General features: G+C 72.1%; 51 protein-coding genes and 3 pseudogenes (2 of these 54 cut by a window edge). 28 read left to right on the forward strand and 26 right to left on the reverse strand.

Annotated features, from left to right (window positions below):
• The 3 genes in view from egtC to egtA are tightly spaced (each overlapping or abutting the next) and all read right to left on the reverse strand, a layout consistent with a single transcriptional unit that may run on beyond the window.
• Window positions 1–157: the beginning of an ergothioneine biosynthesis protein EgtC gene (gene egtC / locus NQU54_RS07590; protein WP_257630377.1), read on the reverse strand. It extends 599 nt beyond the left edge of the window; the window shows 157 of its 756 coding nt (coding positions 1–157); it begins with the start codon at window positions 155–157; its stop codon lies off the left edge, out of view.
• Window positions 157–1,485, reverse strand: coding sequence for an ergothioneine biosynthesis protein EgtB (egtB, locus tag NQU54_RS07595; RefSeq protein WP_257630378.1), 1,329 nt, complete (start codon window positions 1,483–1,485; stop codon window positions 157–159). Before egtB ends, egtC begins: the two co-directional genes overlap by 1 nt.
• Window positions 1,482–2,747, reverse strand: coding sequence for an ergothioneine biosynthesis glutamate--cysteine ligase EgtA (egtA, locus tag NQU54_RS07600; protein WP_069860704.1), 1,266 nt, complete (start codon window positions 2,745–2,747; stop codon window positions 1,482–1,484). The genes egtB and egtA overlap by 4 nt, the downstream gene beginning before the upstream one ends.
• A gap of 243 nt (window positions 2,748–2,990) precedes the next feature.
• Between egtA and NQU54_RS07605 the strand changes: the two genes are divergently transcribed.
• The 4 genes from NQU54_RS07605 to NQU54_RS07620 all read left to right on the forward strand — a co-directional run bounded on the left by NQU54_RS07605 (window position 2,991) and on the right by NQU54_RS07620 (window position 6,822).
• On the forward strand, window positions 2,991–3,995 hold the full coding sequence (locus NQU54_RS07605) for an NADPH:quinone oxidoreductase family protein (RefSeq protein WP_257630379.1): 1,005 nt from the start codon (window positions 2,991–2,993) through the stop codon (window positions 3,993–3,995).
• On the forward strand, window positions 3,992–5,197 hold the full coding sequence (locus NQU54_RS07610) for an acyl-CoA dehydrogenase family protein (RefSeq protein WP_257630380.1): 1,206 nt from the start codon (window positions 3,992–3,994) through the stop codon (window positions 5,195–5,197). The genes NQU54_RS07605 and NQU54_RS07610 overlap by 4 nt, the downstream gene beginning before the upstream one ends.
• Window positions 5,194–6,333, forward strand: coding sequence for an acyl-CoA dehydrogenase family protein (locus tag NQU54_RS07615; protein ID WP_257630381.1), 1,140 nt, complete (start codon window positions 5,194–5,196; stop codon window positions 6,331–6,333). The genes NQU54_RS07610 and NQU54_RS07615 overlap by 4 nt, the downstream gene beginning before the upstream one ends.
• A 294-nt stretch (window positions 6,334–6,627) precedes the next feature.
• A complete protein-coding gene (locus NQU54_RS07620) occupies window positions 6,628–6,822 on the forward strand; it encodes a hypothetical protein (RefSeq protein WP_069860708.1) in 195 nt (64 codons plus the stop codon).
• Window positions 6,823–6,881: 59 nt separating this feature from the next.
• Here NQU54_RS07620 and NQU54_RS07625 read toward each other — a convergent pair whose 3' ends face one another.
• On the reverse strand, window positions 6,882–8,270 hold the full coding sequence (locus tag NQU54_RS07625) for a family 2B encapsulin nanocompartment shell protein (RefSeq protein ID WP_257630382.1): 1,389 nt from the start codon (window positions 8,268–8,270) through the stop codon (window positions 6,882–6,884).
• Window positions 8,271–8,341: 71 nt separating this feature from the next.
• A complete protein-coding gene (locus NQU54_RS07630) occupies window positions 8,342–9,754 on the reverse strand; it encodes a family 2B encapsulin nanocompartment shell protein (RefSeq protein ID WP_257630383.1) in 1,413 nt (470 codons plus the stop codon).
• A gap of 398 nt (window positions 9,755–10,152) precedes the next feature.
• On the opposite strand from NQU54_RS07630, the gene NQU54_RS07635 reads away from it, so the two are divergent.
• Complete coding sequence (locus NQU54_RS07635) at window positions 10,153–11,058, forward strand: phosphatidylinositol-specific phospholipase C/glycerophosphodiester phosphodiesterase family protein (RefSeq protein ID WP_257630384.1); 906 nt, start codon at window positions 10,153–10,155, stop codon at window positions 11,056–11,058.
• A 95-nt stretch (window positions 11,059–11,153) separates the two neighbouring features.
• The gene (locus NQU54_RS07640) at window positions 11,154–11,642 is read left to right on the forward strand and encodes a GNAT family N-acetyltransferase (protein ID WP_257630385.1); all 489 of its coding nucleotides are present in this window, start codon (window positions 11,154–11,156) and stop codon (window positions 11,640–11,642) included.
• Here NQU54_RS07640 and NQU54_RS07645 read toward each other — a convergent pair.
• Complete coding sequence (locus NQU54_RS07645; protein WP_257630482.1) at window positions 11,623–12,855, reverse strand: ROK family transcriptional regulator; 1,233 nt, start codon at window positions 12,853–12,855, stop codon at window positions 11,623–11,625. The two genes, NQU54_RS07640 and NQU54_RS07645, sit on opposite strands and share 20 nt — an antisense overlap.
• Before the next feature lie 171 nt (window positions 12,856–13,026).
• Window positions 13,027–14,484 carry a xylulokinase gene (xylB, locus tag NQU54_RS07650; protein ID WP_257630386.1) on the reverse strand — a complete coding sequence of 486 codons (1,458 nt, stop codon included), beginning with the start codon at window positions 14,482–14,484 and terminating at the stop codon, window positions 13,027–13,029.
• A 117-nt stretch (window positions 14,485–14,601) separates the two neighbouring features.
• Between xylB and xylA the strand changes: the two genes are divergently transcribed.
• On the forward strand, window positions 14,602–15,774 hold the full coding sequence (xylA, locus tag NQU54_RS07655) for a xylose isomerase (RefSeq protein ID WP_257630387.1): 1,173 nt from the start codon (window positions 14,602–14,604) through the stop codon (window positions 15,772–15,774).
• Window positions 15,775–15,990: 216 nt separating this feature from the next.
• On the opposite strand, the pseudogene NQU54_RS07660 reads toward xylA, so the two are convergent.
• The 3 genes and pseudogenes from NQU54_RS07660 to NQU54_RS07670 form a co-directional block, all read right to left on the reverse strand.
• Window positions 15,991–16,977 (reverse strand): annotated as a pseudogene (locus NQU54_RS07660) (pectinesterase family protein); the annotation flags it as partial.
• Window positions 16,978–17,485: 508 nt separating this feature from the next.
• On the reverse strand, window positions 17,486–18,859 hold the full coding sequence (locus NQU54_RS07665) for an SWIM zinc finger family protein (protein WP_257630389.1): 1,374 nt from the start codon (window positions 18,857–18,859) through the stop codon (window positions 17,486–17,488).
• Entirely contained in the window at window positions 18,856–21,777 is a 2,922-nt protein-coding gene (locus tag NQU54_RS07670) for an SCO1167/SCO6262 family helicase (RefSeq protein WP_257630390.1), read from the reverse strand. The genes NQU54_RS07665 and NQU54_RS07670 overlap by 4 nt, the downstream gene beginning before the upstream one ends.
• A gap of 142 nt (window positions 21,778–21,919) precedes the next feature.
• On the opposite strand from NQU54_RS07670, the gene NQU54_RS07675 reads away from it, so the two are divergent.
• Window positions 21,920–22,102, forward strand: coding sequence for a tail-anchor membrane protein (locus tag NQU54_RS07675; protein WP_257630391.1), 183 nt, complete (start codon window positions 21,920–21,922; stop codon window positions 22,100–22,102).
• A 318-nt stretch (window positions 22,103–22,420) separates the two neighbouring features.
• Here the strand turns inward: NQU54_RS07675 and NQU54_RS07680 are convergent, their stop codons facing one another.
• The 3 genes and pseudogenes from NQU54_RS07680 to NQU54_RS07690 all read right to left on the reverse strand — a co-directional run bounded on the left by NQU54_RS07680 (window position 22,421) and on the right by NQU54_RS07690 (window position 24,430).
• A complete protein-coding gene (locus NQU54_RS07680; protein ID WP_257630392.1) occupies window positions 22,421–23,218 on the reverse strand; it encodes a hypothetical protein in 798 nt (265 codons plus the stop codon).
• Window positions 23,219–23,320: 102 nt separating this feature from the next.
• A pseudogene (locus NQU54_RS07685) lies at window positions 23,321–23,697 on the reverse strand (PadR family transcriptional regulator).
• An 85-nt stretch (window positions 23,698–23,782) separates the two neighbouring features.
• Window positions 23,783–24,430 (reverse strand): class I SAM-dependent methyltransferase, encoded by a 648-nt coding sequence (locus NQU54_RS07690; RefSeq protein WP_257630393.1) that lies wholly within the window; start codon window positions 24,428–24,430, stop codon window positions 23,783–23,785.
• Window positions 24,431–24,673: 243 nt separating this feature from the next.
• Between NQU54_RS07690 and NQU54_RS07695 the strand changes: the two genes are divergently transcribed.
• Both NQU54_RS07695 and NQU54_RS07700 read left to right on the forward strand, forming a co-directional pair.
• Window positions 24,674–25,192: a roadblock/LC7 domain-containing protein gene (locus tag NQU54_RS07695; protein WP_257630394.1), complete on the forward strand. Its 519-nt coding sequence runs from the start codon at window positions 24,674–24,676 to the stop codon at window positions 25,190–25,192.
• Complete coding sequence (locus NQU54_RS07700) at window positions 25,161–26,354, forward strand: zinc-dependent alcohol dehydrogenase (RefSeq protein WP_257630395.1); 1,194 nt, start codon at window positions 25,161–25,163, stop codon at window positions 26,352–26,354. Before NQU54_RS07695 ends, NQU54_RS07700 begins: the two co-directional genes overlap by 32 nt.
• A gap of 53 nt (window positions 26,355–26,407) precedes the next feature.
• Here NQU54_RS07700 and NQU54_RS07705 read toward each other — a convergent pair whose 3' ends face one another.
• Window positions 26,408–26,836, reverse strand: a complete 429-nt coding sequence (locus tag NQU54_RS07705) for a PPOX class F420-dependent oxidoreductase (RefSeq protein WP_069860721.1) — start codon at window positions 26,834–26,836, stop codon at window positions 26,408–26,410.
• 119 nt (window positions 26,837–26,955) lie between these two features.
• Here NQU54_RS07705 and NQU54_RS07710 point away from each other — a divergent pair, with 119 nt between their 5' ends.
• The gene (locus tag NQU54_RS07710) at window positions 26,956–27,360 is read left to right on the forward strand and encodes a roadblock/LC7 domain-containing protein (protein ID WP_257630396.1); all 405 of its coding nucleotides are present in this window, start codon (window positions 26,956–26,958) and stop codon (window positions 27,358–27,360) included.
• A 98-nt stretch (window positions 27,361–27,458) separates the two neighbouring features.
• Complete coding sequence (locus NQU54_RS07715; RefSeq protein WP_257630397.1) at window positions 27,459–28,421, forward strand: DUF6397 family protein; 963 nt, start codon at window positions 27,459–27,461, stop codon at window positions 28,419–28,421.
• Between the two features lie 28 nt (window positions 28,422–28,449).
• Here NQU54_RS07715 and NQU54_RS07720 read toward each other — a convergent pair whose 3' ends face one another.
• Both NQU54_RS07720 and NQU54_RS07725 read right to left on the reverse strand, forming a co-directional pair.
• Window positions 28,450–29,340: an acyl-CoA thioesterase gene (locus NQU54_RS07720; protein ID WP_257630398.1), complete on the reverse strand. Its 891-nt coding sequence runs from the start codon at window positions 29,338–29,340 to the stop codon at window positions 28,450–28,452.
• Window positions 29,341–29,401: 61 nt separating this feature from the next.
• The gene (locus NQU54_RS07725) at window positions 29,402–31,930 is read right to left on the reverse strand and encodes a DEAD/DEAH box helicase (RefSeq protein WP_257630399.1); all 2,529 of its coding nucleotides are present in this window, start codon (window positions 31,928–31,930) and stop codon (window positions 29,402–29,404) included.
• A gap of 136 nt (window positions 31,931–32,066) precedes the next feature.
• Between NQU54_RS07725 and NQU54_RS07730 the strand changes: the two genes are divergently transcribed.
• Complete coding sequence (locus NQU54_RS07730) at window positions 32,067–32,858, forward strand: metal-dependent hydrolase (protein ID WP_069860726.1); 792 nt, start codon at window positions 32,067–32,069, stop codon at window positions 32,856–32,858.
• 44 nt (window positions 32,859–32,902) lie between these two features.
• Here NQU54_RS07730 and NQU54_RS07735 read toward each other — a convergent pair whose 3' ends face one another.
• Both NQU54_RS07735 and NQU54_RS07740 read right to left on the reverse strand, forming a co-directional pair.
• The gene (locus NQU54_RS07735) at window positions 32,903–34,684 is read right to left on the reverse strand and encodes an ABC transporter ATP-binding protein (RefSeq protein WP_257630400.1); all 1,782 of its coding nucleotides are present in this window, start codon (window positions 34,682–34,684) and stop codon (window positions 32,903–32,905) included.
• Window positions 34,681–36,651 (reverse strand): ABC transporter transmembrane domain-containing protein, encoded by a 1,971-nt coding sequence (locus NQU54_RS07740; protein WP_257630401.1) that lies wholly within the window; start codon window positions 36,649–36,651, stop codon window positions 34,681–34,683. The genes NQU54_RS07735 and NQU54_RS07740 overlap by 4 nt, the downstream gene beginning before the upstream one ends.
• Window positions 36,652–36,805: 154 nt before the next feature.
• On the opposite strand from NQU54_RS07740, the gene NQU54_RS07745 reads away from it, so the two are divergent.
• Window positions 36,806–37,543, forward strand: coding sequence for a hypothetical protein (locus NQU54_RS07745; protein WP_257630402.1), 738 nt, complete (start codon window positions 36,806–36,808; stop codon window positions 37,541–37,543).
• A gap of 98 nt (window positions 37,544–37,641) precedes the next feature.
• On the opposite strand, the gene NQU54_RS07750 is transcribed toward NQU54_RS07745, so the two are convergent.
• Window positions 37,642–38,082, reverse strand: a complete 441-nt coding sequence (locus NQU54_RS07750; protein WP_257630403.1) for a MarR family winged helix-turn-helix transcriptional regulator — start codon at window positions 38,080–38,082, stop codon at window positions 37,642–37,644.
• Between the two features lie 135 nt (window positions 38,083–38,217).
• On the opposite strand from NQU54_RS07750, the gene NQU54_RS07755 reads away from it, so the two are divergent.
• A complete protein-coding gene (locus NQU54_RS07755) occupies window positions 38,218–40,146 on the forward strand; it encodes an ABC transporter ATP-binding protein (protein WP_257630404.1) in 1,929 nt (642 codons plus the stop codon).
• A 68-nt stretch (window positions 40,147–40,214) separates the two neighbouring features.
• Here the strand turns inward: NQU54_RS07755 and NQU54_RS07760 are convergent, their stop codons facing one another.
• Complete coding sequence (locus tag NQU54_RS07760; RefSeq protein WP_257630483.1) at window positions 40,215–40,892, reverse strand: AfsR/SARP family transcriptional regulator; 678 nt, start codon at window positions 40,890–40,892, stop codon at window positions 40,215–40,217.
• A 359-nt stretch (window positions 40,893–41,251) separates the two neighbouring features.
• Between NQU54_RS07760 and NQU54_RS07765 the strand changes: the two genes are divergently transcribed.
• The 6 genes from NQU54_RS07765 to NQU54_RS07790 all read left to right on the forward strand — a co-directional run bounded on the left by NQU54_RS07765 (window position 41,252) and on the right by NQU54_RS07790 (window position 44,662).
• Window positions 41,252–41,740, forward strand: coding sequence for a Pvc16 family protein (locus NQU54_RS07765; protein WP_257630405.1), 489 nt, complete (start codon window positions 41,252–41,254; stop codon window positions 41,738–41,740).
• Entirely contained in the window at window positions 41,737–41,835 is a 99-nt protein-coding gene (locus tag NQU54_RS07770; protein ID WP_372505818.1) for a hypothetical protein, read from the forward strand. Before NQU54_RS07765 ends, NQU54_RS07770 begins: the two co-directional genes overlap by 4 nt.
• An 89-nt stretch (window positions 41,836–41,924) precedes the next feature.
• Entirely contained in the window at window positions 41,925–42,362 is a 438-nt protein-coding gene (locus tag NQU54_RS07775; RefSeq protein ID WP_257630406.1) for a CIS tube protein, read from the forward strand.
• A 10-nt stretch (window positions 42,363–42,372) separates the two neighbouring features.
• A complete protein-coding gene (locus NQU54_RS07780) occupies window positions 42,373–43,554 on the forward strand; it encodes a phage late control D family protein (protein WP_257630407.1) in 1,182 nt (393 codons plus the stop codon).
• Window positions 43,555–43,556: 2 nt separating this feature from the next.
• Window positions 43,557–44,252, forward strand: coding sequence for a phage baseplate assembly protein V (locus NQU54_RS07785; protein WP_257630408.1), 696 nt, complete (start codon window positions 43,557–43,559; stop codon window positions 44,250–44,252).
• Entirely contained in the window at window positions 44,249–44,662 is a 414-nt protein-coding gene (locus tag NQU54_RS07790; RefSeq protein ID WP_069860743.1) for a GPW/gp25 family protein, read from the forward strand. Before NQU54_RS07785 ends, NQU54_RS07790 begins: the two co-directional genes overlap by 4 nt.
• On the opposite strand, the gene NQU54_RS07795 is transcribed toward NQU54_RS07790, so the two are convergent.
• Window positions 44,623–45,396 carry a hypothetical protein gene (locus tag NQU54_RS07795; RefSeq protein WP_257630409.1) on the reverse strand — a complete coding sequence of 258 codons (774 nt, stop codon included), beginning with the start codon at window positions 45,394–45,396 and terminating at the stop codon, window positions 44,623–44,625. The genes NQU54_RS07790 and NQU54_RS07795 overlap by 40 nt on opposite strands.
• A gap of 97 nt (window positions 45,397–45,493) precedes the next feature.
• Here NQU54_RS07795 and NQU54_RS07800 point away from each other — a divergent pair, with 97 nt between their 5' ends.
• From NQU54_RS07800 to NQU54_RS07815, 4 genes are all read left to right on the forward strand, one after another.
• Window positions 45,494–46,027, forward strand: coding sequence for a hypothetical protein (locus tag NQU54_RS07800; protein WP_257630410.1), 534 nt, complete (start codon window positions 45,494–45,496; stop codon window positions 46,025–46,027).
• A 160-nt stretch (window positions 46,028–46,187) separates the two neighbouring features.
• A complete protein-coding gene (locus tag NQU54_RS07805) occupies window positions 46,188–46,796 on the forward strand; it encodes a TetR/AcrR family transcriptional regulator (protein WP_257630411.1) in 609 nt (202 codons plus the stop codon).
• A 104-nt stretch (window positions 46,797–46,900) separates the two neighbouring features.
• Entirely contained in the window at window positions 46,901–47,785 is an 885-nt protein-coding gene (locus NQU54_RS07810; RefSeq protein ID WP_257630412.1) for an alpha/beta fold hydrolase, read from the forward strand.
• 71 nt (window positions 47,786–47,856) lie between these two features.
• Window positions 47,857–48,237 (forward strand): winged helix-turn-helix transcriptional regulator, encoded by a 381-nt coding sequence (locus NQU54_RS07815; RefSeq protein ID WP_069872910.1) that lies wholly within the window; start codon window positions 47,857–47,859, stop codon window positions 48,235–48,237.
• A gap of 61 nt (window positions 48,238–48,298) precedes the next feature.
• Here NQU54_RS07815 and NQU54_RS07820 read toward each other — a convergent pair whose 3' ends face one another.
• On the reverse strand, window positions 48,299–48,706 hold the full coding sequence (locus tag NQU54_RS07820; RefSeq protein ID WP_100809066.1) for a RidA family protein: 408 nt from the start codon (window positions 48,704–48,706) through the stop codon (window positions 48,299–48,301).
• 282 nt (window positions 48,707–48,988) lie between these two features.
• Between NQU54_RS07820 and NQU54_RS07825 the strand changes: the two genes are divergently transcribed.
• Window positions 48,989–49,777 (forward strand): hydrolase, encoded by a 789-nt coding sequence (locus NQU54_RS07825; protein WP_257630413.1) that lies wholly within the window; start codon window positions 48,989–48,991, stop codon window positions 49,775–49,777.
• A 115-nt stretch (window positions 49,778–49,892) separates the two neighbouring features.
• On the opposite strand, the gene NQU54_RS07830 is transcribed toward NQU54_RS07825, so the two are convergent.
• From NQU54_RS07830 to NQU54_RS07840, 3 genes are all read right to left on the reverse strand, one after another.
• On the reverse strand, window positions 49,893–51,320 hold the full coding sequence (locus NQU54_RS07830) for a DUF3616 domain-containing protein (RefSeq protein WP_257630414.1): 1,428 nt from the start codon (window positions 51,318–51,320) through the stop codon (window positions 49,893–49,895).
• Window positions 51,321–51,452: 132 nt separating this feature from the next.
• Window positions 51,453–52,733 (reverse strand): YeeE/YedE family protein, encoded by a 1,281-nt coding sequence (locus NQU54_RS07835; RefSeq protein ID WP_257630415.1) that lies wholly within the window; start codon window positions 52,731–52,733, stop codon window positions 51,453–51,455.
• A gap of 306 nt (window positions 52,734–53,039) precedes the next feature.
• Window positions 53,040–53,168 carry a hypothetical protein gene (locus tag NQU54_RS07840; protein ID WP_257630416.1) on the reverse strand — a complete coding sequence of 43 codons (129 nt, stop codon included), beginning with the start codon at window positions 53,166–53,168 and terminating at the stop codon, window positions 53,040–53,042.
• A gap of 130 nt (window positions 53,169–53,298) precedes the next feature.
• Between NQU54_RS07840 and NQU54_RS07845 the strand changes: the two are divergent.
• Window positions 53,299–53,706: pseudogene (locus tag NQU54_RS07845) on the forward strand (SDR family NAD(P)-dependent oxidoreductase); the annotation flags it as partial.
• 33 nt (window positions 53,707–53,739) lie between these two features.
• On the opposite strand, the gene NQU54_RS07850 reads toward NQU54_RS07845, so the two are convergent.
• Entirely contained in the window at window positions 53,740–54,507 is a 768-nt protein-coding gene (locus NQU54_RS07850; protein ID WP_257630417.1) for a FadR/GntR family transcriptional regulator, read from the reverse strand.
• Between the two features lie 126 nt (window positions 54,508–54,633).
• Between NQU54_RS07850 and NQU54_RS07855 the strand changes: the two genes are divergently transcribed.
• Window positions 54,634–55,467 carry the 5' portion of a carbon-nitrogen hydrolase family protein gene (locus NQU54_RS07855; RefSeq protein WP_257630418.1) on the forward strand. Its footprint extends 12 nt past the window's final position, so the window shows 834 of its 846 coding nt (coding positions 1–834); it begins with the start codon at window positions 54,634–54,636; the stop codon falls past the right edge of the window.

Genomic DNA, 55,467 nt, shown 5'->3' on the forward strand with positions numbered 1-55,467 from the left:
CCGGTGCGTACCAGCCGACGCCGAACCCGTCGGCGTTGACCGTGCCGTGCGCCTGCCGCCGGGGCGCCCACGACTGCCGGAACAGGCTGTGCGGGGGCGCCATGACCACGTCGCCGATGGGGACCGGCGGCCCGAGGTACGCCAGATGCCGGCACATCAGGACGCGTCCCGGGCGGTGCGGAAACCGGAGAAGATCTGGCGCCGGACCGGCAGGTCCCAGTTGCGGAACGTGCCCCGGCAGGCGACCTCGGCCACCGCGAAGGAGCCGCCGCGCAGCACCTTGTGCGACGGGCCGAAGAAGACTTCCGAGTACTCGCGGTACGGGAAGGCACGGAACCCCGGGTACGGCAGGAAGTCGCTCGCGGTCCACTCCCACACATCGCCGATCAGCTGCCGCACCCCCAGCGGGGAGGCGCCGAGCGGATAGCTTCCGGCCGGTGCGGGCCGCAGATGGCGCTGGCCGAGGTTGGCCCGGTCGGGGGTGGGATCGGCGTCGCCCCACGGATAGCGCCGGGACCGGCCGCTCTCAGGGTCGTGGCGGGCGGCCTTCTCCCACTCCTCCTCGGTCGGCAGCCGCCGCCCCGCCCAGCGGGCGTAGGCGTCCGCCTCGTACCAGCTCACATGCACCACCGGCTCCTCGGACGGCACCGGCTCCGTCACCCCGAACCGCCGCCGCAGCCACTGTCCGCCTTCGCGCCGCCAGAACAGCGGCGCGGCGAGGCCGTGCTCCTGGATGTACGCCCAGCCCTCGGCCGTCCACCAGCGCCGCTCGGTGTAGCCGCCGTCCTCGATGAACCGCAGATACGCGCCGTTGGTCACCGGCGTGGTGTCGATGTGGAAGGCCGGGACCAGCCGGTGGTGCGCGGGCCGCTCGTTGTCCAGGGCCCATGGCTCGGTCGAGGTGCCCATGGTGAACGGGCCGCCCGGTATCAGCACCTCCTCGGGCAGCGTCTCGCCGTCCGCCGGGCCGGGCGGCGGCGGGGCGGTGAGCGCGGCGGGTCCCCGGCGCAGCTGGTGGGTGATCAGCATCGTCTCGTCGTGCTGCTGCTCATGCTGCGCGATCATGCCGAAGGCGAAGCCCGCGTCGACCAGCGGGGCGCCGCGCAGCTCGATCCGCTCCAGGATGTCCAGCACCCGGCCGCGCACCTCGTGCACATAGCCGCGGGCCTCGGCGGGCGCCAGCAGCGGCAGGGTGGGCCGCTCGGCGCGCGGATGCTCGAAGGCGTCGTAGATCGAGTCGATCTCCGGGCGCAGGGCGTCACGTCCGCCGACCGCGCGCAGCAGCCACTGCTCCTCCTGGTTGCCGATATGCGCCAGATCCCAGACCAGCGGGGACATCAGCGGGGAGTGCTGGGCGGTGAGGTCGTGCTCGTCCACGCACGAGGTGAGCGTGTGGGTGCGGTCGCGCGCGGTGCGCAGCGCCTTCTCGGCGCGCAGGCGCAGGGCCTCGGGATCGATGGTGAGCTCGGAATCGGGGGCTGTCATGACCGTCCCTCCTTACCGGTGAGAGGAGCGAGCAGATCGTCGGCGGGACACCGGCCGCGGACCACATAGCGGTCGGTGAAGGCGGCGACGGCGGCGGTGATGGCGGGGGAGGCGCCGATACGGGGCAGCGCCTCCAGCGCCGTGGTGAAGCAGCTGACGGCGGCGGTGCGCAGCTCGGGGTCGGCCAGCCCGTGGCGGGCCGCGGCGCGCCACAGCGGATTGCCCGGTGCGGGGCGCGCGCCCGCCGTCTCGCCGAGCGGCTTCACCACGCGATATACCGTTTCGGCAGCCTGGGCGTCGTCGAAGAGCGCGACCGTCACGGCGAGGGGCACGATCCATCCGTCGTCACCGCTCTGCGCGTCGATCATGCGCAGTTCCAGATGGCCGCGCGGGCGCACGGGGGGAAAGAGCGTGGAGACGTGGAAGTCGAGGTCGTCGTGGGTGGGTGGCCGGGGCAGCCCCGTCCGGGCCCATTGGCGGAAGGTCACCCCGAACGGCACCGTCCAGGGCGCCTCCTCGTCCCGGATGGCCATCACGGGCGCGTCCAGCACGTAGTGGGCCCAGGCCGTGCGGGGATCCCCGCCGTCGGCCGGGGCATGGGTGCGGCCGGGGTCCATCGCCGTCCACAGCGCCTGCCGGGTGGAGCGGTAGCCCGTGGGACGGCCCTGGCGCAGCGGTGAGTTGGCGAACGCGGCGGTCAGCACCGCGCCCAGCAGATGGGCCAGCCGCCAGCGCCGTGCCATGCCGAGCGGTCCGGGCTCCTCATGCCCCGCGTCCACGCAGACCTGCACCGAGGCGGTGCTGCACATCATGGAGCGCCCGGCCGGTCCCCGGCGGTCGAAGTAGGTCTCCATGCACTCGTACCGGGGCGTGGTGAGGAACCGTCTCGGTGGGTGCCAGGGGTTGTGTCCATGACCGGCGAGGCCGAGACCGAGCCCGGTGAGGAGGGAACGTACGAGAACGAGATCGGCGGCGGCGGACTCCACACACGCGGTGAGGGAGTCGGCCGGAAGGGAGCTGAGCTCCACCTGGCCGCCGGGTTCGAAAGTGATGGCGGACCGCAGTGGCAGTCCGCGCAGGGCGGTGACCGCGGCTTCGAGCCGGGCCGCCTCGATGGGTCGTGCGGGGTCGTGCGGGTCGTACAGGAACCATTCGAGCTCGACGCCGGTGCGGCGAGGCGGCCCGGTCTTGAAACAGATGCCGTGCAGCCTGGCCTCCATCTCGGCCTCGCTGAGCGCCTTGTTGTCGGGCACAGTCGTCATCTCCCGTCCCGTTCCGGCAACGACTCGCTGGGAAACGAGTCGATATGTCGCCGTCCACTCTTTACCTGCCGACGCGCCGGGCTCAAGGGTGCGTCCAGAGTTGCACAGGAGTTCATCCACCGCCGGACGGGCAGGTCAGGATGGCTGACGGCGGCGACGGTTCCCCTTGTCGTACCGACTGGTTAGTATGTTCGATCCGGCGCGGGTACCGCGTCCCGACGATCCGTTTGTGGAGGCCACCGGATGCAGGCATGGCGAGTGCACGACAATGGCGAGCCGGGTGAGGTCATGCGCCTCGACGAGGTGCCGGACCCCGAGGCGGGACCGGGACAGCTTCTCCTGCGGGTCCGGGCCGTCAACGTCAACTTCCCCGACGCCCTGCTGTGCCGCGGCCAGTACCAGGTGCGGCCGCCCCTGCCGTTCACCCCCGGCGTCGAGGTGTGCGGCGAGGTCGTCGCCGTGGGCGAGGGCGCCGAGGGCGAGCTGGGCTCCCGGGTCCTGGCCACGCCCATGCTCCCGGCGGGCGGTTTCGCCGAGCTGGTGCCCGTGGCGGCGGACGCCGCGCTGCCCGCGCCCGACACCCTGGACGACGCCGAGGCCGCCGCGCTGCACATCGGCTACCAGACCGCCTGGTTCGCCCTGCACCGCAGGGCCCGCCTCCAGTCCGGCGAGACGCTCCTGGTGCACGCCGCCGCGGGCGGGGTCGGCAGCGCCGCCGTCCAGCTCGGCAAGGCGGCCGGGGCGACCGTGATCGGCGTCGTCGGCGGCGAGGACAAGGCCCGGGTCGCCCGCGAGCTGGGCTGTGACCTCGTGCTCGACCGGCGCGCCGACGACATCGTGGCGGCCGTCAAGGAGGCCACCGGCGGACGCGGCGCGGACGTCGTCTACGACCCGGTTGGCGGCGACGCCTTCGTCAAGTCCGTCCGGTGCGTCGCCTTCGAGGGCCGCATCGTGGTCGTCGGCTTCGCCAGCGGCGTCATCCCTCAGGCCGCCCTCAACCACGCCCTGGTCAAGAACTACGCCATCCTCGGCCTCCACTGGGGCCTGTACAACACCCACGACCCGGCCGCGATCCGCGCCTGCCACGAGGAGCTGACCAAGCTGGCCGCGCAGGGCACCGTCAAACCGCTGGTCAGCGAGCGCGTACCGATGACGGGTGCGGCCGAGGCCGTACAGCGCGTCGCCGACGGCGTGACCACCGGCCGTGTGGTGGTCGTCCCCGGGCAGGCCGACGGAGCGGCCCGATGAGCACCACCGGTCACCACGCCACTGTGGACGCCGACGAGCTGCGCCGCCGCGTCCGTGAGCTCCTCGACGCCCACCCGCCCGCCACCACCGACCGCCTGGACTTCCTGCGCGCCCGCTTCGACGCCGGGCTCGCCTGGGTGCACTACCCGGCCGGACTCGGCGGCCTGGACGCCCCGCGCTCACTCCAGGCCGTCGTCGACGCCGAACTGGAGGCCGCGGGCGCGCCCGACAACGACCCGCGCCGCATCGGCATCGGCCTGGGCATGGCAGCCCCCACCATCCTCGGCTTCGGCACCGACGAGCAGCGGCAGCGGCTGCTGCGCCCGCTGTGGACCGGCGAGGAGGTGTGGTGCCAGCTGTTCAGCGAGCCCGGCGCCGGATCCGACCTCGCGGCCCTGGCCACCCGGGCCGTGCGCGACGGCGACGACTGGGTGGTCGACGGGCAGAAGGTCTGGACGTCCAGCGCCCATCTCGCCCGCTGGGCCATCCTCATCGCCCGCACCGACCCCGACCAGCCCAAACACCGTGGCATCAGCTACTTCATCTGCGATATGACCGACCCCGGCGTCGAGGTGCGGCCCCTGCGCCAGATCACCGGCGAGGCGGAGTTCAACGAGGTCTTCCTCACCGGTGTGCGGATCCCCGACAGCCGGCGGCTCGGTGGGATCGGTGAGGGCTGGCGTGTTGCCCAGACCACCCTGATGAACGAGCGGGTCGCCATCGGCGGCGGCCGGATCCCCCGCGAGGGCGGCATGATCGGCCTGGTCGCCGGCGTCTGGCGGGAGCGGCCCGAACTGCGCACCCACGACCTCCACCAGCGGCTGCTGCGGCTGTGGACGGAGTCCGAGGCGGCCCGGCTCGCGGGCGAGCGGCTGCGCCGGCAGCTCGCGGTCGGCCAGCCAGGCCCCGAGGGCTCGGCCATGAAACTCGCCTTCGCCCGCCTCAACCAGCACATCAGCGCGCTGGAGGTCGAGCTGCTGGGCGAAGAGGGGCTGCTCTACGACGACTGGACGCTGCGCCGCCCCGAACTGGTGGACTTCACCGGGCGCGAGGCCGGCTACCGCTATCTGCGCGCCAAGGGCAACTCCATCGAGGGCGGCACCTCTGAGGTGCTGCTCAACATCATCGCCGAACGCGTCCTGGGCCTGCCGCCCGAGCCCCGCACCGACAAGGACGTCCCGTGGAAGGACCTGCCCCGATGAGCACCCCGGACCTGCTCTACTCCGAGGCGGAGGACGATCTGCGCGCGGCCGTACGGTCGCTGCTCACCGACCGCTGCCCGCCCGCCTCGGTGCTCTCCGAGGCCGAGAGCGGCCGGGCCCACGACATCGCGCTGTGGCGTGCGCTGGGCACCGAGATGGGCACCGCGGGGCTGCTGGTGCCGGACAAGCTGGGCGGCCAGGGCGCCACCGCGCGCGAGGCGGCGGTCGTGATGGAGGAGCTCGGCCGCGCCGTCGCCCCGGTGCCCTACCTCACCAGCGCGGTCCTCGCCGCCGGTGCGCTGCTCGGCTGCGACACCGACCAGGAGGCCGTGGCCCGGCTGCTCGGCGCGCTCGCCGAGGGCCGCTCGGTGGGCGCCCTCGCGGTGCCGCTGTCCACCGCGGCCGGTGCCCCCGGCGCGCCCGCCGCGACCGTACGGGCCGATGGCGACGGAACGCTCAGCGGCCAGGTCACCGGTGTGGCGGGCGCGGCGGGCGCCGATGTGCTGCTCGTCCCCGCCACCGGCGCGGACGGATACGGGCTGTACGCCGTGGAGACCGCCGAGACCAGCGTCACCGTCGAACCCCTCACCTCGCTCGACCTCACCCGCCCACTCGCCGCGGTGACCCTCACCGGTGCGCCCGCCCGCCGGCTGGCCGGGCCCGACCGGGCCGCGGCGGCCATCGGCCGGGCCCTGCTGACCGGCGCCGGGCTGCTCGCCTCCGAGCAACTGGGCGTGGCCGAATGGTGTCTGACCGAGACGGTCCGCCACACCAAGGAGCGCCATCAGTTCGGGCGCCCCATCGGCTCGTTCCAGGCGCTCAAGCACCGTATGGCCGCGCTGTGGCTGGACTTGGTCTCGGCCCGCGCCACCGCCCGGTACGCGGCCGACGCACTGGCCACGGACAGCCCGGACACACCGGTCGCGGTGGCCGTGGCCCAGGCGCACTGCGCCGAGGTGGCGGTGCGCGCGGCCGAGGAGTGCGTCCAGCTGCACGGCGGCATCGGCATGACCTGGGAGCACCCGGCGCATCTGTATCTCAAGCGGGCCAAGGCCGATGAGATCGCGCTGGGCACCCCCGGCCGCCACCGGCAGGCGCTCGCCGGGCTGGTGGACCTGGCCGCCCCTGCGGGCTGACGGCCACGCCCACTGGTTGACGGGTCGCCCTCACCGACTCACGGGCCGGGTCCGCCGAGCCCGCCGAACCGCCCCCGCTCCGCGATCATCGGCGACGTGATCGCGGAACGGGGGCCGACGCGATGTCGGAGAGGGTTCGCCGCGCCCGCTCATCGCGGAGGGGCGACCGCAGGGGAGTAACCGCACAGCAGATCGGCACCCGTATGGAGCACCAGGTGGTGACGGTCAAGGAGCGATTCTGGGCCACACTGACGGCCGGATTCCGATGCTCCGTAGTGGCCGAGGAGGCTCCCCATGGCCATTTCCATCTCCGTGGTCCTGCTGCTTCTGATCCTCGCGGTGGTCTTTCTCCGCAGCGGCGGGCTGCGCATCTCGCACGCCTTGGTCTGTGTGACGCTGGGCTTCTACCTGGCGAGCAGCAGCGTGGCGCCCACCATCTCCGAGGGGCTCGCAGCCACCGCGGACGTGGTCAGCAGCGTCCGTCCCTGAACCACGCCCGCGGTGACCGGTCCTTGTCCCGGCCGGGCTCAGTGGCGCCCTGGCCGGTCTCAGCGGCCGATCTCGACGTCCTCCAGCACACCGAGCGCGTCGGGCACCAAAATCGCCGCCGAGTAGTAGGCGGAGACCAGATAGGACGTCACGGCCTGCTCGTTGATGCCCATGAACCGGACGTTCAGACTGGGCTCGTACTCATCCGGGATACCGGTCTGATGCAGACCGATGACCCCCTGGCTCTCCTCCCCGGTGCGCATCGCCAGGATGGAGCTGGTGCCGGACTCGCTGACCGGGATCTTGTTGCAGGGCAGCAGCGGAACCCCGCGCCACGCCCGCACCGCGACCCCGGCCACCTCGACGCCCTGCGGATACAGACCACGGTCGCTGCACTCGCGCCCGAACGCGGCGATGGTGCGCGGATGCGCCAGTAGGTACTGGGTCTTGCGGCGCCGTGTCAGCAGCTCGTCCAGGTCGTCGGGGGTGGGGGGTCCGCTGCGGGTGTGGATGCGCTGGGAGAGGTCGGCGTTGTGCAGCAGGCCGAATTCGGGGTTGTTGATGAGCTCGTGCTCTTGCCGTTCGCGCAGTGCTTCGATGGTGAGGCGGAGTTGCTGTTCGACCTGGTTCATGGGTTCGTTGTAGAGGTCGGCGACGCGGGTGTGGACGCGCAGTACGGTCTGGGCCACGCTCAGCTCGTATTCGCGCGGAGCCAGTTCGTAGTCCACGAAGGTGCCCGGCAGCACCGGCTCGCCCGAGTGGCCGGACGCGACGGCGATATCGGCCTCACCGCGCCGGTTCTGAGCGGGCGCGGTCCGCTCGGAGAGCCCCTGGAGATGGTCGCGCAGCGACGCGGAGCGGTCGGCGGCCTCCTGGACGACGCGGCGGGGGAGGGTGAGCACCGTGGTCCGGGTGACGGCCCGGACGGTGAACTCCCAGGAGCCCTCCGGACCGGTCAGGACCGCGTCGCCGAAGTACTCCCCGTCGGCCAGCACCGCCATCGTGCTGCCCTCGTCATAGGCGCCGGGGGCGATCTGACGGACCTTGCCATGGGCGATCAGATACACCTGGTCGGCCGGGCGCCCGGCCTCCACCAGCACATCCCCGGGCGCGTACTCGCGCTGGACACAGCCGTCGGCCAGCGATTCCAGCACGGCGGTGTCCCCGAAGCCGCGCAGCGCCGGCAGCTCGCCCAGCTCCGGCGGGATGACCCGCACCTGTGATCCGGTGGTGATGAACTCCACCCGCCCGTCCCCGACCGTGTACGTCAGCCGGCGGTTCACCCGGTACGTACCGGCCGACACCTGGACCCAGGGGAGGACGCGCAGCAGCCACCGGGAGGAGATGGCCTGCATCTGCGGAACGGACTTGGTGGTGGTCGCCAGATTCCGTGCGGCGGCCGTGCCCAGACTCAGCGGCTGCTCACCGGACTCCACGGAGGTGGTCATATGTGCTCATCACTCATTTCGGTAGATCTTCGGGAAGGTATGCGAAGGCCATGGGCCAGGTCCGGCGGATGTCAGAGCCCGATTTCCACGTTCTCCAGAATTCCGAGCGCGTCCGGGACGAGCACAGCCGCGGAATAGTAGGCGCTGACGAGATACGAGATGATGGCCCGCTCGCTGATTCCCATGAACCGCACCGAGAGGCTCGGCTGGTATTCGTCGGGAATTCCGGTGCGGTGCAGTCCGATGACCCCCTGGTTCTCCTCCCCGGTGCGCAGCACGAGAATCGAGCTCACCCCGCTGCGGGTCACCGGAATCTTGTTGCACGGGAAGATGGGCACGCCCCGCCAGGCCGGGATCGCGTGCCCGTTCACCTCCGCGGGCTGCGGGGAGATGCCACGGCTGTTGAACTCGCGGCCGATCGCCGCGATGGCGCGCGGATGCGCCAGGATCAGCCCCGGGTCCTTCCACACGGTGGCCAGCAGCGCGTCGAGGTCGTCGGGGGTCGGGGGTCCGCCGCGGGTGTGGATGCGCTGGGAGAGGTCGGCGTTGTGCAGCAGGCCGATCCCGGGGTTGTTGATGAGCTCGTGCTCCTGGCGTTCGCGCAGTGCTTCGATGGTGAGGCGGAGTTGCTGCTCGACCTGGTTCATGGGTTCGTTGTAGAGGTCGGCGACGCGGGTGTGGACGCGCAGTACGGTCTGGGCCACGCTCAGCTCGTACTCGCGCGGCGCCAGTTCGTACTCCGCGAAGGTGCCCGGCAGGACCGGCTCGCCCGAGTGGCCCGAGGCCAGCGCGATGGCCGACTCCCCGTGCTCGTTCCGCTCGGTCTCCGGCGCCGAGCGCACCCCCTCCACATGCGCCCGCAGCCCCGGTGAGCGGTCCAGCTGCTCCTCGAACTCCCGCCGGGGCAGGGCAAGCACCGTGCAGGACGTCACGGCCTTGACCGTGAAGCCCCAGGCGCCCGCCTCGGCGGCGGTCAGCTCCGGCTCGCCGATGTGGTCGCCTCCGGCGGCCGAGCCGACCACCGAGGGCTCGTCGAAGGCGCCCTCGGTCACCTTGTCGACCTTGCCGTGGGCGATGAGGAGGAGCTCATCGGCCGGGCGCCCGGCCTCCACCAGCACATCGCCGGGCGCGAACTCCCGCTGGGCGAAGCGGTCCGCCAGGGCCCCCAGCACCGCGGTGTCCTCGAAACCGCGCAGCAGCGGCAGCTCGCGCAGCTCGACCGGGATGACCCGCACCGCGGACCCGGTGGTGGTGAACTCCACCCGGCCGTCGCCGAGGGTGTGGGACGCCCGGCGGTTCACCCGGTAGGAACCGCCCGGAACCTGCACCCACGGCAGCATGCGCAGCAGCCACCGGGAGGTGACGCCCTGCATTTGCGGAACGGATTTGGTCGTCGTCGCCAGATTCCGCGCGGCCGCCGTGCCGAGACTCAATGGCGGCTGCGAAATTTCGGTACCGGAACCCGGTTCAACGGACGTCGTCATCGTGAATGCTCACCCATCCCTGTAACGGACCTCGAGGAGAAATTCCGCCCGAGCAACTGCCAAGCTATCAGCGGACTTTGGGTGGTGCATTCACTCAAAAGAGTGCCCGGGCGATGGTTATGCCGACCGCCGCGGACGGGTAAACCCTTCGAATGCGCCGCGGGCCGACGGGTGCCGTGGCCCCGCCCGTTCACCCGGTGTCCGCGCATCCGCCCGGCACCCCTCGTGGGCAAGCGCCGCGGCCACCGCCCCGGCACCTCGGGAACGGCGAGGAAATGGCCGGGGACCACCCGTGGAACTCTTCGCACAGCACTGCCTTTTGGGCGTCCGGCAGCCCGATACTCACAGCGTCATCGTGCGTATCCGGCACCGCGCCGGGACGAGAGCCGGGAGGCCCCATGGTCCGCCGTACACGCCGTGCCTTTGTCGTCGCCCTCGGAGCCGCTCTCGCGGGCGGCGCGGCCGCGCCCGCGTTCGCCAGCACATCCGTATCGCTCGGCAACACCTCCGCCTCGCGCGACGTGGCGAAGGACGGCTCGAAGCCGAAGCGGCCGCTGGCCAGAGCCCACGCCCACAACGACTACGAGCACCCCCGCCCGCTCCTCGACGCGCTCTCCCACGGCTTCGGCAGCGTCGAGGCCGACATCTGGCTGGTGGACGGCCAGTTGCTGGTCGCGCACGACGCCACCGATCTCGACCCCACCCGCACCCTGGAGTCGCTCTACCTCGACCCGCTGGCCCGGCGGGTGAAGGCCAACGGTGGCCGGGTCTACCGCGGTTACGACCTGTCGCTGCAACTGCTGATCGACATCAAGACCGCCGGGGAGCCCACCTACCTGGAGCTGACCAAGCGGCTGCGCCGCTACGGCCCCCTGTTCAGCGCCGCCTACGGCGGGGTCGGCGGCCGGGTGCGCCGCGGCCCGGTGACGGCCGTCATCTCCGGCGACCGCGGCGCGCGGGCCCCCATGGAGGCCGAGAAGGTGCGCCACGCCTTCTACGACGGGCGTCTGGAGGATCTGGGGTCGGGTGTGCCGGCCTCGTTCATCCCGCTCATCAGCGCCGACTGGACCAAGAGCTTCACCTGGACGGGGGCCGGTCCGATACCGCGGGCGGAGCGCGAGACGCTGCACCGCCTCGTCGCCTCCGCACACGACGCCCGGCAGACCGTGCGTTTCTGGGCCACCCCGGACGTGGCCGGACCGGAGCGCGACGCCCTGTGGCGTGAGCTCCTGGCCGCCGACGTGGACTACCTCAACACCGACGACCTGGCGGGGCTGGAGGCGTTCCTGCGCGCGGCCCACTGACGCCGCGCGGGGCGGCGGCCGGGCGGCGGCCGGGGGCGGCGGGGCGCGGGGAAAACCGCTCGCGTGCCGCCGCCCCGACCGCCAAGCTGGCCCGCATGCTCATCAGGACCGCCACCGCCGAGGACTGGCCCGCCATCTGGGCCTTCCTGCGCCGAGTCGTCGCCGCAGGCGAGACCTACAGCTACCCCCGCGACCTGGACGAGGACCGGGCCCGCGACATCTGGATGCTCGAGCCCCCGAGCCGTACCGTCGTCGCCACCGACCCCGACGGCGCGGTCCTCGGCTCGGCCAAGATGAACCCCAACCACATGGGGCCCGCCGCGCATATCGCGGGGGCCAGTTTCATGGTGGCCCCCGAGCACGGCGGGCGCGGTGTGGGCCGGGCCCTGGGCGAGCATGCCCTGGAGTGGGCGCGCGCCGAGGGCTACACGGCGATGCAGTTCAACGCCGTGGTGGAGAGCAACACCCGGGCGGTGGCCCTATGGCGCTCACTCGGCTTCGAGGTCATCGGCACCGTCCCCAAGGGCTTCGACCACCCCACGAAGGGCTATGTGGGGCTGCACATCATGCATCGCTTCCTCTGATCCCGGGCGGCTCCGCGGCCCCGGCGGGGTCCCTGAACCCCGCCGGATCGTCGAGGACCGCCTGCACCACCGAGTTGGCCGCGCCCAGGAGCGGACCGTCCGCGCCGAGCCGGGAGACGGTCACCGCCCCGCTGCCCGGACGGGCCGGGTCGGCCACCCGGCGGCCCAACTCCCGCTCCAGGGCGGGCAGCAGCCAGGGCGCCAGCGGGGTCAGCGCGCCGCCGAGCACCACCTTCTCCGGGTCCAGGAGGTTCACCGCGCCCGCGAGGGCGATCCCGAGCGCCGCGCCCGCGTCGCGCAGCGCACGCCGCGTGGGCTGATCGCCGATCGCCGCCCGCACGGCCAGCACGGCGATACGGCCGCCGGGGCCCGGGTGCTCGGCCGCGGCCTCCTCGGGGGACAGTCCGCTCGCCCGCAGCACCGCCTCCTCGCCCGCGTACTGCTCGAGACAGCCGCGGCCGCCGCAGGCGCACTCGGGCCCCTCGGGGCGCACCGGGACATGGCCCAGCTCGCCCGCGAAACCATGGGTGCCGCGCAGCAGTTGTCCGTCGAGCACGACCGCGGCGCCGATGCCGATCTCGGCCGAGACATGCATGAAGTCCTGGGGCGCCGGTTCATGGCCGCCCCGCCACAGCTCGGCCAGCGCGCCCAGATTCGCCTCGTTGTCGACGGTCACCGGCAGACCGGGCAGCGCCGCGCGCAGCTCGGGGCCGATGTCCACCCCCTCCCAGCCCAGGTTGGGGGCGCGCACGACCAGCGACGAGTCCCGCGCCACCAGACCGGGCACCGCCACCGCGAGCCCCACCGGCCGCAGCCCGCCCAGCTCCGCCTCCGCCGCGACCTGCCGGACCAGGGCGGAGAGCTGGGTGAGCACCGGGGCCGGCGCACAGTCACGGTTCGCCGACGCGGCCTCCGTACGGGCCCGGACCCGCCCGGCGAGGTCCACCGCGCACACCGCGAGATGGTCCACCCCGATCTCCGCGCCCAGTCCGGCCGGACCGTGCTCGTTGAGCTGCAAGGCGCTGCCGGGGCGGCCGACCGTGCCGGGCCGGGAGGGGCCCAGCTCGACCAGCAGCCCGTCCCGGATCAGCTCGTCGACGAGTGTGGAGACGGCGGCCCGGGTGAGCCCCACCCGGGCCGCCACCGACGCACGGGACAGCGGGCCGTGGGCGGCCACGGCGTGCAGCACGAGGGAGAGATTGCGCCGTCGCATCGCCTGCTGGGTGTTGGGCAGTGGCGCTGCCACCTGAATTCGCCGCCTCTCGTCCGATCGGCCGATCGGCCGATCCGCTCATTGTGCCGGGCCGGTACGACACCGGGCGGCTGGTACGACATCGGTGCGGCCGGTACGACACGGATGCGCCCGGCCGCCGCCGTACGGCGCTCAGGAGTGGCGGAGCAGGCCGTCCGCGCTCGCCAGCACCTGGGAGTGCCGCTCCATCGCCGCCTCGTCGCGGGGCACCGGACCGTAGGACGGCCCTTCGGCGGTCGACCAGCGCCGTGCCACCGCCGCCGGGTCCTCGCCCAGCGCCAGCCCCGCGGCCTGCGCGGCGGCGCCGAGGGCGACCAGTTCCTCGGCCCGGGGCACCCGCACCGGGCGTCCGCTCAGCCGCCGGACCGTCTCCCGCCACGCCGTGCCCTTGGCGCCGCCGCCGATGAGCAGCAGCGGGGCGTCGGGCGCGGCGTCCGCGTCCAGTACCTGGTCCAGCGCGGTGAGCAGGGCGAAGACGGCGCCGTCGTAGGCGGCCTGGAGCACCTGCCCCGGTGTGGTGTCGTGCCGCAGACCGTGCAGCAGCCCCGAGGCGTGCGGCAGATGGGGGGTGCGCTCGCCGTCGAGGAACGGCAGCAGCACGGCCGAGCCGCCCGGCTCCACCGCCTCGCGGTCGCGGCCCAGCAGCGTCGCGATCCGGTCGACCGCGAGCGTGCAGTTGAGGGTGCACGCCAGCGGCAGCCAGGCGTCGCGCGTGTCGGCGAACCCCGCGACCACCCCGGTGGGGTCGGTGGGCCGGTGGGCCGAGACCGCGTAGACGGTGCCGGAGGTGCCCAGGCTGAGCACCGGCTGCCCCGGGCGCAGGCCGAGCCCCAGGGCGGCCGCCATGTTGTCGCCCGTGCCGGTGGCCACCAGGGCGCCGGTGGGCAGCGGTAGATCGGGCAGCTCCCGTACGGTCCCGGCGGCCTCGCCGTGGCGCAGCACACGCGGCAGCAGCTCGGGGGAGAGCCCGACCCGGTCCAGGATCTCCTCGTCGTAGGACTCGGTGCCCGAGGCCCACCAGCCGGTGCCCGAGGCGTCGCCGCGGTCGGTGGTGCCGTAGCCGGTGAGCCGCTCGGTGAGGTAGTCGTGGGGGAGCCGGACGGCCGCGGTGGCCCGGGCCGCCTCCGGCTCGTTCTCCCTGAGCCAGGCCCATTTGGTGACGGTGAAGGCGGGCGCGGGCACGCTGCCCACCCGCTCCGCCCATGCCTTCGGGCCGCCCAGCTCCTCGATGAGCCGGTCGCGCTGCGGCGCGGAGCGCACGTCGTTCCACAGCAGGGCGGGCCGCACCGAGCGGCCCGCGGCGTCCAGGGTGACCAGGCCGTGCTGCTGGCCGCCCACGGAGATCGCGGCCGCCTCCCGGGCCGGGGTCCCGCATTGGCGCAGCGCCTCGGTCAGCGCCTCCCACCACTGCTCGGGGACGGACTCCTTGCCGGTGCCGTCGCTGCCGCCGCCGACGGTGTGCGGGGCCTGCCCGCGGGCGACGACCTCGCCGGTCGCGGAGTCGACGACGAGCGCCTTGGTCGATTGCGTGGAGCTGTCCACGCCGACGACGAGTGGTCCTTGTGGCACGGGTACGGCTGCTGCTGCCATCTCGCGCTCTCCCTTGCGTCCATGGGTCGTGCGGTGTGCGGGTGAAACAGGGCTTCCCCCGAATGCTCGCGCATACTAATTTGTAAAGTGCCATGACGAAATAGGCGAGGAGCCGCCATGAGCTACAACCCCACCCCCGAGGACAGGTTCACCTTCGGACTGTGGACCGTCGGCTGGCAGGGTCGGGACCCGTTCGGGGACGCCACCCGCCCCGCGCTCGACCCCGTGGAGTCCGTGACCCGGCTCGCCGAGCTCGGCGCGTACGGCGTCACCTTCCACGACGACGACCTCATCCCCTTCGGGGCCTCCGAGACCGAGCGCGAATCGCATATCAAGCGCTTCCGCCAGGCCCTGGACGCCACCGGTATGCGCGTGCCCATGGCCACCACCAACCTCTTCACCCATCCGGTCTTCAAGGACGGCGGCTTCACCGCCAACGACCGCGATGTGCGCCGCTACGCGCTGCGCAAGACCATGCGCAACATCGACCTCGCCGTCGAGCTGGGCGCCCAGACCTATGTGGCCTGGGGCGGCCGCGAGGGCGCGGAGTCCGGCGGCGCCAAGGACGTGCGCGCCGCGCTCGACCGGATGAAGGAGGCGTTCGACCTGCTCGGCGCCTATGTCACCGAGCAGGGCTACGATCTGCGCTTCGCCATCGAGCCCAAGCCCAACGAGCCGCGCGGCGACATCCTGCTGCCGACCGTCGGCCACGCCCTGGCCTTCATCGAGCGGCTGGAGCGGCCCGAGCTGTACGGGGTCAACCCGGAGGTCGGCCACGAGCAGATGGCCGGGCTGAACTTCCCGCACGGCATCGCGCAGGCGCTGTGGGCGGGCAAGCTCTTCCATATCGACCTCAACGGCCAGAACGGCATCAAGTACGACCAGGACCTGCGGTTCGGCGCCGGCGATCTACGGGCCGCCTTCTGGCTGGTCGACCTGCTGGAGACCGGTGGCTACGAGGGTCCGCGCCACTTCGACTTCAAGCCCCCGCGCACCGAGGACATCTCGGGCGTCTGGGCCTCGGCGGCGGGCTGCATGCGCAACTACCTCATCCTCAAGGAGCGCGCGGCCGCCTTCCGCGCCGACCCCGAGGTCCAGGAGGCGCTGCGCGCCTCGCGCCTGGACCAGCTGGGCCGGCCGACCCTCGACGAGGGCGAGACCCCGGCGGCGCTGCTCGCGGACCGCACCGCCTTCGAGGACTTCGACGTCGAGGCGGCCGCGGAGCGCGGTATGGCCTTCGAGCGCCTCGACCAGCTCGCCATGGACCATCTGCTCGCCGCGCGCGGCTGACCGGAGTCCGGCCGTCGGTCCCGCCCCCGACGGGGCCGACGGCTGGGGCTCACCGGCTCCGGACTCCGGGTCCCGGCCGCCCAGAGCTCCGGCTCCCGGGTGGTCAGGGCTCCGGCTCCCGGGTGGTCAGGGCTCCGGCTCCCGGGTGGTCAGGGCTCCGGCTCCGGCCGCCCGGGGTTCAGCGCCCGGCTCCTCGAGGCTCCGGCTCCTGGCCGCTCAGGACGACGGCTGCCAGCCGCCGAGCCAGTCGGCGATCTCGTAGTCCGCGGCCTGGGCGCCGGTCAGCTGCGGCCGGTCGGCGCTCGCCGCACCGGAACCGGCGCCGGTGTTCTTGTACTCCGCGAAGCGGTCGTCCTTCCAGGAGAAACCGCTCATGTCTGTCCATGGCGTGGTCTTGATCGCCGCTGACAGATCCGTATTGCGAACGATCGCCTGCGGATCGAGGCTGGCGTCGCCGCCCGCGTGCCAGGGACGGCCGAGGTAGCACGACCGGCTGCTGACATCCCCGGTGATGTTGCTGTTGATGAATAGGAACCCCTTCTTCCCGGCGGCCGTGGAGGGCGCCGCGACATAGCCGCCGGAACTGCCGTCGTAGCGCTTGACGAGCCGGATCGCCGACTTGTCGATGACGGCGGAGGCACGGCCGAAGATGAAGTCGACGTTCCCCTGGATCCAGGCGTTGTTGATGTATACCCGGCCGACCTTGTCCTTGCCCGCCGAGTCGAGCAGCAGGGTGTCCTGGTCCCCGACCGCCCCGATGTTGTCCAGGACGATCCGGTCGCCCGCGGTGCGCAGCGCGACCGCCTGCTTGTCGGTGATGCCGCTGCCGGCCTCGTTGAAGTCGTTCACGAATTGCAGGTTGCGGGCCTGGAAGTCATCGGCCTCGACGGCCACGGTCGCGCTGCCGCTGGTGCCGTAGGTGCCGCCGCCGGGCTTGGGGGTGCCGGAGGCGTTGTTGTAGACGATGGTCACGTCGTTCTTGCCGCTCGTGGTGCCCGCCAGTCGGATATGCGGCTTGTTGGCGGGTACCTTCACCGTCTCGCGGTAGGTACCGGGCTTGATGGAGATGGTGACGGCGGACGGGTTGTTCGCCGGTACCGCGTCGACGGCCGCCTGCACGGTGGTGTAGTTCCCGCTGCCGTCCTTGGCCACCACGAGGGTGGCCGCCGCGGCCGTGGGCGTGGCGGCATGGGCCCGGCCGCCGTCGCCGGGCCAGTCGGCGGCCGGGGCGGCGGCGAGCCCGACACCGGTGGCCAGAGCCAGGGAGCCGATGAGCGGAGCGGGGCGCCGCCGGGGGCGCCGTGGGCTGAGGGTCATGGTCGGTGACTCCGTCCCGTGGAGGCGTGCCGAGGGATTGACGCCTTACGGTCTCCACGGCCCGGTCAAAGGTTGCCGCCCGGCGGCCTTCACCGAGGCTGGATCTCCCGGCTCGTCCGCCGTCGCCGCCGCGTGGGAGGCCGGAAGAGGTACGGCCGAGGCGGACTCGCGGCCCTGACCCCGCTCCTCCCTCACGGCGGTCCCGCGTTGCCCTTACGGCGGCCCTGCGTTGCCCTCACGGCGGTCCTTCGCTGTCCTCACGGCGGTCCCGCGTTGCCCTTACGGCGGGGCCCGCTCCTTACGGGTGGGCCCGCTTCCTACGGGCGGCGCCGGGTCGCTCCTCCTCGCCCGTGGCCGGTGGCGGAGGGGACGCCGCCACCGGCCGTGCGCCGCGTCAGCTCTCCGGGCCGGGCATCGCCAGCGCCCCCGCCGGGTCGTGTCCGGCCGGGCCCGCCGGCCACCAGCGGCCGCGTTCCCTGCGGTACGGCCACCAGCGGCCGTCGCGGCCGTAGCGCACCTGGAGATCGGCGCCCACCACCGTCCAGCGGTTCCCGGTGGCGCGCAGCCGGGGCGCCCGTTCGTCCTCCTCCCAGGCGGCCGCGAGCTGGGCGCGGGCCCGCGCGAGGGCCTCCGCGTCCGGCGTCCACTCGTCCTCCAGGACGGTGAGCGCGGCGGCCCCGCCGTGCTCCCAGGCCCGGACGGCGCGCGCCAGATCGGTGCGGTCGCGCCCGCAGCCCGCCGCGAGCCGCGAGGCGATCGGGCCCGGGGGACCGGCGGCGGTCAGCCGCACCGTGTCCTCCCACACCGTCAGCGCGGCCGGGACCGGGGTGGTGGCGTGGCCTGGCGCGAGCGCCTCGGCCAGCAGTCGCTGGGCGCGTACGGCGGCGTCCGCCGCCAGGAACTCCAGCGCGGCGACGTCCAGCCCCTCGGCCGGGTCCGTGCCGCCCGCCAGCGCCGGGGGACGGCCGGGCGCGGCGACGGCGGGCGGGGGCGCGGGCAGCGGCGGCGGACCGGGCGCGGCGAACGCCTCCCGCGCCGGTACGCCCTCGGGAACCGGGGGAGCGGCGTCCTCCGCCGTCCTCGGAAGGTGCCGGGCGGCCCGCGCCGCGCTGCGCACCTGGAGCTCGTCCAGCAGCTCACGCTCCCCGCGGCCACGCATCAGGAGCAGCACATACGGGTCCTCGTCCAGCAGCCGGGCGAGCTGGTAGCAGAGCGCGGCGGTGTGCGTGCAGTGGTCCCACGCCTCACAGCCGCACTCCGGCTCCAGATCGCCGATCCCCGGCAGCAGTTCGACGCCCACGGCCGCGGCGTCCTCGGCCAGCTGCGGGGGCATGTCGCGGTCCAGCAGGGCGGCGATATGGCCGGAGCGGTCCACGACGACCTCCAGCAGCCGCTCCCACTCCGCCCCGGTGAACTCGCGCAGCAGCACATCGGACCGGTAGGGCGTGCGGTCGCGGTCCCGCACCACGGCGGTGATCCGGCCCGGACGTACGCACACCGCGCCCACCGCTCCCTCGCGCGCCTGCTTACGGCCGCGCCTCAGCTGCTCCCCGTCCAGCGCCGTGTCCTCCAGGGCCTTCAGCCACTCCTGGCCCCACCAGGTGCGGGCGAAGCCGCGGCCGCGGGCGGGCGGCAGGGCGGCGAAGGTGCGCTCGGGACGCGCGCCGTCGCCGGCGGCCCAGTCGGCGTGGCGGCCGTCGTCGGAGCCGGGGTCTCCGGGGCCGTCGTCCCCGTACGGTTCGTCGTCGATGTACTCGGCACGGCTCATCGTTCGCTCCCCCTCAGCTCCACGAGCTCCGCCAGTTCGGCATCGGTCAGTTCGGTCAGCGCCCCCTCGCCGGAGCCGAGCACGGCGTCCGCCAGCTCCCGCTTGCGCGTCAGCATCGCGGCGATACGGTCCTCCACGGTCCCCTCCGCGATGATGCGGTGGACCTGCACCGGCTGGGTCTGGCCGATGCGGTACGCGCGGTCGGTGGCCTGCGCCTCGACGGCCGGGTTCCACCAGCGGTCGTAGTGCACGACATGCCCGGCCCGGGTGAGGTTGAGCCCCGTACCCGCCGCCTTCAGGGACAGCAGGAACACCGGGACCTCGCCGTCCTGGAAGCGCCGCACCATCTCCTCGCGCCGCGCCACCGGCGTACCGCCGTGCAGCAGTTGGGCCGGCACCCCGCGCGCGGCCAGATGGCCCTCGAGGATGCGCGCCATCCGGACGTACTGGGTGAAGACAAGGACGGCGGCGCCCTCGGCCAGGATGGTGTCCAGCAGCTCGTCGAGCAGCTCCAGCTTGCCGGAGCGCCCGGGGATCACCGGCCGGTCCTCCTTCAGGTACTGCGCCGGGTGGTTGCAGATCTGCTTCAGACCGGTGAGGAGCTTGACGATGAGCCCGCGCCGGGCGAGACCGCCGGTGCCGGAGATCTCGGCGAGGATCTCGCGCACCACCGCCTCGTAGAGCCCGGCCTGCTCCTTGGTGAGCGCCACCGCCCGGTCCGTCTCGGTCTTCGGCGGCAGCTCGGGGGCGATTCCGGGGTCGGACTTGCGGCGCCGGAGCAGGAAGGGGCGGACCAGTTTCGCCAGCCGCGCGGCGGCCTCGGGGTCGCTTCCGCTCTCCACCGCCTGGGCGTAGCGCGTGCGGAACGCCCCGTGGGTGCCCAGCACTCCCGGAGTGGTCCAGTCGAGGATCGCCCACAGCTCCGAGAGGTTGTTCTCGATGGGGGTCCCGGAGAGCGCCACGCGGGCCTTCGCGCCGATGGTGCGCAGCTGCCTCGCCGTCGCCGAGAACGGGTTCTTCACATGCTGCGCCTCGTCCGCGACCACCATGCCCCACGGCCCGGCCTCGGCCAGCCGCTGTGCGTCGAGCCGCATCGTGCCGTAGGTGGTGAGGACGAACTCGCCGTCCGCGAGGCCGTCCAGGCTGCGCGCGGTGCCGTGGTAGCGGCGCACCGGGGTGCCCGGCGCGAACCGCTCGATCTCGCGCCGCCAATTGCCCATCAGCGAGGTGGGGCAGACCACCAGCGTGGGCCCGGAGGCTTCGGGGACGTCCATACGGTGCAGATGGAGGGCGATCAGGGTGATGGTCTTGCCGAGCCCCATGTCGTCGGCGAGACAGCCGCCGAGGCCGATCGAGGTCATACGGACCAGCCAGTCCAGGCCGCGCAGCTGGTAGTCGCGCAGTGTGGCGGCCAGAGCGGCGGGCTGGGGCACGGGCGGCCGCCCGGCGCCACCGGTCCCCTCGGGGTCGGCGAGCTGGTCCCGCAGGGCCTCCAGCCAGCCGGTGGGCCGCACCTCCACATCGGTGCCATCCGCCTCCGTGCGACCGGTAAGGATGGCACCGAGGGCGGCGGCGGGGGTGAGCTTACGGTCATGACGCTCCCGGGCGCGGCGCGCCGCCTCGGGGTCGAGGAGGACCCATTGGTCGCGCAGCCGCACCACCGGCCGGCTGGCCTCGGCGAGCCGGTCGAGCTCGGCGCGGGTGAGCTCCTGGTCGCCCACGGCGAACCGCCAGCTGAAGCGCAGCAGCGCGTCGGCGGAGAGAAAGGCGGGGAACCGGGGTCCGGTGTCGTCCTGGGCCTCGTCGTCGTCCGGGCCGATGACGGCGCGGGCGGTGAGCCCGCGGGCCAGCTCCCTGGGCCAGTGCACCTGGACCCCGGCGGCGTCCAGCGCCCCGGCCGCCGGGCCGAGCAGCTCGGCCACCTCCTCGTCGGTGAGGTCGAGGGCGTCGGGCACGGCGGCCGACAGCAGTGGGGTGAGCGGCGCCCAGGCGCGGACCGCGCGCCGCAGGGTCAGCAGCGCGTCCATACGGGCGCGCGGTCCGAGGGCCGGGGCGATGGGCGAGGTGCCCGCCCAGACGTCGGCGGCGTCCGCGACCAGCGCCGGGTCGGTGAGGCTGTGCAGCTGGAGTACGGCACGGAAGCTCGGCCCGTCCGCCTTACCGTCCCCACCGCCGCCGTACAGCAGCTCGATACGGACCGAGACCCGCACCCCCGCGTCGTGCCCGGCGGCCACGTCGGCGGCCCAGGCGCGCTGTTCGGGCAGCCGCCGTGGCGCGGTGGCGGCGAAGGCGGGGCCGCCCGCGGCCAGCGCTGCGGCGGGCGAGCGCGGCAGCCCGTCCGCCACAGCGTCCAGGAACGCGCGCAGCTGCCGCTCGGGCTCGGGCAGCAGCACCGGGCCGGAGGCGGGCAGCGGGGTCGCGTGCGCGGTGGGCGGCATGGCGGCGGCCAGCTCGCGCACCCGCGTCAGATCGTCGGGGGTGAGCGGGCCGACGCGCCAGGCGTCGTGGTCGGTGGCGGTGAGCCCGGGCAGCAGCCTTCCGCGGGCCGCGAGTTGGAGGGCGAGTACGGCGGCGGCGCCCCAGAAGGCCGTGGCGGGGTCGCACTGCCCGGGCCCTGCCTGTGCGGCCCGCACCCGGGCCCGGGTGAGCACCGGCAGCGCCTCGGCCAGGGGGAGCACGAGCGCTCGTACGGTACGTGTGTCGATGTCGGTGGGGGTGGGGCCGCCGTCGGGATCGTCCACCGGGACGACGACCGTCAGCTCCTCGGCGGAGCCGGTGGCGGGGCCGGAAGGGGGCGCGCCGTCCGGCCGCCAGAAGGCGATGCGGCCGGTGCGTGCCGGGTCGCCGGGAAGGAAGACCGCGGTGCAGCGGCAGAGTTCGGCGATGTCGGAGGGTGTTGCCGCGGAGGGTGGTGTCACAGCGCTGAGCGTTCCTCAAATTTGACTAGTCAAGGCCGGGCCGCCCGAGAGTACAGGATGACGGCGGGAGGAGGAACCGGGTGCCGTCGGTGTCCGTTGTGTGAAGTGAGTGCGGCTCTGGGCCGTGAAGGAGGCGGGTGATATGTCCACACGCGCGAAGGTCGCCACCGGTGGTGTGGTGGCGGGTGTGATCCTGCTGTGGTTGCTGCCCTTCTGGGCGGCGGTGCTGGTGATGGTGGGAGTGCCGGCGGCGGCCTATCTGCTGCTGGACCCCTCTCAGCGCCGCAAGCTGCGCAGGGTCTCCCGTAAGCCGCTGGGGCGCTGAAGCGGCCTGGTCGCCGAGCACGGCAGCCGCAGGAGGCGGCCGGCCGGGCTCGGGGCCACGGGCGGCGCGCACCCGGGAGTGACCGTGCAGTACCGATCGCGGACCGCTCGCGACCCCGTTCGGGGCCCGGCCGGCTGGGGGAGGAGTCATGCCCCTGAGGCCCGGGGCGGCGTCCGGGGCCGGACGGAGAGGGCCGTGGCGACCGCATGGGCGGCGCGCCATGTGCCCGGAGACCGGCGGGAGCGGGCCTTGCGCTCGCCCCCGCCGTCCCGCCGCCCTGACCGGCCCGGACGCGGGAGGGTGCCCGGGTCCGGCGTCTCAGAGGGGGCGCACGGCCAGTTTGTCCAGGGCCATCAGCAGGTCCGGCAGCTCGGGGCCGCGACCGACCGGCAGCACCTCGCCCGGCGCGTCGTCCAGCAGCACGAACGCGATGTCATCGGTCCGGGCCACCATGCTCCAGCCCGGTCCGTCGGCCCGGAGCGTCCGCGCGTCACCGGAGGCGAACGCCGAGCGGATCCGCCCCAGCGGAGGGGGCGACTCCAGATAGCCGCGCACCTCTTCGAGCACCCGCCGCACGCCCCCGTGCGGCTTCTCGCCCGGGGCCACGAACGTCACCTCGCTGTCGACCTGCTCACGCCAGATCGCCCACTGGAACGCGATCTCATCGGCGCCCAGCCGCCGCTGCGCCGGACCCCACCGCTCGGAGTGCGGCGGCGACAGCGGCGCCCGGGAGACGTCCTCCCCCAGCTCGGGGTCGGGAGCGGGGTCATGGGGAGCCGGTATGCCCGGGGCGGCCACGGCCACCGCGAGCGGCCAGCCGGGAAGGGAGGCGATCACCGTACGGTCGTCGATGGCCAGGGCGTACTCCATGCCGCAGTCCCAGGTGGCGATGGCGGTGGCCACGAGCGACACATCGTCGGTGACCACCGTCCAGCGGGCGCCGCCGCCGTCCTGGCCCAGCACCAGCCCGTAGCCGGTTTCGTACGGCTCCAGCCCGAGCGCGGTACATGCCTCGGGATAGTCGTCGCCGAGCACGCTCGGGAACTGAGCGGGTGTCAGCAGCACCGCGGTCAGCACATACAGTGCCTCGTCGCCTGACTCCTCCGTGGCGGGCACGACAGCCTCCTCTTGCGCATGTGGATCCGAAGAGCGATCCGTCGTCGCGCACCTTAACCACCCGGTAGCCATGGAGTCGAGACATCGGGCGGCGGTCGCTCCTCAGTCGTCGTTCGCCGCCCGGAGCGTGTCCGGTGTGCGCCGCGGCCAGAGCAGTTCGGCCCGGCTGGTGGCCCGGGCGATGGTGAGGATGCCACGGCGGAAGGGGTCCTCCACCTCTTCGGCCCGCAGCGGGCGGTCGCCGTCGGAGAAAAAGCTCGACGGCTGGCGCAGAAAGGCCATCCGGCGCTCCAGCAGCTCCGCACGCCCTTCGGCGGTCAGCATGAGGACGTGCCGGGGAGCGGCCCCGCGCCCGGCTGGGTCCGGCGGGCCGGCGGACCGGCCTTCTCCAGCCGCTTGATCGCCGGGTAGAGGGTGCTCTCGGCCACGGGTTTCACATGTCCGGTCAGCGCGGCGATGCGTTTGCGCAACTCGCCGATGCATCGTCGGTGTCGAGAAGCTGACGGCGGCCGGGGCGAGGGTCCGCACCGTGCCCGGAGCGGGGCACAACGTGATGTCGAACGATCAGCTCCGATCGGCCGTTCCGCCCGCCTGATCGGTTTCACGGACCGCCAGCGCCAGGAAGCGCGTGTCCTCGTCGGCGTACGACTCCAGACGCCAGCCCGCGCCCGCGAGCAACGGCCGTAGTCGGGGCTCCGCCCGCAGGTCGTCAGGGGTGCGGGCGCGGCCGTGGCGCGCGGCGAGAGCGGCCCGCCCCACCGGGTGGAACAGCGCGAGCCGACCGCCGGGGCGTACCACCCGGGCCAGTTCGCGCAGGTTCTCCCCGGGGTCCGAGAGATGGGAGATCAGCCCGGCGGCGAACACCGCGTCGAGGCAGCCGTCGCGCAGCGGCAGCCGCGCCACATCGGCGAGGGCGAGGCCGGCGAAGCCGTCCCGGCCCTCGCGTACGGCGGCGTCCAGCATCGCCGGTGTGAGATCCACGCCGAGGACGGTGCCCTCGGGGCCGACCGCCGCACGCAGCGCGGGCAGCGCGCGCCCCGTTCCGCACCCCGCGTCGAGTACCGCGCCCCCGGGGCGCGGCCCGAGGTCGGCTACGGCGGCGGTGTAGGCGGGGCCGTCGCCCGGGAAGCGGCTGTCCCAGTCGGCCGCCCGTGGGGTGAAGAAGTCCCTCACATCGGCCGCGCTGTTTCCGCGGGAGGGCTCATGGGGCACGGGAACTCCTCGGGACACCTTGGGTACGACGGTGAGGCGATGCGATGAGCAAGCAGCCTACGCCCGTCGCATCGAGAGCAGATTCGAACGCCGATCGATCGCTCTGGCATCTGACTCTGTCATTTTTCAACAGGTTCCGTAATGCGCCCCGAATACGCGCCCTCGCCAGGGCTAGCGTCCCTGGCCATGGGGATACCTGGAGCGCCGCACGGCGCGGCGCATCCCGACCGAGGGAGACCGCCCATGACCAAGCCCCGCAGCAGCGCCGCACGCTCCATGGCCGATCTCGACCGGATCCTGGGCGATCTGGTGGCCGGGACCGGAGGCGTACGCCATGCCGTGGTGCTCTCCCGGGACGGGGCGACCGTCAGCGCGTCCGGTGGGCTCTCCCGCCAGGAGGCCGAGCACCTGGCCGCCGTCGCCTCCGGATTCCACGGCATCGCCGCGAACGCGGGGCGCCGGGGGCGCGGTGGCTCATCCCGGCGGACGATGATCGAGATGGCGGCGGGCACCCTCTTCGTCGCGGCCCTGGCGGACGGCGCGTGCCTGGCCGTGCTGGGCGCCCCGGGCGCCGAACCGGCCGTGGTCGCCGAGGCGACATCCCGGCTCGTGGACCTGGTGAACCGGCGGCGCGGCCCATGGTCCCGCCGGCGGTTCGGCCGCATCCGCCGGGGTACCCGGAACGGTTCGCGGAAGACCATGCCGACGACTATGGCGAAGGGATGCGGCGATGCGAGCGGTGACCTGGCAGGGCCGACATGATGTGCGGGTGGAGACGGTGCCCGACCCCATCATCAAGGAGCCGACGGACGCGATCGTCCGGATCACCACCACGGGTCTGTGCGGTTCCGATCTGCATCTGTACGAGGTGCTCACGCCCTTCATGACCCCGGGGCACATCCTCGGCCACGAGCCGATGGGCATCGTGGAGGAGACCGGGCCTGAGGTGACGCACCTCAGGCCCGGCGATCGCGTGGTGGTCCCGTTCCAGATCGCCTGTGGACACTGCTGGATGTGCCGTTCGGGTCTGCCGACGCAGTGCGAGACCACCCAGGTCATCGAGCACGGCACGGGGGCGGAGCTCTTCGGCTACACCACGCTCTACGGCGCGGTGGCCGGTGCCCAGGCGGAGTATCTGCGGGTGCCGCAGGCCCAGTACGGCCCGATCAAGGTGCCCGAAGGCGTTCAGGACGACCGCTATGTCTATCTGTCCGATGTGCTGCCCACGGCATGGCAGGCGGTCGAGTACGCGGCGGTGCCGCGCGGCGGCACGCTCGCGGTCCTCGGGCTGGGCCCCGTCGGGATCATGTCCTGCCGGGTGGCGAAGGTCCGGGGAGCGGCCGACCGGATCATCGGCGTGGACCTCGTCCCCGAACGGCTGCGCCGTGCCCGCGCCGACGGCGTCGAGGTCTACGACCTGAACGACTTCTCCCAGCAGGAGGACCTGGTCGACGCCATTCGCTCGACCACCGGCGGCCGTGGCCCGGACGCGGTCATCGACGCGGTGGGGACGGAGGCCCATGGCAGCCCGTTGGGCCGGACCGCCCAGCGGGCCACGGGCTTCCTCCCCCGGGAGTGGGCCGCCAAGCTCACGGAGAAGGCCGGGGTCGACCGGCTGGCGGCGCTGCGGCTGGCCATCGTGCTGGTCCGGCGCGGTGGCACGGTCTCCCTCAGCGGGCTGTACGGCGGCATGGCCGATCCGCTGCCGCTGATGACCATGTTCGACAAGCAGATCCAGCTGCGGATGGGCCAGGCGAACGTACGGCGCTGGGCCGACGACATCCTCCCGCTGCTGACGGACGACGACCCGCTGGGCGTCGATGGGTTCGCCACCCACCGCATGCCGCTGGAGGAGGCACCCCGCGCCTATGAGATGTTCCAGCGCAAGGAGGACGGTGCGATAAAGATCCTCATGCGCCCGTAAACGTCGGATGGGCGGGGGTGCGTCATGAAGGGTTGGATTTCGGTCGAATCCCGCTAGTCGGCGACTCCGGAGAGCGCGAGCACCTTGTCGATGTGCACCCTGACCAGCAGCTCCCCCGGTACGCCGTTGCGGGCGCCGAACTCCTCGGCCCGGTCCTCGCCCATGTAACGGGCGGCGATCCGGGTGGCCCAGTGGCGGATCTGCTCGAGATCGTCGATGAGCTCGGCATGCCCCCGCAGCGTGACGAAGGCGAACGGCGGCCTGTCGTCGTCCACACAGATGGCGAGCCGGCCGTCCCGGGCCAGGTTGCGTCCCTTGACCGTCTCCTGACCTGTGTTGAAGACGAGGTCGTCACCGTCGAGCAGGAACCACACGGGGGCGAGATGAGGACTTCCGTCGGCCCGCACGGTCGACAGCTTCGCGGTGCGGGTGCCCTCCAGGAGGAACTTCTGCCACTGATCCTTGGTCATGTTCTGTGCCATGTCCCCATCCTGCGTCAATCAGCGCACAACCGTGGGGTGACGGGCGGGGCGGGTTGCCCAGACGGCGGCAGTGAGAAAGGCTGGCACGCAGCTGAAGGGGAATCGGGGAGGAATCGGATATGGCAGTCAACAAGGGGCTCGACTGGTTACTGGACGACCTGACCGAGCGGATCGCGGAAATACGGCATGCGCTGGTGCTGTCCAACGACGGGCTGGTGACGGGGGCGAGTTCCACGCTGGTGCGCCAGGACGCCGAGCATCTGGCCGCGGTGGCCTCCGGGCTGCACAGCCTCGCCAAGGGGTCCGGGCACCACTTCCGGACGGGCCGGGTGCGGCAGACGATGGTCGAATTCGACGAGGGCGTCCTCTTCGTCACGGCGGCCGGGGACGGCAGTTGCCTGTGCGTGCTCACCGGGCCGGACTCGGATATCGGCCAGGTCGCCTACGAGATGGCGCTGCTGGTCAACCGGGTCGGGGAGCACCTGGCGGTCGAGGCGCGGCAGGAGAGCGGCGCACCCAGCTGATGCCGCGCGGAAGTTATCCACAGGGCTGACCGCCCGTCGTGCTTCGCGGCTATCGTCGTCACTGTCGGTAATTGAGGCAGTGCGGGGGAGGACGTCGCATGGCAGTGCGGGTCGATCAGGAGCTGCGGGAGAGCCGGGGGCCGTGGAGCCCGGAGTGGCTCGGAGAGCCGGGCGTACCGGGACAGGCGAGCGGGCCGGGAGACCCGGGCGGGCCGGCGGGGCCGGGCGGATCGGGCGAGAGCGTCGGGTTCGGCGCGGCGGCCCGGGCGCTGGGGCTCAAATCGCATGAGTTCGAGTTGGCCGTGCAGCTGGGAGAGGTGCACACCGTCACCACCGGTCTGGGTCGGCGGGTGGCGTGCGAGGAATTGCGGCGGGTCACCGCCGCCGAGGGCTTCCCGGAGGGGCTCACCGCCCGCCTTCGCGTGGTCGGCACGGCCGAAGGCGCGGAGCTGCTCGGCATCAGCCAGGGCCGGCTCACCCGGCTCGCGCGTGGGGGATTCTTCGCCCCCGTCCGCTTCTACATCAATCGCTATCGGGCCGTCGTATGGCTCTATCTGGCGTCGGATCTGACCGAGTTCGCCGACAGGCAGCCGGAGTTGCTGAGCGGCCGCACCCCGCCGGGGCTGAGCGCCGCACTGGCCGCCGGGGAGGACTGGCGGGCCGCGAAATGGCGCGGCCGAAGGATCGGCCAACTGCTCGCCCAGACCGAGGACCCCTGGGAGCGGGCCGCGATCCTGGCCTCGGTGCTGGGCTCCGTCGAGCTGGCCTCGGCCGTGGCCGATCCCCACGAGCGGGCATATCTGCGACAGCTGCGCCCCGCGCTCGTCCGGATGCGCCCCGAGGCCGGCGCGGTCCGGGACATCATCGACGCGGTGGTCACGGCGGACGACCCACGGGAGATCCGGCGCTATCGGGCCGCCCTCGCCTCCTCGCTGGGCGACGCCCGCCGGATCCGGCCCGTGCCGCGCCCGGACGCCGCGGTGGAGCGACCGCTCGCGGACCGCGCCCCGGTGCCGGGCCGTCCGCGCAGCCTGTGGCAGAAGCTCACCGGCAGGCGATGAGCCGCGCCGTGACACGCCCCGGTGGAGCTCAGCCGCCGTCCGTGGCGTCTTCGACGGGCCGCAGCGGGCGGAACAACCCCTCCTGCACCACTGATACGAGGAGTCGGCCCGCGCGGTCGTAGATCTGTCCGCGGGCCAGTCCCCGGCCGCCCGTGGCCACGGGCGACTCCTGCTCATAGAGAAACCACTCATCGGTGCGGAAGGGCCGGTGGAACCACATGGCGTGATCGAGCGAGGCCATGTCGAAGCCCCGTGGGCCCCACAGCGGCTCGACCGGCACCCGCACCGCGTCCAGCAGCATCATGTCGCTGGCATAGGTGAGCGCACAGGTGTGCACCAGCGGGTCGTCCCCGAGCGGCCCCACCGCGCGCATCCACACGGCGCTGCGCGGCTCCGAGCCCTTGAGCTCCTCGTCGGTCCAGCGCAGCCGGTCCACATAGCGGATGTCGAAGGGCTGGCGGCGCTCCATGCGGGCGAACGCCTCGGGGAGCGTGCCCAGATGGGAGCGGACCTCGTCGGCGAGGGTCGGCAGACCTTCCGGCCCGGGCACCTCGGGCATCGGCAGCTGCTGCTCGATACCCGGCTCAGGAGAATGAAAGGAGGCTGTCAGATTGAAGATCGTACGACCCTGCTGGATGGCGACGACCCGGCGGGTGGTGAAGGAGCGCCCGTCCCGGACCCGCTCCACCTGGTACACGATGGGCACGCCCGGCCGCCCCGGCCGCAGGAAGTACGCGTGCAGCGAATGCACCGGCCGCTGCCCGTCGGTGGTCCGCCCGGCCGCCACCAGTGCCTGGCCCGCCACCTGCCCGCCGAACACCCGCTGGAGCGACTCATCGGGGCTGCGGCCGCGGAAGATGTCCAGCTCGATCCGTTCCAGATCGAGCAGATCGACCAGGCTCTCGGCGGGATTGGTCATCGGTGGTGCTCCTTCGCTGAGGGGGCCGGGCCGGTCCCCGGCGTGGACCGTGTCCAGGAGGCTACAGCTGGCCCACCTCGGTGACCCGGACCACCGCCCGGCCCTCCTCGTCGGAGGCGGTGAGATCGACCTCCGCCGAGATGCCCCAGTCGTGGTCGCCGTTCGGGTCGTCGAAGGTCTGCCGCACCCGCCACAGACCGTGCTCGGGATCCTCCTCGATCCGCAGCAGCTTCGGCCCGCGCGCCTGCGGTCCGGTGCCGAGCTCCTCGTACTCCTCCCAGTACCCGTCCATCGCCTCGGCCCAGGCGTCCTCGTCCCAGCCGGAGTCGGCGTCCATCTCCCCGAGCTCGGCGACCTTGTCCAGCGCGGCCAGCTCCACCCTGCGGAACATGGCATTGCGCACCAGCACTCGGAAGGCGCGGGCGTTCGCGGTGACCGGCCTGACCTGGTCGGCGCGCTCCTGGGCCTCCTCCGCCGACTCCTCCTCCGGGTTGGCCAGCTGCTCCCACTCGTCCAGGAGGCTGGAGTCGACCTGCCGCACCATCTCGCCGAGCCAGGCGATGATGTCCTGGAAGTCATCGGACTTCAGATCGTCCGGCACGGTGTGGTCCAGGGCCTTGTAGGCGCCGGCCAGGTAGCGCAGCACAATGCCCTCGGTGCGCGCCAGGTCGTAGAACGAGGTGAACTCGGTGAAGGTCATCGCCCGCTCGTACATATCGCGGATCACCGACTTGGGCGACAGCGGATGGTCACCGACCCAGGGATGGCTCTTGCGGTAGAGCCCGTAGGCATGGAAGAGCAGCTCCTCCAGCGGCTTGGGGTAGGAGATGTCCTGGAGCCGCTCCATGCGCTCCTCGTACTCGACACCGTCCGCCTTCATCGCGGCGACCGCCTCACCGCGCGCCTTGTTCTGCTGCGCCGCCAGGATCTGCCGGGGATCGTCCAGTGTCGACTCCACGACCGAGACCATGTCCAGGGCGTAGGAGGGCGATTCGGGGTCCAGCAGTTCGAAGGCGGCCAGCGCGAAGGTGGACAGCGGCTGGTTGAGCGCGAAGTCCTGTTGCAGATCCACCGTCAGCCGGACGATCGGGGCGGCCCCGTCCGCACCGTCGGTGCCCTCCGGCGCCACCCGCTCGACCACCCCGCCGTCCAGCAGCGAGCGGTAGATCGCGATCGCCCGGCGGATGTGCCGCAACTGGTTCTTGCGCGGCTCGTGGTTGTCCTCCAGCAGCCGGCGCATCCCCTCGAAGGAGTTGCCGGGGCGGGCGATGACCGACAGCAGCATCGCGTGGGTGACCCGGAACCGGGAGGTGAGCGGCTCGGGTTCGGAGGCGATGAGCTTCTCGAAGGTGTTCTGGCCCCAGCTGACGAAGCCCTCCGGCGCCTTCTTGCGGACCACCTTGCGGCGCTTCTTCGGATCGTCCCCGGCCTTCGCGAGCGCCTTCTCGTTCTCGATGACGTGCTCGGGCGCCTGGGCCACCACAAAGCCCGCGGTGTCGAAGCCGGCCCGCCCGGCCCGGCCCGCGATCTGGTGGAACTCCCGGGCCCGCAGCGTCCGCACCCGCTGACCGTCGTACTTGGTCAGCGCGGTGAACAGCACGGTGCGGATGGGCACATTGACGCCCACGCCCAGGGTGTCGGTACCGCAGATGACCTTGAGCAGCCCGGCCTGCGCCAGCTTCTCCACCAGCCGCCGGTACTTGGGCAGCATCCCCGCATGGTGCACACCGATCCCGTGCCGGACGTAACGGGACAGATTCCGGCCGAACTTGGTGGTGAACCGGAAATTGCCGATCAGCGAGGCGATCTCGTCCTTCTCGGCGCGCGAGCACATATTGATGCTCATCAGCGCCTGGGCCCGCTCGACCGCCGCCGCCTGCGTGAAGTGCACGATATAGACGGGTGCCTGCTGGGTCTCCAGCAGCTCGGTCAGCGTTTCGGTCAGCGGTGTTGTGCGGTACTCGTAGCTCAGCGGCACCGGCCGGGTCGCCGACCGCACGACCGCGGTGGGCCGCCCGGTGCGCCGGGACAGATCGTCCTCGAACCGGCTCACATCACCGAGCGTCGCCGACATCAGGATGAACTGCGCCTGCGGCAGCTCCAGCAGAGGGATCTGCCACGCCCAGCCCCGGTCCGGCTCGGCGTAGAAGTGGAACTCGTCCATCACCACCTGGCCGATATCGGCGTCCTTGCCGTCCCGCAGGGCGATCGACGCCAGCACCTCGGCCGTGCAGCAGATGACCGGCGCGTCCGCGTTGACCGACGCGTCCCCGGTCAGCATCCCAACGTTCTCGGTGCCGAACATCTTGCACAGTTCGAAGAACTTCTCCGACACCAGGGCCTTGATCGGCGCGGTGTAGAACGTCACCTCGTCCCGGGCGAGCGCGGCGAAGTGGGCACCCGCCGCCACCAGGCTCTTGCCGGAGCCGGTGGGAGTGGAGAGGATCACATTCGCCCCGGACACCACCTCGATCAGCGCTTCCTCCTGGGCGGGGTACAGCGAGATTCCCCGCTCCTCGACCCAGGTGGAGAACGCCTCGAAAAGTGCGTCGGGGTCGGCGTCGCTCGGCAGCTGATCGATAAGAGTCACACACCTATACTGCCTGGTTTCCCCGCCTGGACGGGAACCGGCTGTGTGGTCGAAGATCGTCCGCCGCTAGGCTGTGCCGGGCCGAAGCAGTCAACTCCCGCGCGGACGCGGGAAAGAACAGGGGCGGGGTACGACCATGATGGGACCGGCGCATTCGCTGTCCGGGGCGGCGGCCTGGCTGGGGGTGGGGGCGGCGGCCGCGGCGGCCGACCATGCGATGCCCTGGCCGGTGCTGGTCACCGGCGCGCTGATCTGCGCGGGAGCGGCGCTCGCCCCCGACCTCGACCACAAGGCGGCGACCATATCGCGCGCCTTCGGGCCTATCTCGCGGACGCTGTGCGAGGTGATCGACAAGATCTCGTACTCCGTCTACAAGGCGACCAGGAAGCCGGGCGACCCGCGCCGCTCGGGCGGCCATCGCACCCTCACCCACACCTGGGTATGGGCGGTGCTGATCGGCGCCGGAGCCTCCGCGCTCGCCATGGTCGGCGGGCGCTGGGCGGTGCTGGCCATCCTCTTCGTGCATATGGTGCTGGCCGTCGAGGGGCTGCTGTGGCGGGCGGCGCGGGTCTCCAGCGATGTCCTGGTGTGGCTGCTCGGGGCGGCCAGTGCCTGGATCCTCGCCGATGTGCTGCACCAGCCGGGCAACGGCTCGGACTGGCTCTTCGCCGCACCGGGCCAGGAGTACCTCTGGCTCGGCCTGCCGATCGTGCTCGGCGCCCTGGTCCACGACATCGGGGACGCGCTCACCGTCTCCGGCTGCCCGATCCTGTGGCCCATCCCGATCGGCCGCAAGCGCTGGTACGCCCTCGGCCCGCCGAAGGGGATGCGCTTCCGGGCCGGCAGCTGGGTCGAGTTGAAGGTGCTGATGCCGGTCTTCATGCTGCTCGGCGGTATAGGCGGGCTGGCCGCACTCGGCGTGATCTGAACCCCGGACGGGGCAGGGGCGGCCACGCCGGGGCGCGGCCACCCTCACTGATGCCAGGAGCGCCACAGCGCGGCGTATGCCCCGTCCGCCTCGACGAGTTCGTCATGGCTGCCCAGCTCGGTGATCCGGCCGCCCTCGACCACGGCGATCACATCCGCGTCATGCGCGGTGTGCAGCCGGTGGGCGATCGCCACTACGGTCCTGCCCTCCAGCACCCGGCCAAGCGACCGCTCCAGATGGCGCGCCGCCCGCGGGTCCAGCAGCGAGGTGGCCTCGTCCAGCACCAGCGTATGCGGATCGGCGAGCACCAGCCGGGCCAGCGCGATCTGCTGCGCCTGGGCCGGGGTGAGCGCGAGCCCGCCCGACCCGACCTCGGTGTCCAGGCCCTCGTCCAGCGCGCGGGCCCAGCCGTCGGCGTCCACCGCGCCCAGCGCCGCCCACAGCTCGGCGTCCTCGGCGAAGGCGCGGGCCAGCAGCAGATTGTCACGCAGCGAGCCCACGAAGACATGGTGCTCCTGGTTGACCAGGGCCACATGCGCCCGGACCCGCTCGGCCGGCATCCGCGCCAGCTCCGCCCCGCCCAGGGTCACCCGGCCGGTGCGCGGGGAGTAGATCCCGGCCAGCAGCCGCCCCAGGGTGGACTTCCCGGCCCCGGACGGGCCCACCAGCGCCAGCCGCGTCCCCGGAGGCACCCTCATCGACACCTCGTGCAGCACATCGCTGCCCTCGTGGTACCCGAACCGGACCTCGTCGGCCCGCACTTCACGGCCGCCGGGGACCACTCCCTCGTCGGCGGGACCCTCCTCGATCTCCCGCACCCCGACCAGCCGGGCCAGCGACACCTGCGCGACTTGCAGCTCGTCGTACCAGCGCAGGATCAGCCCGATCGGCTCCACCAGCATCTGCGACAGCAGCGCCCCGGTGGTCAGATCGCCGATCGACATCCAGCCCCGCATCACACATACGCCGCCGATCATCAGCACCGAACCGGTGATCAGCGTGTAGCTCACATTGATCACCGGAAAGAGCACCGAGCGCAGCCAGAGTGTGTAGCGCTCCCATGCGGTCCACTGCCGGATACGCAGCTCGGACTGGGCGATCCGCCGCTCGCCCAGCCGGTGGGCCTCGACGGTCCGCCCGGCGTCCACGCTTTCGGTGAGGGACGCGGACACCGCCGCATAGCCCGCGGCCTCCGAGCGATAGGCGCTCGGCGCACGGCGGTAGTACCAGCGACAGCCGACCACCAGCACCGGAAGCGCCACCAGCACCGCCAGACCCAGTGGGGGAGCGGTCAGGGTCAGCGCGCCGAGCAGCAGGCCGGTCCACACCACGCCGATGGCGAGCTGCGGCACGGCCTCGCGCATCGCGTTCGCCAGCCGGTCGACATCGGTGGTGATCCGGGAGAGCAGATCCCCGGTCCCGGCCCGCTCCAGTACCCCCGGCGGCAGGCCCACCGACCGTACGAGAAAGTCCTCCCGCAGATCCGCCAGCATCCGCTCGCCCAGGACCGCCCCGCGCATCCGCACCATCCGGACGAACACGGTCTGCACCAGCAGGGCCACCGCGAACAGCGCCACGGTGCGCCCGATGTGCAGGTCCCGCTCGCCCTCGGAGAGGTCCTCGACCAGGCCGCCCAGCAGCCGCGGGCCGACCATGGAGGCGATCACCGCGGTGGCGTTCACGACCATCAGCACGGTGAAGGCGGCCCGGTGCCGCCGCAGCAGCTCACGCACATAGGCCCGCACGGTGGTGGGTGTGCCGACCGGCAGCGTCGTCGCCGACTCCGGTGCGGCCGGGTCATAGGCGGGTGGTGCCACGCCGATCATGCCGACTCCTCGATCTCTTCCTCGACGCGTCCGATGCCCTTCAGACCGTGGCCGGCCGGCCCGGTGGACCGCCCTGCGCTCCGCGCGGCGGCCTCACCGTCCGTCTCGCGGGTGACGACCGCGCGATACACGGGATCGGTGCCCAGCAGTTCACGATGGGTGCCCACCCCCACCGCCTCCCCGTCGGGCACGAACACCACGCGGTCGGCCCGGTCCAGCAGCAGCGGGCTGGAGGTGAACACGATGGTGGTCCGGCCCGTGCGCAGCCGCCGCACCCCGTCGGCGATCCGCGCCTCGGTGTGCGAGTCCACCGCGGAGGTCGGCTCGTCCAGCACCAGCACCTCCGGATCGGTCACCAGCGAGCGGGCCAGCGCCAGCCGCTGCCGCTGGCCGCCCGACAGCGAGCGGCCGCGCTCGGTGATCCGGGTGCGCATCGGGTCGGGGCCATCCGCGCCGTCCGCGCCATGCGTGTCGGCAGCCGACGCCTGCGCCAGCGCGTCCAACACATCGCCGCACTGGGCCGCGTCGAGCGCCTTCTCCGCCGAGACCTCCCCGGACCTCGGCACATCCAGCAGTTCGGTGAGCGTCCCCGACAACAGCACCGGGTCCTTGTCCTGCACCAGCACCGCCGTGCGCGCCGCGGTCAGCGGCACCTCGTCCAGCGCGATCCCGCCCAGCAGCGCCGACGCTGCCCTGCCGTGGCTCCCGCGGTCCGAGTCGCCGTGGCTCCCGCGGTCCGAGTCGCCGTGGCTCCCGTCGTCCGGGCCGCCGTGCACGGGATGCCCTCCGAGCCGGTCCGCCAGCCGCCCCGCCGCGTCCGGGTCGCCGCACACCACCGCGGTCAGCAGCCCGCTCGGCGCCAGCATCCCGCTCGTCGGGTCGTACAGATCCCCGCCGAGCCGTGCGGCGGTCTCCTGCCCCTCCCCGTGTTCGCCCTTGTCCACCGGGGGCGCGCCCGCGCTTTCCGAGGAGGAGCGCCGCAGCGCCAGCACCCGGGCCGCGCGCCGCGCGGAGGGCCGGGAGAAGGAGTACGCCATGGCGATCTCCTCGAAGTGGCGCAGGGGAAAGAGGAGGAAGGTCACCGCGCTGTAGACGGTGACCAGCTCGCCCACGTCGATCCGGCCCTTCTGGGCCAGCGACGCCCCGTACCAGACGACACCGATCAGCAGCAGCCCCGGTAGCGCCACCTGCACGGCGGCGATCAGCGCCCACATCCGCGCGCTGCGCACCGCCGCGGTCCGCACCTCCTGCGAGGCGTTCCGGTAGCGGCCCAGGAACAGCTCCTCGCCGCCGATGCCCCGCAGCACCCGCAGCCCGGCCACGGTGTCCGAGGCCAGCTCGGTCGCCCGGCCCGCCTTGTCCCGCTGCTCATCGGCCCGGCGCGCCGCACGCGGCAGCAGCGGCAGCACGGCAAGCGCCAGCGCGGGCACCCCGACCGCCACCACCGCTCCCAGCGCCGGCTGGTAGAGCACCAGGGCCACACAGACCGCGACGGTGGTGATCGCGGCAGCCGTGAACCGGGACAGGGCCTCCACAAACCAGCCGATCTTCTCGACATCGCCCGTGGAGACGGCCACGACCTCGCCGGCCGCCACCTTCCGGGTGAGGGCGGACCCCAGCTCCACCGTCTTGCGGGACAGCAGTTGCTGCACCCGCGCCGCCGCCGTGATCCAGTTGGTGACCGCCGCCCGGTGCAGCATGGCGTCCCCCAGCGCGGTGAGCACGGTGAGCCCCACCATCAGCGCCCCGGCCATCGCCAGCCGGGAGCCGGAGCGGTCCACCACCGCCTGCACACCGAAGCCGATGGCCAGGGGGAAGGACACCAGCGCGGCCATGTGCACCAGACCCCAGAGGGCCGACTTGACCTGCCCGCCCAGCTGATTCCTGCCCAGCCAGATGAGAAACCGCGGACCTGACCGTACGTCGGGTCGGCCAGGATCGGGATACGGAAGATCTCGAATGTGCATGACGTCCCAAGGTCGGGCGGGCGGCGGAGGGCTGGCAGGAGACGTGAAAGGTTGACGTCCTCAGGGGGTGGAATTCAACTGGTTTTCCCGGGAGTAACCGGAACACGCCAATCCCCCATGCCGCGTTGTCCGACCGGGGTGGGACCATGGGGACATGCGAATTTCCGGCACGATGTCCATGCGTGCGGCGGCCGCGGCCGCCGCCCTCGTCCTTCTCACGGCTTGCGGCGACGGCGGCGGGGACAGCGGCGGTGACAAGGGCGCGGACCAGGGCGGACAAGCGCTGCGCAGCGGGTCGCCCACGCCGGATCCCACGCGTATCCCGGATGTGGGGGACAAGCTCCAGTCCCGGATCCCGGACCAGTCCCGTCAGGTCGTGGCGGTCTACGGCAAAGGGGTGAACTCCGCGGACTCGACCGTGGTCCTCTACACCAAACAGGGCAAGGCCTGGGAGCGGACCCACAGTTGGACGGCGCACAACGGCAAGCGCGGCTGGACGACGAGCCATCACGAGGGCGACAAGCGTAGCCCGGTCGGGGTCTACACGCTCAGCGACGCGGGCGGGGTGCTGGCCGACCCCGGCGCCCGGCTGCCGTACACGGCCTCCGGCTCCTTCGCGGCGCCCCACTACTGGCCCAAGTCCCACTGGACCGACTTCAACTACGTCATCGCCATCGACTACAACCGCGTCAAGGGCACCTCACCGCTCGACCCGACCCGGCCCGAGGGGCAGACCAAGGGCGGCAGCATCTGGCTGCACATGGATCACGGCAGCGGCACCTCGGCCTGCGTCAGCATCCCCAAGGCCGGTATGGAGTATCTGCTGAAGACCCTCGACCCCAAGCTGCACCCGGTGGTGGTCATGGGGGACAAGGCGCATCTGGCCGTCTGAGCGCGGCGCCGGGGATTCCCCGGCGCTGCCCGGGAGCAAGGCCGGAAGGATCTGACCGCACACGGGAAGTTGATCTCGCTGTGCTACGCCATCCGGCCTCAGCAGCGGTGGTCCGGGGCGCCGGACAGGGTGTCCAGCAGCGCGCCCAGCGCATCGCGCTGCTGATCGCTGAGCGGCGCCAGGATGTCCTCCGCGGCGGCCCGGCGCGCCTCGCGCAGCGCACGCAGCGTCGAACGCCCGGTATCGGTGAGCTCGACGCGCACCACCCGGCGGTTGGACGGATCCGCTATGCGGCGCACCGAGCCATGCGCCTCCAGGGCGTCCACCAGCGTCGTCACGGCGCGCGGGACCACTTCGAGGCGCTGCGCCAGGTCCGCCATCCGGAGCGGCTGGTCGCCGTGGGCCACGGTGCGCAGCAGGCGGGACTGGGCAGGGGTGATGCCCAGCGGCTCCATGTGGCGCTTCTGGGCGCGATGGAGTCTTCGGGTCAGGCGCAGCAGCTGCTCCGCGAGGAGGCCGGATGTCTCGGGGGTGGGCATGATCGCAGTTTATCAGGACCGGATTCATTGTGAGTATAGGTAACAATGAGCTATGCTCTCAAAGTCCGCGCCGACGCGATCACGGCCCGACCATGCCGTCGCCCGCGCCGGCCATTCTGCCTCCAGAAGGAGCCCATGCACCCCGACACACCACCACCGTCATGGACCCTGTCCGCCCAGGAGCCCGAGCGGCCCGCGCAGGTGCGGCGCATCCTCCGGCTCTTCCGTCCCTACCGGGGACGTCTCGCCGTGGTCGGCCTGCTGGTCGCCGCCTCCGCGCTGGTCTCGGTGGCCTCGCCGTTCCTGCTCCGGGAGATCCTCGACACCGCCATCCCCGACGGCCGCACCGGACTGCTCACCCTGCTCGCGCTCGGCATGATCGCCGCGGCGGTCGTCAACAGCGTCTTCGGCGTCCTCCAGACCCTGATCTCCACCACCGTCGGCCAGCGGGTCATGCACGATCTGCGCACCGCGGTCTACGACCGGCTCCAGCGGATGCCGCTCGCCTTCTTCACCCGCACCCGCACCGGTGAGGTGCAGTCCCGTATCGCCAATGACATCGGCGGTATGCAGGCCACCGTCACCTCCACCGCGACCTCCCTGGTCTCCAACCTCACCAGCGTGGTCGCCACCGTCGTCGCCATGCTCGCGCTCGACTGGCGGCTGACCGTCGTCTCACTGCTCCTGCTGCCGCTGTTCGTCTGGGTCAGCCGTCGCGTCGGCGCCGAGCGCAAGAAGATCACCTCAGAGCGTCAGAAGCAGATGGCGACCATGTCCGCAATGGTCACCGAGTCCCTGTCGGTGAGCGGAATCCTGCTCGGCCGCACCATGGGCCGATCCGAATCGCTCACCCAGCAGTTCGCCCAGGAGTCCGAGCGCCTGGTGGATCTGGAAGTGCGCTCCAATATGGCCGGCCGCTGGCGGATGTCCACCATCGGCATCGTCATGGCCGCCATGCCCGCGCTGATCTACTGGGCCGCGGGTATCGCCCTCCAGTCCGGAGGCCCGGCCGTCTCCATCGGCACGCTCGTCGCCTTCGTCTCGCTCCAGCAGGGGCTGCTCCGGCCCACGGTGAGCCTGCTGTCCACCGGTGTGCAGGTGCAGACCTCCCTCGCCCTCTTCGCCCGTATCTTCGAATACCTCGACCTGCCGATCGACATCACCGAGCCCGCCGAGCCGGTGCGCCTGGAGAAGGTGCGCGGCGAAGTCCGCTTCGACGGCGTCGACTTCGACTACGAAAGCCCGGCCCCCGGCGCATCGAACGGCACTGCGGTGAACGGCACTTCGGTGAAGGGCGCCCCGGTGAACGCCACCTCGGTGAACGGCACCCCGGCGATGGACATCTCGAAGGGCGCCCCGGTGAAGGGCACCCTGCGCGGCATCGATCTGACCGTCCCCGCCGGTGGCAGCCTGGCGGTCGTCGGGCCGACCGGCTCCGGCAAGACCACCCTCAGCTATCTGGTGCCCCGGCTCTACGACGTGACCGGTGGCCGGCTGCTGATCGACGGAGTGGACGTCCGCGACCTCGACTTCGACACCCTCGCCCGCGCCGTCGGCGTGGTCTCCCAGGAGACCTATCTCTTCCACGCCTCCGTCGGCGAGAACCTGCGCTTCGCCAAGCCCGACGCGACCGACGAGGAGATCGTGGCGGCGGCCGAGGCGGCCCAGATCCACGACCACATCGCCTCCCTCCCGGACGGCTATGACACCCTCGTGGGAGAGCGCGGCTATCGCTTCTCCGGCGGCGAGAAGCAGCGTCTGGCCATAGCCCGGACGATTCTGCGCGACCCGCCCGTCCTCATCCTCGACGAAGCCACCAGCGCCCTGGACACCCGCACCGAGCAGGCCGTCCAGCAGGCCATCGACGCCCTCTCGGCCGGCCGTACCACGATCACCATCGCCCACCGGCTGTCCACCGTGCGCGAGGCCGATCAGATCGTCGTCCTCGACGGCGGCCATATCGCCGAGCGGGGCACCCACGAGGAGCTGCTGGCCATGGGTGGGCGATACGCCGCGCTGGTGCGGCGCGACTCCCACCTGGCGCCGGTGGCCCCTGCCGTCTAGTCCGCCAAGACCCTCCGCCAAGACGCTCCGTAAAACCCTGGAAAGACGTGGCACCGTACCTATGACGGTCAGGCGGGCACTGTGCCCGCCGGAGCCGATGTGTCCGTGCCCTGCGCCGGGGCATCGCCCGCCGGGCGGCAGACGATCCGACGCGCCGGGGGCTCCGGGGTGGCGCCCCCGGAGTGACCGGGGTGAGGTGGCACAAGGTTTCTCAGCGTCGGGGAGGGCTCCAGGCCCAGCTCATCGAGGAGAACGCGGCGGCACTGTTCGTACTGGCGCAGTGCCGCGCCCCGGTTGCCCGCAGCCAGATGGGCGTTGATGAGCACCCGATGAGCGCTCTCCCGCAGGGGTTCCGCACGTACGGCGGCGAGCCCGGCGGCGACAGCCTCGCCATGGCGGCCCACCGCTGTCAACCGCTCGGTCATCGCCTCCAGGGCGTACAGCCGCAGTTCATGGTATTGCTCCTGCTCGACCAACACCCATTCGTTCTCCGACCACTCCGGTAAGAGGTCGGCCGAGAGATCCTCCCGCGTCCGCGCGGTGAGGATGTCGTCGCATGAGCGCGACATGTCGAGCAACTGGTGCGCACGCGTCGCCGCCACATGGATGTCCACGTCGATGTGTTTGCAGATCGCCAGTTCCTGGGTGGATGCGTCGATGACCTGATGCCCCGTTCGCGAGGCGCGCCATAACGATGAGCGGAGGTTGGCGTTGGCGCGGGACGCCGTGACGTCCGGCCACAGCATTCCCGCCACATAGGTCCGGCTCCGCGGTGTGTTCTGGAGGGCGAGGAACGCGAGGAGGCGCTGGGGGGCGCCTGGCCCCGGCTCCCGGTCCGCACGATGCGCGCACGGAAGCCATCCGCTCTGCCGTCTTCCACCCAGACCCGGAGGATCAGGACACCGGTCCGTTCTGAGGGGATTTCCATGAGGGGAAAATATGCCCGCCCGTGTCACCTCGGCGTTGTCGCCGTGTGTCCGGGTTCGTCATCGGCGGCGGCGGAAACGGACCGGTGACGTTCGTGTGATGTGCGTATCGCGGTCCGGCCAAGCCGGGACCGGCATCCTCTCGGGGCACGCTTCCGAGCGCGGAGGGGGGGATACGCATGGGTGACTTCGGTGTCATCGCCGATGTCTCGACGGTCATCGCGCAGAGCCTGTCCCAGGCCCTGCGCGGGCTCAGCCAGGTGGAACCGCCGATCGCGGAGCTCAACGACCTCTCCGAGACGGTGCAGACACCGCCGCCGAAGCTCACGGTGTTCCTCTACGAGATCGCCGAGGACCCCACATCGCGCAACCGGCCGCCGGTGCGCTCCCAGCCACCCGCCCCACCGACCGCCCGCAAGCCGCCGATGGCGCTGCTACTGCGATACCTGGTCACGCCCTGGGGCGGCGACCAGGCGACCCAGCACCGGATGCTCGGACGGGCCCTGCAAACGTTCTATGACGACGCGATCCTGGACGGCGCACAGCTGTCCGGCAGCCTCGCGGCGAGCACCGACTCGCTGCACCTCAGCCTGACCCCGCTCACCTTGGACCAGAAGTCCTGGGTCTGGTCTGGTACGCGATTCAGAAGCCGTACCGGCTGTCGCTGAACTACGAGGTCCGCGTGGTCAACCTGGACTCCGCGGTCGAGACGCCGGTGCACCCGGTGCGGAGCCGGGTCATCGGCGGGGCGGTGATGCCATGAGCCGCTTCATACCCCGCTGGAACGATCGACGCTCTACAGCCCGGCCTGGCTCATACCGTACGACGACTTCGCCCACCGTCCAGGCGCTGGTGGACACCTCCGACACCCTGGAGAACGTACGGAAGGTCTACGTCGACGCGGTGCGCGATCTGCTGCGGCCCGACAGCCGGGAACACGCGCCCCCGGTGGTCCGGTTCGTCTGGGACGAGGAGGTCTTCACCGGAGTCGTGGAGAAGCTGGACGTCAACTACCAGCTCTTCCAGCCGGACGGTGTGCCGCTGCGGGCCATGCTGGACCTCTCGCTCAAGGAGTTCCGCACGGCCGCCTCGCAGGTCGCCGGGACACCGCGCTCCTCTCCCACGGTGGAGAAGAGCTATGTGGTGCGCCGTGGCGACACGCTCAGCTCCATCTCCGCCGCGCTGTACCGGCGGCCCGACGCCTGGCGGGAGCTGGCGCGCGCCAACGGCATCGGCGACCCGCGGGACCTGCGACCGGGCCGGGTGCTGACCGTGCCCCGGCTGTCGTGAGGAGCGCGCGATGAGCACCCCCGCGCCCGAGGTCGCCTCGCCCGACCGGTACGCGCCCGAGTTCGACGTGCGCATCGAGGGCCTGGAGATGGATCCGTCCACCAAGAACGACATCATCGACATCAAGGTGAACCGGGACATCGATGAGATGTCCGGCTTCGATCTCACCCTGAACAACTGGGACGATGCGAACCTGCGGTTCAAGCCCAGCGATTCGCCGCGGTTCCGGCTCGGTGGCCGGGTCTCGGTCCGGCTCGGCTACGCCGACGAGCTGCTCACCGTCGCCACCGGGACCATCTCCACGCTCAGCCCCAAGTTCACCGATGGCGCTTCGCCCACCGTCCAGGTCAGCGGCGTGGACGGGCTGCTGCGGCTCAAGGACCGCAAGCCCACCGAGAACGAGGTCAAGATCTACCGCGATCTGCCCGACTGGCGCATCGCCGAGCAGATCGCCCAGCGCAACCATCTGCGCATCCAGGTCACCAGGGAGGGGCCCACCCACGACCGGGTGGTGCAGAAGAACCAGGACGACGCCACATTCCTGCTGGAGCGGGCCAAGCGGCTCGACTTCGACTGCTGCATCCTGCCGGACCCCACGACCGGCGAGGACACGCTGTACTTCATCAAGCCGACCGATGGCCGCGACGGCCGCCCGATCCGGTTGTACCGGCTGGCGTACGCACCCGGGCTGAGCACCGGTCCCACCGCCCAGCCCGAGGGGCTGGTCCCCAACCTGATCGAGTTCACCCCGACCCTGACCGTCTCCCAGCAGGTCAGCAAGGTCACCGTGCGCGGCTGGGACCCTCGTACCAAACAGCCGATCGCGTTCACCGCGACCGCCGAGAACCTGCCGGCCGGGGAGAACACTGCCGATGGGCAGAGCGGGCCGCGGGCCGCCGACTCCACCTTGCAGGGCCGCCAGGAGGTCGTGGTGGACGCCCCGGTCGGCAGCGACCAGGAGGCCCGCGAACTGGCGATCAGCCTGTTGCGCGAGCGTGCCTACGAGTTCATCACCGCGACCGGCAAGGTGGCGGGTCTGCCCGAGCTGAGGCCCGGCGACAACCTGGAGATCTACGGCCTCGGCCGCCGCTTCTCGGGCACCTACTTCGTCAAACGGGTCGAGCACACCCTCAACACCAGCGGTTTCTTCACCCAGTTCACCGCACGGCGGATCCACCAGGGGGCCCAGTGACCATGAGGGGCACACCACGCGCCCGCTCCGCCGACAAGCGCTACTACGGCGTCGTCGAGGCGCTCGTGGTGGAGAACGAGGGTGATGACGAAGGCCAGGTCAAGCTGAAGTTCCCGTGGTTCGACGACACCACGGTCACCGACTGGGTCCGGGTCGGCCAGCTGTACGCGGGGAGTGGCTACGGCTCGGTGTTCGTCCCCGAGAAGGGCGATGAGGTGCTCGTCGCCTTCGTCCACGGGGACATGCGGTACCCGATCGTGCTGGGCGGCCTCTACAACAGAGAGGACAAGCCGCCGACCGCCCGGACCGAAGGCCGCGACCAGAAGATGATCCGGACCCGGCACGGCCATGAAGTGCTCCTGGACGACACCCGGTCCAAGGCCGCCGTACGGATCACCTCCGCCGCAGGACATGTGGTGGAGCTGGACGACCAGGGCAAGGCGATCCGGATCACCGCGGCCGAGGGCGGCAGCGTCACCGTGACCGCGCAGGGCGACATCACCCTCAAGGCGCCGAAGGTGACGGTCGAATCCCCCTCCATCGACCTCGGCGGCGGCGCCACCGAACCGCTGGTGCTCGGCAACGCGCTGCTCCAGGCGTTCAACGCCCACACCCACCCCTCCGCCGCCGGGCCCACCGGCCCGCCGACCCCGCCGCTCACCCCCGCCGTGCTGGCGAAGAAGGCGAGGACGGCATGAGCGAGGAGTTCCTCGGAACCGGGTGGCGGTTCCCGATCCTGCCCGACGCGTCCGGGCGGCTCGGGTACGCCGTCGGCGAGGAGAGCATCGAGCACTGTCTGCGGGCGCTGCTGCTCACCGCCACCGGCGAGCGGGTCATGCGGCCCGAACTGGGCACCCGCGCCCAGGAGTTGCTGTTCGCGCCCGGCAGTGTGCAGAACCTGCGCGATCTGGAGCGGTCGATCGCCACCGCCGTCCGTGACCATGAGCCGCGGGTGGAACTGGAAGAGGTCCGCGCGGAGGCCGACCCCGCCGACGAGTCGCGGATCACCGTCTCGGTCGTCTACCGCATCCGGCGCAGCAACACCAAGGCCAACCTGGTGTTCCCGTTCTACACCGGACTCACGGGCCTCACCGGGGGCACCCCATGACCCTGCCCGCGCCGAAGCTGGACGACCTCACCTGGGCCGACATGATGGCGGCCATCCGCCGCCGGATCCCCGCCGAGTCCGACGGCATCTGGACGCTGCACGCGCCCGTCGACCCCGGTGTCACCCTCCTCGAACTCTTCGCCTACCTCCTCGAACATCGGCTGTACTGGCTCGACCAGGTGCCGGACGCGCTCGTGGTCGCCGTACTGCGGCTGCTCGGCCTCGAACCGCCGCGCCCCGCCCGCCCCGCCGCCACCGTGCTGCGCCTCGCCGCCCGGCAGGAGGACACCGCCCTGCCCGTGGTCCCCGCCGGGACGGCGCTGACCCGCGACCCCACCGGGCAGATCGTCTTCACCCTCGATGACGACGTGGCCGTCCTCCCGCTCGCCGAGGGCGGTGAGGTCACCGTGTGGACCGACCGCGACCGCACGGCGGATCTGCGGGCCCGGCGCGGTATCGCGCTGCTGGCGAGCGACGGCGCCCCGGCGCAGGTCCGGTTCACCCTGCCGCTCACCGGGGAGCATCCCGCTCCCGGCCCGATCGGCCTGCTCGTCGAGTTGGACGCGCCCGCCGCGTCCGTGCCGTCGTGGCTGCCCGGGGCGGTCGCCGACGTACCGCCGCCCGCCGAGCTGACCTGGTCCTGGTTCCGGCCGGGCACGGACCTCTCCGGCGGGTTCGAGAAGGTCGAGGACGGCACGGGCGGGCTCAGACGGTCCGGTGTCGTCCGGCTGCACCCGCCGGCCGGCTGTACCACGCGCGACACCGGACTGCTGGTGACGACCCCGGCCGCCACCTACGCGGCCCCACCCCGTCTGCTCCAGCTCGCCGTCAATGTGTCCGCCGCGCGAGGCGCTGGCCGAACTGGACGACGCCGGGGAGTGGCACGACATCTCCGGCTACATCGACCAGGGCTTCTATCTGGTGTCACTGCGCGAGCCCGTGCTCGACCGGTTCAAGAAGCGGATCGGCGAGCTCGGCGGATACAACATGTACACCATGTGGCCGCCCGTGCACGCCCCCGCGTTCGGCGCCCTGCGCCGCAAGGCGGAGGAAGAGGTCCTCGGCGGCTTCGAGGTGGCCGACCCCAAGCTCCCGGTCGTCGCCGACCAGAGCGGGGAACTGCTGACCGACGCGGCCGGTGTGCGCACCATGCTGCTCGACACCTTCAACCGCCCGATCCGCTGGCCGGACATGGTGGCGACGATGCGGGAGCAGGGCATCACCAAGGTCTGCATCGCGGGTCCGGACAACCTCTTCGGCCGGGTGACCAGCACCGGGGAGAACTTCGAGGTCGTGGCCATCGACGCCCGTAAGGCGATGCGCCCGCGTGTCCGCCAGCGGAGTGCCCGCCGGGCGAGGCGGTGACCGCCGTTCCACCACGCCGGCCACGGCCCGACCCCGATCATCGTCCGCCCGCCTGATGGAGGCGCTGCCCCCGGGCGGCGCCGCCTGATGGAGGCGCTACCCCCGGGCGGCGCCCCCGGTGAAATTGACTGATCGATCTCGAACGGGTTAGCGTGCCGGTATGGCACGGAGGAAGGAATTCGACCCGGAGGCCGCGCTGGACGCCGCGATGCGGCTGTTCTGGCGCAATGGCTACGAGGCCACGTCCACGAGCGATCTGGTGGACGGGCTGGGTATCGCCCGGGCGAGTCTGTACGGGACCTTCGGGTCCAAGCGCGGGCTCTATCTGGCCGCGCTCGACCGCTTTCTCTCCGGTGGCGCGGGGCCGAGCCCGGCCGACATCCTGGCGTCGCGTGAATCGGCCCTCGACGCCGTCCGGGACCTCCTGGAGACCAGCGCGGCGACCCCGGATCCGGGCACGCCCCAGGGGTGTTTCGCGGTCAACGCCACCGTGGAGCACGGCGATTCCGACCCCGAGATAGCGCGGCGCCTCGAAGGCAACCGAAGCCGCCTGGAGACCGCGCTCCACGGTGCGCTGCTGAGGGCCCGCGCGCAGGGCGAGTTGGCGCCCGGCGTCGATCCGAAATCGGCGGCGACCATGCTGGCCTCGCTCAACAGCGGTCTGAAGGTGCTGTCGTGCGCGGGCGAGGGCCAGCGTGACCGCATCACCACCACGGTCGACGCCGTCATGTCGATGCTGACCTCCCCGGCGGCCGCCACCACCGGCTGACGGCCGCGATCCACGGCCGCGCGATCGCGGGATACACCCATGCTCCCGAGTGGCCCGTGTCTGCGCTAATTCAAGACTACTCAGTCCCGAAACATGGAGTGGCAATGATTTTCGACCATCGCGGAGAGCCGGTCCGCACCGGCCGCGCCGCCGTCAACGGAACCAAGCTCCACTACCGAACGGCCGGCTCCGGCCCGGTGGTGGTGCTGCTCCACGGTGTGCCCAAGACCGGCTATCACTGGCGGCATCTGGTCCCGAAGCTGACCGCGCGGTACACGGTCGTCGTGCCCGACCTCCGTGGTCTGGGCGATTCCGCCCATCCCGCGGATGGGTTCGACGTGGCGACGATGGGCGATGACATCGACGCACTGATGGCCCACCTCGGACATGGGTCCTATGCCGTGATGGGGGAGGACTGGGGAGCGGTGGTCGGCTATCAACTCGCCGCCCGGCACCGTGACCATGTGAAGGCCCTGGTGTTCGCCGAGGCGTTGCTGCCCGGGTTCGGCTTCGAGGGCCACACCGCTCTGACCCATGAGAACGTCTCGGGCGGGATGTTCCTGTGGCATCTGGGCTTCTATTTCCAGCCGGACGTGCCCGAGATGCTGATCGCCGGGCATGAGCGCGAGCTCATCACCCATATGCTGAAGGAGGAGCGCGACTACCCCGACACCGCCACCGCCGACGCGGTCGACGAATATGTGCGCTGCTACTCCATGCCCGGCGGTATCCGCTCGATGCTGGCGATCTACCGGGCGATGCTCGTGGACGCCGAACAGAACCGGCGGGCGGCGCGCACCAAGCTGGACATCCCGGTGCTGGCGCTCGGTGGTGACGCCTTCATCGGCGACCGGAACGAGGCCCAGATGCGGCTGCTCGCCCACGATGTCACCGGCCATGTCTTCACGGCCGGACACGATCTCGCCGAGGAGGTGCCGGACGAGGTGGCCGATGTGCTGCTGCCGTTCCTGGCCGACCGGCTCATGTGAGCTGAGCCCGGGGCCGCTCCCCACCTCGGCGCTCTCTTGCGGTTACTCAGGAGCTGTAGGAGAGTCACCGTATGGGGACCAAGCAGTACACCGGCGCGCCCGAAGACGCCGACCTGATGCGCGCGGACTCGCTGGCGCGGGAGATCTTCTCGGACATCGCCAACAAGTGGGCGTTCCTGATCATCGAGTTCCTCGGTGAACGCACCCTGCGCTTCAGTGAGTTGCGCAACGAGGTCGAGGGCATCAGCCACAAGATGCTCACCCAGAACCTGCGCATGCTGGAGCGCAACGGCCTGGTCGAGCGGACGGTGCACCCCACCGTGCCGCCACGGGTCGAGTACACCCTCACCGAGCCGGGCCAGGCCCTGCGGGCGACGGTCGACGGCATGTGCGGCTGGACCCATAAGTACCTCGGCCGGATCGAGGACTCCCGCCGCCGCTTCGGCGCCTGAACGAGACGGACACCGGCCGCGCAGTGGCCCCGGCCTTCATGGGGCCACCGCGCGGCCACGCTCAGTCGAGGACCGCGGTGGCCTCGATCTCGACCAGATGCTCGGGTACGTCCAGCGCCGCGACGCCCAGCAGCGTGCCCGGCGGCACCGGGGTGACCCCCAGCTTCGCGGCCGCCCGGGCGGCCCCCTCCAGGAACAGGGGCATCTTCTCGGGGGTCCAGTCGACGACGTAGACGGTCAGCTTCACCACATCGTCGAAGGAGCCGCCGGCCCCGGCCAGGGCGGTGCCGACGTTGAGGTAGCACTGCTCGACCTGAGCGGCGAGGTCGCCTTCGCCGACCGTGACCCCCTCGGCGTCCCAGGCGACCTGCCCGGCCATATGGACCAGCCTCGACCCGGTCGCGATCGACACCTGCCGGTACGCCTCGACCTCCGGCAATCCGCTGGGGTTGACCAGGGTGATGGCCATGCTGTCCGCCTTCCCGTCATGGGAGCCCATGGGCCCGCTGCCGCGAAACCCCTGAGCGCTCTCTCGTGGTTACTCGGAAACCATAAGAGAGTGGCCGCTGACATGGAAGAACGCACTTTTCGGTGACTGAGTCACCTTATGGTGACCGCCTGGGTCGGGGGTCTCGCGTACGGAGTCCGTGTACGGCCGGGCTTCCCGCTTTGTCATGTACGGGCTACAGTGGTGCAGCGTCGTGGGAGCGCTCCCAAGCTCCCGATCCTCATCCTCGGCCGAAGGATCGCCATGACCCCCACCCCATATCGCGCTCTGGCCGCCGCCGCGGTGGCCGTGGCGCTGGCGCTGACCGCACCGGCCGCGCCACGGGCCTCGGCACAGCCGGCGGCCTGTGCCGCCAATGGCTTCTGCGAGGACTTCGAGTCCCAGACCGGGACCACCCCCGCCGGGCGCTGGACCACGGCCGTCGCCAACTGCTCGGGCACCGGCACCGCCACCGTGGACACCACCACGGCTCACGGCGGCACCAAGTCGGTGCGGGTCACCGGCAAGGCGGGGTACTGCAACCACGCCTTCGCGGGCACCTCGCTGTCCGATGTGCCGTCCGGCGGCGACCTCTACGCCCGCTTCTGGGTCCGCCACACCACCGCACTGCCCGCCCAGCACGTCACGTTCGCCGCCCTGCGCGACGCCAATGACAACGGCCGGGACCTGCGTATGGGCGGGCAGAACAAGGCACTTCAGTGGAACCGGGAGTCGGACGACGCCACTCTGCCCGCGCAGAGCCCGGCGGGCGTCGCGCTCAGCACCCCGCTGCCCGTCAACACCTGGACCTGTCTGGAGTTCCGCCTCGACCGCACCGCGGGCCGCCTGGACACCTGGGTGAACGGCGGGCTCGTCACCGGTCTGGTGGTCGACGGCACCCCGACCCAGGACGTCGACCAGCAGTGGCTGAACCGGGGCGGGTGGCGGCCCGCCCCGGGCGACCTGCGGCTGGGCTGGGAGAGCTACGGCGAGGGCGACGACACCCTGTGGTACGACGACGTGGCCGTCGGCACCTCCCGTATCGGCTGCTGAGCGCCGGATACCGGATGGAGGTTCAGGGGTTCGTGGAGCACCAGCACCAGGTGCCCATGGCGGATCAGGCGTTCACGGCGGATCAGGGGTTCGGGGGGATCAGGGGTTCGGGGGATCAGGGGTTCAGGGGGAAACTGACCGACCGGGACTTCTTCCACTCCTCGTGCTCCAGGTCCTTGGCCTCGGTGCCGTCCCCGTACAGGTCGGCCGAGCCGCTGTCGGTGATCACCTGGGCTCGGGCGCCGGGCGCCGTGAGGTCGGGCACGTCCACCACGATCTCCCAGCCGCCCGGGTCGGCCGTCGGCAAGTCGAGCCGCTTGACCGGCTGGTGTCCGGCGACGCCGTCCCAGGAGTAGAGCGCGTACGGGGCGCTGTTGTCCTCGGCCGCCCAGGAGCCGGCCACGATCAGGTACTGGCCCTTGTCGTTGCGGCGGATGTCACGGATGCTCAGACCCCCGAGGTCGAGGGTGATCGGGTCGCCGAAGGTGGCGTGGGTGTCCTTGTTACCGCCTGACCGGGCCAGCTCGTCGGCATTGGTGACCGGGACCAGCAGCGCCTTGCCGCCCTCGGCCGGCGGCACCAGCGGCGCCCGGAAGCCGAGGTACGCGGTGGAGCCGGAGCCGGGCGCGAACTCCAGGCCCTCGACGTTGAATCCGTCGATCTGCTTGGGCACCTGGCCGTCCGCGGTGCCCTTGGCGAAGCCGAGCCGGTCCCCGTTGGCCTTGTCCCAGGCCACCAGGTCCTCGCGCAGACCCCGGTAGGAGCCGTCGACCTCGAGCTCGGTGTCGGCGCCCGAACCGGAGACGGTGGTGGTGAAGAGGGTGAAGCGGTCCTCCTTCGGCTCACCGTCCTTGTTGTTGCCCAGCGAACCGGTCCAGTAGATGGTGTCGCCGACGCGGGCCGCGGCCTCGATGTCGATCTCCTTGTCGACGTCGAGGTCGGAGCTGACGTCCCAGGTGCGCACCGGCGCGCCGGACGCGTCGCGCCGGTACAGGCGCAGGACGTTGGACTCGTCGTCGGCGACGACCATATAGCCGCCGCCGACGTCCACGGCGGCGGAGGAGTCGCTCGAGCCGGTCGGGTAGCGGGTGGCGGCGGCGTCCCGGACGGCGCCGGAGGCCGCGTAGTGCAGGGTGGTGGTGGCGCTCTTGCCACCGAGGCCGTTCACTCCGAGGGTGAGATCGGTGTAGCCCTTGCCGCGCGCCCTTACGGTCACCTTGCGGGTGGCGCCGGTGCCCGTCACCGAGACATCGCCGGTCCGGGCGACCGAGCCGCGGGTGGTGGCGGTCGCGGACACGGTGAGCGCGCCCGCGTCGGCGCCGCTCTGGCCGACCTTCACGGTCACGGTCGGGTCGCCGGTGGCGCCCACGGCGCCGGACAGGTACGCGTCGGAGAGCTTGATGGTCGGCGTGCCGTAACCCGTGCTCCCGGCCATCGCGGTGGCCGGAAGGGCCGAGAGCGCCGCGGCGCCGGCCACCAGCGCCAGCGCGGCGTGGCGGACCCGGCGGACCCGGCGCGGGGGAGCGGCATGGAACGGGACCATCGTGAGTACCCTTCGTCGGCTGCGGGGCCGGTCGGCGGACCGGCACACCGCCCTGACGATGGATCATCTACATGACGTGGGCATGAATAATCTGCGAACGTGGCTCAAGCCCCGCCCGCGGGGCCGCCGTCGTCAGCAGACGCCGTCGCCCGGCTTGGGGTTCCCGAGCCCGAAGAGCGGCCGCAGCTTCAGCCCGGCCCAGGTGCCCAGGAGGGCGAAGGCGCCCCAGATCCAGCCGTGCAGGCTGCCGGAGGCGATCCCCGCGAGGTAGGCGCCGATGTTGCAGCCGCCCGCCAGCCGGGCGCCGATGCCCATCAGCACGCCGCCGAGCACCGCCGCGGTCGCCGTTCGCCACGGCACACCGCGGTGCAGGGTCCAGGTGCCGCCGAGCGCCGCGGCGACCGCCGCGCCGATCATGATGCCGATGTCGGTGAGGCTGGTCTTGTCGGTGAGCACGGGCCCCGCGAGCATCTCCTTGTTCCCGGGCTGCTGCCACCAGCTCCAGCTCTCCGGATGGCCGCCGAGCGCCCGTACCAGCTCCGCACCCCACAGGCTGAAGGCGCTGGTGATGCCCCACGCGCCACCGGAGACGGCCAGCACACCGGCGCCCAGTGCGGCCAGCGCCAGCGCGCCGACCGCCAGCGGCCAGGAGCCGCGCAGGATTCGGGCGGCGGCACTGCGCGCGGAGGGCACCGCATCGATCGGCGGCGGGTTGCGGCGGGCCTGGACGCGCCGGCTGACCAGGGCGATGGCGGCGAGCACCAGGATCGTCACCGCCCAGGAACCGAACCAGCCGATGTGGTCCGCCATGACGACCGGATCCAGCGCGGGCAGGTCCTTCCACAGGTCGAACTGCCAGGCGGCGAGGGTCGCTCCGGCGATGAAGCCGCCCAGCGTGAGCACGATCGAGGTCTGGCCCGAGCCGACCGCGAAGAGGGTGCCTGAGGCGCAGGCCCCACCGAGCTGCATGCCGACGGCGAAGACGAACGAGCCGATCAGCAGCCCGAGCCCCAGCGGTCCGGCCGAAGGCGCCGGCACGGATCCGAACAGTCCGGTCCCGGTGCCGATGAGCAGGGCGAACAGCGTGGCCGTGGTGCCGAGCAGCAGGGTGTGGGCGCGCAGTCCGGTGCCGTTGCCGACGGCCACCAGCTGCCGCCAGGCGGAGGTGAAGCCGAAGCGGGAGTGGAAGAGGGCGACGCCGAGCCCGAGGCCGAGCAGCAGCAGAACGCCGGGCTTGGCCCCATGGGCGGACCATACATACGCGGTCAGCGCGGCGGCGAGCAGCCCGGACACGGCGAGCGGCACCCGGCGCACCGGTGGCGCGGCGGGTGCGTCCGGCCGGGGGGCGGAGGTGGGTGAGGGGGACAGCAGTGCGGAGGTCTTCGCTGCCCCGGCGGGCGTGGCGGTGGTCACGTGCGGACTCCGGAGACGTTCGAGGGGATGTCACTGGGCGGAAGGGCCCGGCCGGGCGGCGCGGCGCCACGGCGGGCGGCGCGCGGTGGGGAAACCGGCCGGTTCCGGCTCAGCGGCGACAGAGGCCGTCGTCGACGCACCACGCCGAGCTCGCGAACAGCGCGAGACAGAGCAGATGGGCGGGTGCGGACATGCACCCCAGGATATGGTCCGGATTTCAGAAACCGGACCCCGGTCTCACCATGTGATCTGTGGGGTCAGCCACAGGCCGAACCCCGAGGGCGTTCCCCGGGTGCCCGGGGCGTCTCAGCGCGGCCGCAGGCCGGTGAGCAGGGTGTTCACGGTGCCGGTCACAAGCTCGTCGAGCGGGCGGTCCCCGTGCACGCCGGTGGCCACGAGCACGGTGAGTCCCCGCAGGAGCGCCAGCAGGGTCATGTCGGCCCGGCCGGTGGTGTCGGGGTCGATGTCGCCGCGCGCCCGCGCCTCGGCCAGGAGGCGCAGCGGCGCGGCGAACGCCCTGTCGTTGGGGCGCCATCGAACCGCAGCCGACTTCCGCCGATCCGCTTATCGCGCCTCGGCCGCTTACGGCCAGTCGAAGCTGGCCAATCTGCTCTTCACCCTGGAGCTGCAACGGCGGCTGACGCGGGCCGGCTCCGCCGTGCGCGCCCTCGCCGCCCACCCCGGCGCGGCGCGGACGGGGCTGAACCGTCACCTCGGTCCGGTGATGAGCCTCGTCGCGACGGCCGCCGGGCGGCTGATGATGCAGAGCGAGGCCGCGGGATGCCTGCCGACGCTGTTCGCCGCCACACGGGATCTGGCGGGAGCGAGCTATGTCGGCCCCGGCGGACGGGGCGAACGGCGTGGCCGTCCCACGCTCGTGGGGCGCGGCGCCGCCGCTCGGGACGAGGTGCTGGCGGCCGGGCTGTGGGAGTTGTCCGAACGGCTCACGGACACCGCCTTTCCCCTCGGCTGACCCGGGGCGCGTTCGCCGGTGGGGGCGCCGCCGTCAGCCGTCGTCGCCCCGCTCGGCGTTGTCGCTGTCCGCGAAGCCGACGTACATCGAGTGGTGCAGCTCCGCCACATGGTCCCGGAGCAGACCGGCGGCCAAGGCTGCGTCACGCGCGCCGAGCGCGGCCCTGATGGCCTTGTGCTGTTCGTTGCTGCCGCGGAGGTAGTCCAGCGGATACGGCAGGAAGTACGCGTACAGCTCTCCGGTGACCCGCTCGTACATCGCCAGGGCGGAGGGCAGCCCGGCGGCCTCGGCGAGGGCCAGATGGAACCGCTTGTCACCGGCGTGGAACTCGGCCCAGCTCCCGGCCGCGTCCATCTCCCGGACGCACTGGTCGAGTCGGTCGAGCCCCGGCTGATCGAGCCGCTCGGCGGCCAGCTGCGCGAAACCGGCCTCCAGCACGATGCGCTCGTCGATCAGCCGGTGCACCCGCTCGCTGTCCTCCCGGTACGCGGCGACCTGCGCCACGGTGCGGCGCCGGGGCCGCTCCGCGATGAACGTGCCGCCCGTGCGTCCCGGGCGCCGTTGGACGACACCCTCGTCCTCCAGGGTCCGCAGGGCCCGGCGGACGGTGATCTCGCCGACCCCGAGCGCAGCCGCCGTGGCCTGGACATTGGGCAGCCGCTCACCGGGCGCCAGCAGGCCCAGGTCGACGGCCAGCGAGATCCGGGCCCGGACGGTGTCGACCGCGCTGGTGCGCCGGATCGCGGCGAGGGCGCTGCTGGTCAGGGCGCTCGGTGCGCCGGACGGTTCCTGGATCGCCATTCCCTCAGGGTAGGCACCCGGCCCCGCGGCCTCCCCACGGCCTCGGCGCACGGCCTCGGGACGGGGCCGCCGCTTTGCGGAACCGTAACCTCCGGGGGTTTACCTGATCAAAGTGAGCATGTTTGTATGGCTCGCATTCACCCCTGGACGCCCACTCCGAAGGCACCGATGAAGATCTCCGGACTACAGACGGCGGGCACGCCCGGCGACGTCGACGCCAACCTCCACGAACTGGACGCGGCGTGCCGCCGGGCCCGTGCCGAGGGTGCCGAGCTCCTGGTCACCACCGAGCTGTTCGTCACCGGCTACGACATCGGGGACACCGTCCGGGACCTGGCCCGCACCGACCTGCTGACCCCGGCCCGGGAGATGGCCGCCGCACATGGCATCGCGCTCGTCCTCGGAGCACCCGAGTACGACTCCGGCGCCTACTACAACAGTGCCTTCTTCATCGACCCGGCCGGAACGGTGCTCGGCCGCCACCGCAAGAACCACCTCTTCGGCGAACTCGACCGCAGGTACTTCACACCGGGCGACAGAACCGCTCCCGTCATCGACTACGGGGGCGTCCGGATCGCCATGCTGATCTGCTACGACGTGGAGTTCCCCGAGAACGTACGGGCCGCCGCCCTGGCCGGCGCGGACCTCGTCGCGGTCCCGACCGCCCAGATGCGACCGTACGAATTCATCGCCGAGCACCTGCTGAGGGTGCGCGCCTGGGAAAACCAGATCTACATCGCCTACGTCAACCATGACGGCGACGAGGGTTCACAGCGCTACGTCGGCCGCAGCTCCATCGTGAGCCCGTCGGCGACCGTGCTGGACAGCGTCGAACACGGCAACCGGCTGCTCTTCGCGACCGTGGACCCATACACGGTCCGGGAAGCACGCAAGGCCAATCCGTATCTGGCCGACCTCCGGCCAGACCTCTTCACCCCGTCCGCCCGCGCCACCAAGGAC

Source organism: Streptomyces malaysiensis subsp. samsunensis, from assembly GCF_024519315.1.
Lineage (GTDB): Bacteria > Actinomycetota > Actinomycetes > Streptomycetales > Streptomycetaceae > Streptomyces > Streptomyces malaysiensis.

Coding starts and splice junctions, on each gene's coding strand:
- NQU54_RS07815 (WP_069872910.1), top strand. CDS start 47,857: ATGGGGACCAAGCAGTACACCGGCGCGCCCGAAGACGCCGACCTGATG.
- NQU54_RS07735 (WP_257630400.1), bottom strand. CDS start 34,684: ATGATCGGCGTGGCACCACCCGCCTATGACCCGGCCGCACCGGAGTCG.
- egtA (WP_069860704.1), bottom strand. CDS start 2,747: ATGACGACTGTGCCCGACAACAAGGCGCTCAGCGAGGCCGAGATGGAG.
- NQU54_RS07700 (WP_257630395.1), top strand. CDS start 25,161: ATGCGAGCGGTGACCTGGCAGGGCCGACATGATGTGCGGGTGGAGACG.
- NQU54_RS07745 (WP_257630402.1), top strand. CDS start 36,806: ATGCGAATTTCCGGCACGATGTCCATGCGTGCGGCGGCCGCGGCCGCC.
- NQU54_RS07780 (WP_257630407.1), top strand. CDS start 42,373: ATGAGCACCCCCGCGCCCGAGGTCGCCTCGCCCGACCGGTACGCGCCC.
- NQU54_RS07760 (WP_257630483.1), bottom strand. CDS start 40,892: ATGCTGTGGCCGGACGTCACGGCGTCCCGCGCCAACGCCAACCTCCGC.
- NQU54_RS07675 (WP_257630391.1), top strand. CDS start 21,920: ATGTCCACACGCGCGAAGGTCGCCACCGGTGGTGTGGTGGCGGGTGTG.
- NQU54_RS07605 (WP_257630379.1), top strand. CDS start 2,991: ATGCAGGCATGGCGAGTGCACGACAATGGCGAGCCGGGTGAGGTCATG.
- NQU54_RS07665 (WP_257630389.1), bottom strand. CDS start 18,859: ATGAGCCGTGCCGAGTACATCGACGACGAACCGTACGGGGACGACGGC.
- NQU54_RS07640 (WP_257630385.1), top strand. CDS start 11,154: ATGCTCATCAGGACCGCCACCGCCGAGGACTGGCCCGCCATCTGGGCC.
- NQU54_RS07810 (WP_257630412.1), top strand. CDS start 46,901: ATGATTTTCGACCATCGCGGAGAGCCGGTCCGCACCGGCCGCGCCGCC.
- NQU54_RS07635 (WP_257630384.1), top strand. CDS start 10,153: ATGGTCCGCCGTACACGCCGTGCCTTTGTCGTCGCCCTCGGAGCCGCT.
- xylB (WP_257630386.1), bottom strand. CDS start 14,484: ATGGCAGCAGCAGCCGTACCCGTGCCACAAGGACCACTCGTCGTCGGC.
- NQU54_RS07740 (WP_257630401.1), bottom strand. CDS start 36,651: ATGCACATTCGAGATCTTCCGTATCCCGATCCTGGCCGACCCGACGTA.
- NQU54_RS07800 (WP_257630410.1), top strand. CDS start 45,494: ATGTGTCCGCCGCGCGAGGCGCTGGCCGAACTGGACGACGCCGGGGAG.
- NQU54_RS07620 (WP_069860708.1), top strand. CDS start 6,628: ATGGCCATTTCCATCTCCGTGGTCCTGCTGCTTCTGATCCTCGCGGTG.
- NQU54_RS07785 (WP_257630408.1), top strand. CDS start 43,557: ATGAGGGGCACACCACGCGCCCGCTCCGCCGACAAGCGCTACTACGGC.
- NQU54_RS07710 (WP_257630396.1), top strand. CDS start 26,956: ATGGCAGTCAACAAGGGGCTCGACTGGTTACTGGACGACCTGACCGAG.
- NQU54_RS07750 (WP_257630403.1), bottom strand. CDS start 38,082: ATGCCCACCCCCGAGACATCCGGCCTCCTCGCGGAGCAGCTGCTGCGC.
- NQU54_RS07730 (WP_069860726.1), top strand. CDS start 32,067: ATGATGGGACCGGCGCATTCGCTGTCCGGGGCGGCGGCCTGGCTGGGG.
- NQU54_RS07615 (WP_257630381.1), top strand. CDS start 5,194: ATGAGCACCCCGGACCTGCTCTACTCCGAGGCGGAGGACGATCTGCGC.
- NQU54_RS07715 (WP_257630397.1), top strand. CDS start 27,459: ATGGCAGTGCGGGTCGATCAGGAGCTGCGGGAGAGCCGGGGGCCGTGG.
- NQU54_RS07825 (WP_257630413.1), top strand. CDS start 48,989: ATGACCCCCACCCCATATCGCGCTCTGGCCGCCGCCGCGGTGGCCGTG.
- NQU54_RS07625 (WP_257630382.1), bottom strand. CDS start 8,270: ATGACCACCTCCGTGGAGTCCGGTGAGCAGCCGCTGAGTCTGGGCACG.
- NQU54_RS07840 (WP_257630416.1), bottom strand. CDS start 53,168: ATGACCCTGCTGGCGCTCCTGCGGGGACTCACCGTGCTCGTGGCCACC.
- egtB (WP_257630378.1), bottom strand. CDS start 1,485: ATGACAGCCCCCGATTCCGAGCTCACCATCGATCCCGAGGCCCTGCGC.
- NQU54_RS07720 (WP_257630398.1), bottom strand. CDS start 29,340: ATGACCAATCCCGCCGAGAGCCTGGTCGATCTGCTCGATCTGGAACGG.
- NQU54_RS07765 (WP_257630405.1), top strand. CDS start 41,252: ATGGGTGACTTCGGTGTCATCGCCGATGTCTCGACGGTCATCGCGCAG.
- NQU54_RS07805 (WP_257630411.1), top strand. CDS start 46,188: ATGGCACGGAGGAAGGAATTCGACCCGGAGGCCGCGCTGGACGCCGCG.
- NQU54_RS07830 (WP_257630414.1), bottom strand. CDS start 51,320: ATGGTCCCGTTCCATGCCGCTCCCCCGCGCCGGGTCCGCCGGGTCCGC.
- NQU54_RS07820 (WP_100809066.1), bottom strand. CDS start 48,706: ATGGCCATCACCCTGGTCAACCCCAGCGGATTGCCGGAGGTCGAGGCG.
- NQU54_RS07695 (WP_257630394.1), top strand. CDS start 24,674: ATGACCAAGCCCCGCAGCAGCGCCGCACGCTCCATGGCCGATCTCGAC.
- NQU54_RS07610 (WP_257630380.1), top strand. CDS start 3,992: ATGAGCACCACCGGTCACCACGCCACTGTGGACGCCGACGAGCTGCGC.
- NQU54_RS07850 (WP_257630417.1), bottom strand. CDS start 54,507: ATGGCGATCCAGGAACCGTCCGGCGCACCGAGCGCCCTGACCAGCAGC.
- NQU54_RS07645 (WP_257630482.1), bottom strand. CDS start 12,855: ATGCGACGGCGCAATCTCTCCCTCGTGCTGCACGCCGTGGCCGCCCAC.
- NQU54_RS07790 (WP_069860743.1), top strand. CDS start 44,249: ATGAGCGAGGAGTTCCTCGGAACCGGGTGGCGGTTCCCGATCCTGCCC.
- NQU54_RS07630 (WP_257630383.1), bottom strand. CDS start 9,754: ATGACGACGTCCGTTGAACCGGGTTCCGGTACCGAAATTTCGCAGCCG.
- NQU54_RS07705 (WP_069860721.1), bottom strand. CDS start 26,836: ATGGCACAGAACATGACCAAGGATCAGTGGCAGAAGTTCCTCCTGGAG.
- xylA (WP_257630387.1), top strand. CDS start 14,602: ATGAGCTACAACCCCACCCCCGAGGACAGGTTCACCTTCGGACTGTGG.
- NQU54_RS07755 (WP_257630404.1), top strand. CDS start 38,218: ATGCACCCCGACACACCACCACCGTCATGGACCCTGTCCGCCCAGGAG.